Source organism: Nitrospinota bacterium, from assembly GCA_016208975.1.
GTDB lineage: Bacteria > Nitrospinota_A > UBA7883 > UBA7883 > JACRLM01 > JACQXA01.
Window position 1 is genome coordinate 497,501 of record JACQXA010000004.1, and the last position, 57,671, is coordinate 555,171.

Genomic DNA, 57,671 nt, shown 5'->3' on the forward strand with positions numbered 1-57,671 from the left:
ATACTTGGGAACATAATCCAGGGAGATCCGCTCTTTTCGCCTACGGGGCTCTCACCCACTATGGCGGGCCTTCCCAGGCCCTTCGGCTAAGATTGGATTTTTTGACTCCCCGGCCGGTCCGCAACCCGGCCCAATCATGTCCCGCAACCCCGGATGGGCAACGCCTGCGGGCTTGACACCCATCCGGTTTAGGCTGTTCCCTTTTCGCTCGCCGCTACTCAGGGAATCGCTCTGCTTTCTGTTCCTACAGGTACTGAGATGTTTCAGTTCCCTGCGTTGCCTTCCTTCCGCCTATGTATTCAGCGGAGGATGACGCGGATTGCTCCGCGCCCGGTTTCCCGATTCGGACATCAACGGATCAACGCCTGTTGGCGGCTTCCCGTCGCTTATCGCAACCAACTACGTCCTTCATCAGCTCTTGGCGCCAAGGCATCCCCTGAATGCCCTTTAACGCTTGATCAAAATTCTCCTCAGTGAAATTCCCGAAAACAACTGCCTCGAAAACAGTTGTTGCGGAAATCCCTGAAACCCCGCAATGTCAAAGAACCGTCCAGTCCGGCCGCCGCCAAAAGACGCGGCCAGACATGTTTATCTGGTGGAGGTGAACGGGCTCGAACCGATGACCCCCTGCTTGCAAAGCAGGCGCTCTCCCAGCTGAGCTACACCCCCATAGAAACTTTATTAAAAGGGTAATGGTGGGCCTAGTTAGATTTGAACTAACGACCTCACGCTTATCAGGCGTGCGCTCTAACCAACTGAGCTATAGGCCCCACGATCCGAAAACTGATTAATTCACTAAACAGCTTTACGGAACGTCAGGCCTGCCGACGCCCGCAAACCCCTAATTACTTAAAATAATATAAGGGAGCGCGCCTGTATAAAAAGCAATCGCGGAACGACCTTGGGATTCAGGAGACTTCCCGAAGGAACTCCCCAGAAAATCCTTAGAAAGGAGGTGATCCAGCCGCAGGTTCCCCTACGGCTACCTTGTTACGACTTCACCCCAATCATCAACCATACCTTAGACGGCTCCCCCCTTGCGGTTAGGATACCGGCTTCTGGTACAACCAACTTTCGTGGTGTGACGGGCGGTGTGTACAAGGCCCGGGAACGTATTCACCGTGGCGTGCTGATCCACGGTTACTAGCGATTCCAGCTTCATGGAGTCGAATTGCAGACTCCAATCCGAACTGAGACCGGTTTTATGAGATTGGCTCCCCCTCGCGGGTTTGCGGCTCTTTGTACCGGCCATTGTAGCACGTGTGTAGCCCTGGACATAAGGGCCATGAGGACTTGACGTCATCCCCACCTTCCTCCGGCTTGTCACCGGCAGTTCCCCTAGAGTGGCCCGGCATAACCCGCTGGCAACTAAGGGTAAGGGTTGCGCTCGTTGCGGGACTTAACCCAACATCTCACGACACGAGCTGACGACAGCCATGCAGCACCTCTACGCTCGTCCCGAAGGAACTCTCCATCTCTGGAGATAGCAAGCGCAGTTCAAGCCCAGGTAAGGTTCTTCGCGTTGCGTCGAATTAAACCACATGCTCCACCGCTTGTGCGGGCCCCCGTCAATTCCTTTGAGTTTCAGCCTTGCGACCGTACTCCCCAGGCGGAGCGCTTAACGCGTTAGCTGCGACGCAGAAGGGGTCGATACCTCCTACATCTAGCGCTCATCGTTTACAGCCAGGACTACCGGGGTATCTAATCCCGTTTGCTCCCCTGGCTTTCGCGTTTCAGTGTCAGTTACGGTCCAGGAGGCCGCCTTCGCCTCTGGTGTTCTTCCCAATATCTACGCATTTCACCGCTACACTGGGAATTCCGCCTCCCTCTCCCGCACTCAAGCCGTCCAGTTTCAAAAGCGCTTCTCCGGTTGAACCGAAGGCTTTCACTTCTGACTTAAACAGCCACCTACACGCCCTTTACGCCCAATGATTCCGAACAACGCTAGCCCCCTCTGTATTACCGCGGCTGCTGGCACAGAGTTAGCCGGGGCTTCCTTTGACGGTACAGTCAGCCTGATGGGATATTAGCCCACCAGGGTTTCTTCCCGCCCGACAGGAGTTTACAACCCGAAAGCCTTCATCCTCCACGCGGCGTCGCTGCGTCAGGGTTTCCCCCATTGCGCAATATTCCTCACTGCTGCCTCCCGTAGGAGTCTGGACCGTGTCTCAGTTCCAGTGTGGCTGATCGTCCTCTCAGACCAGCTAGACATCGTAGCCTTGGTGGGCCATTACCCCGCCAACTAGCTAATGTCCCGCGAGCCCATCCCCCGGCGATAGCTTATAAATAGAGGCCACCTTTAAACGCGAGGACCGCAGTCCCGCGTCATAATCCGGTATTAGCTCACCTTTCGGCGGGTTATCCCCGACCGAGGGGCAGGTTACTCACGTGTTACTCACCCTTGCGCCACTTTACAAACGCCCCGAAGGACGTCTTCTCGTTCGACTTGCATGTGTTAGGCACGCCGCCAGCGTTAGTTCTGAGCCAGGATCAAACTCTCCAGTTTAAATCCTGCTTCTTACTCCGTCCGGCCCGAAGGCCGCCGGAGCGATAAATCAAAAAATCAACGGTCATCTTCCCTTGCGGAAAGACGACACCCGCGACTGCTTCTTAAATAATTCAGGCGCGCTCCCTCGATTTCAAAGAACCATGCCCGCCGGCTTTTTATCGGAAAACCGATCCTCCCAGCGGGAAACTCTAATGCTATGACAGGCCCAATCAGATGTCAACCTGTTTTTCGAAGTTTTTTAAACTCCCAGGTTTTAAGGCCGCCTGGCGTTTCCGCCCGCCGCCTTCATCCGATCAAGCCCGCAATTTAAAAGAGCCGTTTTCCCCCGCAGACATTTACTGCGCGGGAAACATGAATGCTATATCAAACCACTTTGCCGGGTCAAGCGGAAATTTGAAGTTTTTTCATCGGGAGGAAACCACCCTTTGGCCGCAGGGACAAACCACCCCTGCTTGTTAAAACCGCAATTTCAAAACCTGACCACCTTGAGGCCGTAACCTCATCCTGTAAGTATCTTAGGAACATGGCGCCCCAATGTCAAGGTTGAGTTAGACCTGATCAGCTGATTATTCCGGACTGCTGGGATGATATCGCGCAGGGCTTTAATATTCATATTAGTACAGCTTCCCGGCTGGGGTCATGAAATCATGGAAAGACGCCGGGAAGATGGATTTCCGGCGCCGGGAGGTTGTCTTAAGAAGTGATATGCGTCTTGGATGGCGGCGGTTCGGTACGCCCAACCGGGCGGCCAAGAAGCCAGGATTGTCCGTGGCGGAGCGACCCAGGGGAAGGTAACGGGGAAACCGCCCCGGCGTAAGGCTTCGCGCTCGCCACTCCGCCTTATGAGGGTGGGGAGAGGGAATCCGTGGTCAACGACCACTGGGAAGCGCCGGGAAATACGGCGTATGGCTGGATGGCCGGGAGTTTGCCCTGGAGGCGCGGCGCGCCTGAATGAACGATGGAAGAAACCGGGGTCGGGCGACCCCGGGGAAGCGAAAATAAGCAACCGTAGCGGGTCGCCCAGCTATGGAGGGAACCGGGGTCGGGCGGCCACGGGGAAGCGAATGGTGTCATGCCGGATTCAATCCGGTATCCGGGCTTCAACTCCCCTTGCGCTGGAGGCCCGGATCCCGGCTCGCGCTGTCGCTTGGCCGGGATGACACATGGCGCTTGAGCTTTTCCCCCCAATAAGGCGCTGTTCCCGGCTCGCGCTGTCGCTTGGCCGGGATGACACATGGCGCTACACGAGGTGTTTTCCACCTCGCGGTTCCGGCTAAATGGTTTTTGATATTGTTAACGGATTAGCCTGGCTTTAAAATGCATTCTTTAATTTTGAACCATACGGAAGCTATAAATATATGAATCTCGCTAAAACCAGCACGCTGGATTTCGTAAAGATCTTCTCCAGGGCGGTGAGGGACCTGGTGCAGGGCTCCACCGGCAAGCCCATCAATGTTTCCAAAACCGCCATGCAGATAACCGGCATCCAGATAACCGGAGCCATAGGGGCGTTCGTCACCTTCTCCGGCGACTATAGCGGCATCATGGTGCTTAACTTCGAGGGGGAGACGGCCCTTGAGCTGGTGCAGGACTCCCTTACGCGGATGGGCCTTTCCAAAGAGGACATACCCACCCATTACGGCAACGACGAGGTGCGCAACAACATCGGCGAGATGACCAACCAGATAATCGGCAAATGCAGGACCATGGTGCAGGATATCTACGACCTGTCGGCCAGGGCGAATATCCCCGCGGTGGTGCCCATTACGGTGCCGGTGGCGCTTTCCATGGTGGCCAAGGAGCCCAGGGACCTTGAGTGCGTAAGGGTCTCTTTCACCACGGCCAAGCGGAACAAGTTTTACATGGAGCTGGCGCTGGAGCCAATTTTAGGCTCCCCCATGGAGCTATAGATCTGGCTCCACCTTTAATTTTCAGGAACCCGCCCCTGGGCGCGCCGGGGCGGAAAGGGAAATCCCATATATGGAAAACGCTTTAAAAATGGTCCGGGCGGAGCTTTTGGCGTTGAAAGCCCCGGAGGCGGACAAGGCTCTTGCGGCATTTACCCGGGGCGAGGGCCATATGCGGGCCAGGGAGTTTTACAAGGCCGCCGAGGCTTTCAACGAGGCGGTGGAGATGGCGGACGCGCCCACGTTCCGCCTGCGGTTTTCCCAGTGCGCCCTGGAGATGGGGAAAACCCATGACGCCATACATTCAGCCCGGCGGGCCCTGGAGCTTTCTGAAACGCTGGACCACGCCGCATTATACATAGCCTCTTGCCAACAGCTTTCAAGGGCGCTGATGGAGGAGGCCGATTTCCCCAAGGCCGTTGTATTCGCCCAGGAGGCGCTGGAAGTGGCGTTGAAGCTGGGTGAGGCTGAAACCACCGCGTCGGCGTTAAACCTTTTGGGGTTGTGCCATTCCCGGGGCGGCGCCCACAAGCGCGGGCTGGAGAACTATCTAAAGGCGCTGGCGCTGGAAAGCGCGGGCCTGGCCGGAAAGACACTGGCCGACACGCTGGGCAATATCGGCTCTGCCCGGTATTTCCTTGGGGAGTTGGACGAGGCGCTGGCCTCGCATCAAAGGGCGCTGGCGATATATGAAGAGACCGGCGACGGGCCATCGCTGGGAATGTGCCATTACAACCTGGGGCTGGCCCTGGAGCGCCTAGGGAAAACAGACGATGCCCGGGCGCATTACGGGAAATCGGCGGACATTTTCGAGTCCGAAGGGATGGAGAAGCATTTGAAGGCGGCGCGGGCCTCGCTGGAGGAGCTTTAGAGCCGGGATGAGGCTTTTTCCTCATTTTGGGGCCGCTTTGTTGTATCTTATAGGATTGTTGAATTACGCGGTTTGATTTGGAGGCGAAATAACAGGACATGGCGGTAAGGTTTCTGGTGGCTATCCTCGTATTGGCGTTGATCGGGGGGTCGCTTTTCTTAAGTTTCGGCGGATTGGCGGGGAATAACGCCCCGGAGGCCGTCCAGCAGGCCCAGGGCGAAAGCGCGCCCAAGCCCGCGTTCACCCTTGACGGCCAGCAGGCCGGCGCCCAGACCGTAAAGCAGGAGCCGGTGAAGATAGATTACGCGGCGATACCCGATGTGATAGCCGAGGTGGGCGGCGTGAAAGTTAAGAAAGACGTGCTCGTGCGCGCCTTGCAGGGGCTGGAGAAAACCTTCGCAATGACCGGGCAGAGCCTTACGAAGGACAAGCTGGACGGCATCCGCAACACCATTGTGGACAACATAATCAACAACGAGTCGCTCTACCAGAAAGCCGAAAAAGACGGCGTGCAGGTTGACTCCGCCAAGGTGGAAGAGAGCCTGGCGCATATAAAAGGCCAGTTCAAGGAAGAAGGCGCCTTTAAGAAGATGCTCCAGGAACAGGGGATGACCGAGGATGACGCCCGCAGGGAGATAACCCGCGGCTTGCGCATCCGCGCCATGCTGGACAAGAACGTGTTAAGCGCCGTGAAGGTGACGCCGGAGGAAGTGAAGAAATACTACGACGTGAACCAGATGGAGTTTGAGCGCAAAGAAATGGCCCGCGCCTCCCACATACTGGCCAAGTTTGACGGGGCGGACCAGGCCTCCAAAGACAAGGCGAAAAAGAAGATAGAGTCCATAGAGAAGAAGCTTAAGGACGGGGCCGATTTCGCCAAGCTTGCCATGGCCGAAAGCGACGACCCGGGCACGGCCAAAAACGGCGGCCAGCTTGGGTTCTTCAGCCGGGGCATGATGGTGCCGGAGTTTGAGAAGGCGGCGTTTGACACCCAGGCCGGCAAGCTTTCGGCGGTGGTGGAGACCAAGTTCGGCTACCACATCATAAAGGTGGACGAGAAGCGCCCGGCGGGGGTTGTGAGCTTCGAGGAAGCCAAGGCCCCCATCGAGTCGAAGCTTAAGAACCAGCAGGCTACCGTCAAGGTGCAGGAGTTCATTAAAGAGCTGAAGAAATCCATGAACGTGAAGAAGTTCATCTAGTTTTTTCAGCGACGCTTTTTAAAAAGGCCGGCGCCTCAAAACGCCGGTCTTTTTTATTTGGCGCGGGCTTGCGGCGAGAGGGAAATGTCTTCCGGTTTGATGGCGCGCCTGTTAATGAAGCTTGCGGCCCGGGAGCGGTTGGCGTAACAATAGGCGCAACCCATCACACAGGTGTCGTAAGCGCCGATGTCTTTTGATTCCGCGCAGGCGCAGGCGGGCCGGGTGGGTTTTTTGGGGATGGACGTTAAATCCTTACCAGTCACATCAGACAGCCTATCTATATCAATGCATGCGGTTTTGCCTATCATGGGGGCCAGCCCAGGCTCGCAACAGCTTTCGAGGGTCATGCCGTGATTCCCGGCGGCCCCGGCCATTTCTTGCGCCAGCGCGGCCATTTCCTCTGGCGGAACACCAATCAAACTGGCGTCATTGGCGGCCAGGACCGGTTTAAGGTTCCTGTCCAGCTTCCTGTACCAGTCCACGAATGAAATCACGCAGGTGTCCGTGGCGCCTTCCAGCGATTTGGCCAGACGTTTAAACCGCTCAAGATGCCAGCGAAAATCCGTTTTGGCGGTGATAAGGATCGGGTCGTACCGCCACACCACGGAACGGGGGCCGAATTCCGAGCGGATAGAATGGGCTATCCTGGCGGATTTCCCCGGCGCTGGCGTGGCCGGATCCAGGAATCTTGGGTAATCGAGCATGGTGCACTGGCAGTAGAACCGGTATCCCATGCCATATAGCGCCCGCAGGTTTTTGAGCATGGGGGCGTAGTTGCGGGACCAGAACACGATGCCGTCCACATCCTCTTTTTTCAAGGACACCGTTGTGGCTGAGCCATTAAAGGGGTTCACCACCATGCAGTGGCCTTTGCGGACCTTGTCCATGAACCAGTCCCCATAGAATGCCGGGATGTCGGTTCGCCGGGAGGCCGAGATGATAGCCATGATGTTTATAATGGCGGGGTTTGTGGTGATTTGGCAAGGCCGCGGGCCCGCTTTGGGAAATTGGTGCCCTGGTTCGGATTCGAACCGAAACGGGTCTCCCCACCACCCCCTCAAGATGGCGTGTCTACCAGTTCCACCACCAGGGCATATAAAAAGCCATCCGGCCCGTGGTGGGCCGGATTTTTGGTGAAGGGGTATTATAGCAAAAGCCGCCGGGCGGTCTATCAAAAAAACCGGTCGTGTCTCAGTTTGAAAGTACAGGGGAGATTCTTCGCTTACGCCCGGAATGACAATATAAAAGCCGTTGATACATTGTCATCCTGGGCGAAGCGCAAGCGAAGTGAAGGATCTGTCTATTATTTGAGATTCAAACTGGGACACCACCAAAAAACCCGGACGCATGCTCAAATCCGTGAAAGCCCATATAATGGCCTAATGGAAAACGTAAGGGCGCGCGCCGTTGTGTATGGGATTGTGCAGGGGGTCTTCTTCCGGGCCACCACGGCGGACGAGGCTGTCCGCATAGGAGGGCTCACCGGCCGGGTGCGGAACCTTCCGGATGGCGCCGTTGAAGTGTTGTGCGAAGGCCCCAGCGACAAGGTGGAAAAGCTTGTGGCGTGGCTGTGGAGAGGCCCGCCATCGGCCAGGGTTTCCGACGTGAAAGTGGTATGGGAAAACGCCACCGGAGAGTTCCATTCGTTCAGGGTCGCCCGTTAGACTGCGCGTTAAGACCGGCTCCAAACTACGCCGGATAGCTGGACAACTGTCCGCGTCACCTTGCCGGTTATTGCCGTTCGCCGACGATTGGTTCCATTCGCCGAAACCGGTATTGCAAGTTGAAATCCGCAGTATTATCTTATGCTCAGGATACAAGGCGTAATGGCCCTGCATCCTAAGACATTGTGGCGCGCTCCGTGATGGACATTAAAAAAGCCGGGGAATGGGGATTTCCTGGGAGTCACGGAGCGCTTTTTTTACGCCAAATCCTCCCCCAACCGCTCTTTTAGCTCTTTGTAATACTTTCTTCCCACGGGGGTGGGATCGTTGATGCCCTCCACCGTGAGGGTGTATTTGCCCCCCTGCTCCACCTTCATGCTTTTTATACGGGAAAGCCGCGCAATGGCTGTCCTGTGGACACGGATAAAATCCTCCGGCAAACGCCGCTCTAAAAAATCAAGCCCGCGGGAGCAAAGCTTCACCCCGCCTTTCACCAGATGTATCTCGCAATAATCCCCCGCCGAGCGGATGAGGATTATGGAGCCTACCGGCACGGGGACAATCCCCTGTTTCTCTTTTATCAATATGCTGGTCATGGCTGGCGATTTGTCCGGCGAAGGCCCGGGCACGCGGGAAAGGGCCTGCTCCAGCCGCTCCTGGGAAAAAGGTTTCACAAGATAGTCCCGCACCCCATGCTCGAAGGCGGACAGGGCATGCTCCGGATAGGCCGTGGCCACTATGGTGTCGAAGGGGCCGGAGAGGAACTCTTTCAAAAGCTCCATGCCCGGCTGGCCCATGACGTTGAGGTCCAGGAACAGCAGGTCCAGCGGATGGGCCAGGCGCTCCCGGGCCTTTTCGATGGTGGGGCAAATATCGATACCGGCTATTATGAGCCCCGGCGCGCGGGAGAGCATCCGGCTCAACTGCCTGGCGGCGGCCGGTTCATCCTCCACTATCACTATTTTCATCCCCGTCCCCATGGCATCTCCACAACCGCCTCGTAATGCCCGTCTTCTTTCCTGCCGTGGGTGAAGCTGAAACTGTCGCCATACAAAAGCTCCAGCCGGGCCTGGACGTATTGCCCGCCCATGCCGGTGGAGTCGTGGTTCTGGCTCTCCACCCCGTCATCGTTCACTATTATCCGCAGTTTTTCGGAGGCTTCCAGGGTGATTCGCACCAGCCCCGTCCGCCTGCTTGAAAACCCGTGCTTGAAGGAGTTCTCCACCAGGTTGAAAATTATGAGCGGCGGTATCTGGATGGGGGCCTCTTCCCGGTAACCGTCCACCCGCAACATAAACTGCGCCTCGAACCGCTGGTTCATCAGCGCCACATAATCGGTGATAACCTCCATCTCCTCTTTCACCGTTATCAATTCCCGGGAGGAATACTGGATGACCCGCCGGAGTAGCGATGTGAGGTTCAACAGCATATCCTCGGCGGTTTTTGGGGAGTCTTCTATATACGCCCTCACAGCGGAAAGGCTGTTGAGGAGGAAATGGGGCTGGATGAGGTTTTTAAGGGTCTGGGTTTCCAGTCTTAAGGCGCGGTCGTGGCTGTCGGCGGCCTCCTGGGCGGCGCCCACCAGCCTTTCGTAGAACACCACCCATCCCGCCAGCAGGAAGGCCCTGCCCAGGGAGACGCCAAGTATATAGGGCCAGACGCGCTCTGTAAGAAGATGGGGGGCGATCATCGCCAGTTCGGCCAGTCTTTGCGGCCCGTCCACCAGCATGGCCGTGGGGATGGAGATAAGCAGGAAATGCCATACAACCGGCCATTTGCTCCTGTTGGGCCCCCACAGTTTGGGCTGGGAAAGATACCTGGTGAAGGAATAGGCCAGAATGCCGGTGATAAGCGACCCGGAGCAGATGAGCGCCATTATCCTCAGCAGGTACCCCATGGGAGTGATGGTGAACTGGATGAGATGTGGTATGGCCCCCACCGCCGACACCGCCACGGGCAGGGCCACCAGGTAGAAAAGCTTGTCGCGCTGTTCCAACGGTTTGTTGGCCCAATAGGCCGGGTAAGAGTTTATTGGCATCGTGCGGGCGTGTGTCTGTTTTTCTCTGGCCTGCTCGGCTTCGTACCGGCAAATGATTTACAACGGTTGTCCGTTCCATACAACGGCGCCATTGTTGTTTTATCCATCATTGTTTAATCTGGCGATAGTCTTTGGGATCAAGACACTCATCGTAAAACATTGAATCAAAGGGGAACCAATCTGTCTTGTTGATTCCTCTTTTATTTTTAGACAATGAACTTTTCGGGAATGCTGAAACAAGTTTAATCCATCGGCCTGATACTCCAGCCTGCTCTTTAATTTCCTGCACAGCCTCTGTCAAATCCTGATCCTGGCTGAAAATCACCGCAACATCGTATGATCCCTGCCGGGCAAGTCGCACCATGTCGAGCGCGATGCGTATGTCAATTCCTTTTTCCCTTCCATTCCTTATTGGGCGTGAAAAAGCGTGTATGCCCGATCTTCCCATGTGCGCAAGCTTGGCCGTCCAAAACTGATGCCAATGTTTATTTTCTTCGAGGCTTGGGATTCCGGTGTAAAACTTCACCCCTTTTAATTCCCATCGGTTCAACTGGCAAATCTTCATGGAAAGCTTTATAGGGTCAAAGCTTGGCCATGTTATTTCAAAGGCTTCTTTTGCGCAGTGAAAAAGATTTTGCCCATCAAAGAAACAAGTGGCTCTTTTAATCGCTGGTTCTGTGATCATGGCAGGCGGGTAAAAAATAACCCCGTTCGAGGTTGAATGGCCTTACAGCCATTAGACATGTCGAACGGGGAGCAAATAACGTCTCTATTGATATTTTTATCTGATGAATAACGTCTGTCAATATGAATCATTATACGATCTCCAGTTCCCGTCTTGGTTTAGGGCTGACTTTGAACGGTAATCATATCCATGCCATTATACAACCCCGGAAGCCGTGAAGGCTCCGCCAAACCGGCGGGCTCCAGTTTCTGGCGCGTCATGCCGTAAAATGCCTTACAATCCTCTTATGGCTTTTTGCCGGGAAACACGAATCAAGACTTGGGAGCTTACATGGCCATAGCCGAATTGGACAAGGAAACAACCATCCCCGAAACGTTGCTGGTCCTGGGCGAAAACGCCCGGCGGGCGTCCAGAAAACTTGCCACGCTTTCCACGGCGGTGAAGAACGCCGCTTTAATAAAAATGGCGGAGGCGCTGGAAGCCAAGGCCGGGCAAATCATAGCGGCCAACCAGAAGGATATGGACGCGGGCGCAAAATCCGGCCTGTCCCCGGCCATGCTGGACCGGCTCAAGCTGGACAATAAAAGAATATCCGCCATGGCCGACGGGCTCCGGGAAGTGGCCGCCCTGCCGGATCCGGTGGGCGAGGTGACGGGCATGAAACGCAGGCCCAACGGCATGGTGGTGGGCAAGATGCGCGTGCCGCTGGGCGTTGTGGGAATAATTTACGAGTCCCGCCCCAACGTTACGGCGGACACGGCGGCGCTCTGCCTGAAATCGGGCAACGCGGTGATACTGCGCGGCGGGTCGGAATCCATAAACTCAAACATCGCCATCGCCGATATATTGGAAGAGGCGGCGGTGGCCGCGGGAACGCCGGAAGGCTCCATCCAGCTGGTGCCCACTACAGACCGGGCGGCTGTAAAAGCCCTTTTGCGGATGGACAAGCATATAGACATCATCATCCCCCGGGGCGGGTATGAGCTTATCCGGTTCGTCACCGAGAATTCGCTGATCCCCGTGGTGAAACACGATAAAGGCGTTTGCCACGTATATGTGGACAAGGGGGCCGACCTTGCCATGGCGGAGAATATCACCATGAACGCCAAGGTCCAGCGTCCCGGGGTGTGCAACGCGGCGGAAACCCTGCTGGCTCATAAAGACATAGCCGGAGCGTTCCTGCCCGGCATGATAAAGAAACTACAGGCCGCCGGGGTGGAGATTCGCGGTTGCCCGGCCACCATGGCCATTGCGCCCGGGGTGAAACCGGCCACGGAAGAAGACTGGGCCGAGGAATACCTGGACCTGATACTGGCCGTGCGCGTGGTGGACGGTTTTGAGCAGGCGCTGGACCACATAAACCAGTACGGCTCCCAGCATACCGAAGCCATCGTAACGTCAGACTACAAGACCGCCCAGGAGTTCCTGAACCGGGTGGACTCTTCGGCGGTGATGGTGAACGCCTCCACCCGGTTCAACGACGGCGGCCAGTTCGGCCTTGGGGCGGAGGTGGGCATATCCACCCAGAAGCTTCACGCCCGTGGCCCCATGGGGCTGGAGGAGCTTACCTGCCAGAAGTTCATCGTTTACGGCGACGGGCAGGTGCGGGAATAAGCGCGAAGGGCTATACTTGAAATTGAGCGGTGATTCGACCACTGGTGAACCGATGAAAGTGGGAGTAATGGGTGGTTCCTTCAACCCCATACATATAGGTCATCTGGTGGCGGCCAACGAAGTGGCCCACAAGATGGCCCTCGACAGGGTGTATTTCGTGCTTTCGGCGCGGCCGCCCCACAAGGACGAGCAGGAGCTTTTCAACCAGGAAAGCCGCTACCGGATGATGGAGCTGGCCCTGGCGGGCAATCCTGTTTTCCGCCCGTCCAGGGTGGAGATGGACAGGCCCGGCCCCAGCTATACCATAGACACCATGCGCCATTACAAGGATAAATACGGCGAGTCCGTCTATTTCATCCTGGGGCAGGACGCAATGGAAGACATCGGCCACTGGCATTCGGCCCCAACCCTGCTCAAGACGCTCAACTTCATAGTGGTGGCCAGGCCGGGTTACGACGCGTCGGCGCTGATGGAGGTTTTGCAGGGGGTCCTGTCGGCGATGTACAAGAACATAAGGATTATCCACGCGGGCCATGAGGACGGCGACGACGTTTACAGCGTGGAGGGCTCTTCGACAACCATCCGCGTAATAAGGATTACCCAGCTGGACATTTCCTCCTCGTCCATAAGGCGCAGGATAGCCGCCAGGGAGCCCATAAAGTATCTTGTGCCCGGCGTGGTGGAGCGGTATCTTATAGAAGAGGAAGTGTTGCCCTCTGAAAGAGGCCTGGCGGAGGCTGGCGAGGGCGAAGAAAACGGTAACGGAGATTGATGACCCTGACTTTATCCGAGAAAGCGCTGTTGTGCTATAATTCCGCGCTGGACAAAAAAGCTCTTGATGTCCTTGCGCTGGATTTAAGGGGTATATCCGATGTGGCTGACGTTTTTTTAATAGCGTCCGGCACATCGAGGCAACAGGTTCAGACTATTATTAACGCCGTGGAAGAGTCTTTGCGTGGCTCTGGCGAGCGGAGTATCCGCATCGAGGGATACGAATCCGCCAGGTGGGCCTTGCTGGACGCCGGCGATGTGATAGTCCATGTCTTCCAGGAGGAGACGAGGGAATATTACGGGCTGGACAGGCTATGGGGAGACGCGGCCGAGTTCGCGTTTGAAACAGCGGCCTAGAACGCCAGCCATAATTCAGGGCGCCGGAGCGGCCGCCAATTTCCGGGAATCGAGAGATGGAAAAGGAAAAACTGGACAAGTTCCGCCAGACACTCGTAGCCATGCGGGAACGCATAGCCGACGATTTTGAGAGGGCCGTAAGCTCCAGCGCCGAGGAGTTCGGCTCCGACGTGCCGGACATAAACGACGACGCCACCCGCACCATCAACCGTAGCGTGCTCATGGAGATAAGCGGCAAAAGCCATGAGACCCTGTTGCAGATAGACGAGGCGCTGGCCAGGATAGACGGCGGCGATTACGGCCAGTGCATGGAATGCGGCGAGGACATCCCGGAAAAACGGCTGGAGCTGTTGCCGTTCGCCCAGTTCTGCGTAAGGTGCAAGGAAAGGCTTGAAAAAGAATCCTCCGAGGGCGGCTAGGGGCCCAGCTTAAAAAACCTATGCCCATCCGCCTTCTTCTACTGCTGGTCACGGTTCTGGCCGCCTTCCTCTACATCACTTTTCTAAACCCGCGCCCCGTGGAGCTGAACTATTACCCCGGCCTTAGGGCGCAGTCTTACCTTTCCATAATCTCGCTGGGCTCTTTTTGCCTGGGAGTGGTTTCGGTATTCGCGCTGTATTTTTACGACTCCATTCTGGAAACCATAAGCGGCTGGCGGAAATCCGCCCAGGAAAAACGGGCCGGACGGGTGCGCCAGATGAGGGAAGACGCCGAGGAGAGCCTGGCGCTGGACAACCGGAGCGGCGCCGAAAAACTTTATAGGAAGGCGCTGGCCCACGACCCGGCGCATGTCCCCTCCCTTGTGGCGCTGGGGAAACTGCGCAGGGAGGATGGAGACCTGGCGGAGGCCATAGAACTGCACTCGCGCGCCAGGGCGGTGGAGCCGGAAAATGTCATGGCCGCTCTCGAACTGGCGGAGGATTACGTCCGCGCCAGAAGCCTCAACGCCGCGCTGGCCATCCTGCGGGAATGCAGGGAGTCGGCGGGGCGCTCCATACCGCCGCTGGCGAAGATAAGGGACATCTACCTGCTCGTGGGCAATTACGAGGAGGCGCTGGAGATACAAAAAGAGGTGGCGGCGCTGGCGCCGGTGGACAGGGCTGAAGAGGAGCGGTCGCTGGTGGCGGCGTTCATCTACCAGATCGCCCGGGGCAGGCTGAAGTCCGGGGATTTCGACAACGCGATGGAAGGTTTTAGGGCGGCCTTGCGGGCCGATGAAAGTTTCACCCCCGCGGTGTACGAGCTTGCCGCCACGCTCAACAGGACGGGCCGCCGGAGCGAAGCGTTGAAAACGTTGCGGAAAGGTTTTAAAAGCACACGGTCGCCCGCCCTGCTCCGCTCGCTGGTGGACGCTTTGCTGGAGGAGGGGCTTGCCAGCGAGGCCGAAGAGGAGCTTTTGAGGGCGCAGGACCTGTACGATGAGGACACCATAAACCTTATGATGGCCGACGTCCGCCTGCGTTCGGGCGATCCGGCCGGGTCCAGGGACGCCCTCGACCACATAGAAGGGGCGCTTGCCGACTGCACTTTCAGCCACCTCATCCGGGCCCGTATCAGGCGCGGCGAGAATAATGTGGACTGGGCCTTGGCGGCCCTGGACAAAGCTTATGAGGCGGAGGCCGACGGGCTTTTCATCCATATCTGCTCCGCCTGCGGCCATGTGGAGCGGGGCATTTTCGGCCGGTGCGCGAAATGCGGCCGGTGGAACACCGGCAAGCCCACCATAATCTGACCCGGCCCGGCGCCAGCGTTCCCGCGCCAAAAATGCCTATTGTCATACTCCCACGCCCCTCCATGGGCATATATTAAATTTTAAGGATGGCTCGGTGGAGGTTGTTATGGCAAAAGACGAAGCGATATTAAAATATCTAACCGGGGTTATAGACCCCGAAGTGGGGCTGGACGTGGTGTCCATGGGGCTGGTTTACAACGCCGAAGACAAGGATGGAGATATCGTGGTGGAAATGACCATGACATCCCCCGCATGCCCCATGGGGAACATGATCCAGGGCCAGGCGCGGTCCGCCCTCCGGAGCGCTTTCCCCCAGGCCAAATCGGTTAGCGTGCTTCTGGTGTGGGATCCGCCCTGGAGCCCGGCCATGATGACCGTGGAAGCGCGGAATAAACTTGGCCTTGGGGTGGACTAAAGGGGCCGGTAATGAGCCAAATATCGTTCCGCCGCCTGCCGATCCTGGCGGTGGGGATGTTTACGCTGGTCGCGGGGATTCTTGGCGGACTGCTCCGCCTGGGGCTTCCAATTCCCGCGCAAGGCGCCTACCAACTGGCGGAATACCACGGGCCGCTGATGGTATGCGGCTTCCTTGGAGTGGTGATAGGGCTGGAGCGGGCGGTGGCTTTCGGGAAAATCCCTGGCTATCTGCCACCTGTAATTACCGGTTTGGGCGGGCTTTCGATTTTGTTCAACATCTCCATAACCGGCGGCCAGCTTCTGATACTTTTTGGCAGTCTGGGACTGGTTGCGGTGTACGGGGCGATTCTGCGGATCCAGTCCTCCATGGCCACGGGGGTGATGGGGATTGGGGCGGCGCTTTGGGCGGCGGGCAACCTGCTTTGGCTAGACGGCCATCCCCTGTCCATCGCCGCCCTTTTCTGGGCCGGGTTCCTGATACTCACCATAGCCGGGGAGCGGCTGGAGCTTTCCCGCATGCGCCTTCCGGAAGGATTCGTGAACGTCCTTTTCGTCGCCGCGACATCCGTTTTGCTGTTGGGGCTTTTGGTGAGCGTCTTCACGCCCGCCGCCGGTGTGAAAATCGCCGGGGCTGGAATGATCGGAACGGCTTTATGGCTCATGCGGTTCGACATAGCGCGGAACACGGTGAAAATGACCGGGCTCACCCGTTTCGTGGCGGTATGCGTGCTCACCGGTTATTTCTGGCTGGCCCTGGGCGGCGCCTTGGCCCTGGCCGCCCCGGAATGGCCCGCCGGGTTTTTATATGACGCCGTCCTGCATTGCGTGTTCCTGGGTTTTGTTTTCGGCATGATATTCGGCCACGCGCCCATAATTTTCCCCGCCATTTTAAACGTGGCCGTGCCCTACTCGCCTGTTTTCTACTTCCACCTGGCGCTGATGCAAGCGTCGCTGGCGGCCAGAATCGCCGGCGACATGCTGGAATCGCCCGGCTGGCTGACCCTTGGCGGAGCGGCCAACGCGGCGGCTGTCGGGTTGTTTTTAATCAACACCATTATGGCGGTTACCAGGGGGCGCTCCACGCAATCCCGGCCTGACCGGTAAACAACCCGGCCCAGCGCCTGCGGCTAGGTGATTTCCCTTTGAAACAGGGCCGCATGGTTTATAATAGCCGCTTGTTTTCATTGCTTCGCTGAGAGGGAATAGTGCGTATTTGCGTTATTGGAAGCGGGTATGTGGGGCTTGTCACCGGAGCCGTATTCGCCGACCTGGGCAACGAGGTGGCTTGCGCCGACATAGACGGGCGGAAGGTGGCCTCGCTAAACAAAAAGGTGATGCCCATATACGAGCCGGGGCTCGAAGAGATGGTCCGGCGGAACATGGATGAGAGCAGGCTCTCTTTCACCACAGACATCGGCGGCTCCGTGAAATGGGCCGAAATAGTCTTCATCTGCGTGGGCACGCCCCCCAAGGAAAACGGGGAAACGGACCTTTCATATGTGGAAAGCGCCGCCCGGCTCATAGGCGAACAGCTCAACGGCTACAAGGTCATCGTCAATAAAAGCACGGTGCCCGTGGGCACTGGCGACCTGGTGCGTAGGGTTGTAAGCCAGACGGCCAAACCCGGCGCCGAGTTCGACGTGGTGTCCAATCCCGAGTTCCTGCGGGAAGGCTCGGCCATCGCCGACGCGCTGAACCCGGACAGGGTGATAATAGGCGCCCCCTCCAAGCACGTGGCCATGAAGCTTATGGAGCTTTACTACAACCTGGGGGCTCCGGTGATAGTTACGGACGTGCCCTCGGCGGAGCTGATAAAATACGCCTCCAACGCATTTCTTGCGGTGAAGATATCCTTCATTAACGAGATAGCCAACATCTGCGAGAAAGCCGGGGCCAACGTGGCCGACGTGGCCAAGGGCGTGGGGGCAGACCGGCGCATAGGCCGGGAGTTTTTGAACGCCGGGCTGGGGTTCGGCGGCTCATGTTTCCCGAAGGACGTGGCGTCGCTGGTACATACGGCGGGGGCTTTGGGGGTGGCGTTCGGAATGCTCCGGGAGACGCTTAAAGTGAACGACGAGCGGGCCGACCGGTTCGTCGAAAGGATAGAGAAACGGTTCGGCGGCGTAAAAGGCCGGGTTTTCGGCGTGCTGGGGCTGGCCTTCAAGCCGGACACCGACGACATGCGCGAGGCCAAATCGGTGGAGATAATCCGCATCCTTCTGGAAAAAGGCGCCACCGTGAAAGCTTACGACCCCGTGGCCGTGGAAAACGCCCGGCGCATCATTCCGCAGGTGGATTATTGTGATAACGCCTATCACGCCGCCGACGGGGCGGACGCCATCCTGGCCATCACCGAATGGAGGGAGTTCCGCCTGCTGGACATGGAACGGCTTAAAAAGATCCTCAAGACCCCCGTGGTTTTCGACGGGAGGAACATCTATGACCCCGAGCGGATGAAATCCGCCGGGTTCGAATATTACTGCATAGGCAGAGGCTGAAAGGAATAACCCGATGCCACGGACTCTTATCACCGGCGGGGCCGGTTTCATTGGCTCCCACCTTTGCGAGCGTTTCCTTTCGGAAGGGCACGAGGTGGTGTGCGTGGACAATTTTATAACGGGTTCGCCCAAGAACATCGCGCACATAACCGACCCCCGGTTCTCTTTTATAGAGGCCGACGTTTCCGCCGGGCTTTCGGGCATCCCAGGCCGGTTCAACTATGTGCTTCATTTCGCATCCCCCGCATCGCCGCCGGATTACCTGCGCCACCCCATCGAGACGTTGCTGGTGGGCTCGGCGGGCACCCACGCGGCGCTGGAGCTGGCGGACAGGAACAAGGCGGTGTTCATGGTGGCCTCCACTTCGGAGGTGTACGGGGATCCGGACATCCATCCCCAGCGGGAGGATTACTGGGGCAACGTCAACCCCATCGGCCCACGCTCCTGTTACGACGAGGCAAAGCGGTACTCCGAGGCGGCCACTATGGCCTATCACCGCGCCCGGGGGCTGGACGTGAGGCTACTGAGGATATTCAACACCTTCGGCCCCAGGATGCGGCTTGATGACGGCCGGGCGGTGGCCAATTTCGTATGCCAGGCCTTGCGCGGCGAGGACATCACCGTGTATGGCGACGGCGGGCAGACCAGGTCTTTCTGTTTCGTTACCGACCTGGTGGAGGGCATCACCCGTTTGCTTCTTACCAACGTGGGGCCGGACCCTGTAAACATCGGCAATCCCAGCGAACGCACAATTCTCGAGCTGGCGCGGTTGATAATCGAGTACACCGGCTCCAAGAGCAAGATAATCCATAACCCACTTCCCAAGGACGACCCCAAGAAGAGAAAGCCGGACATCACCCGCGCCCGGGAGCTGTTAAAATGGGAGCCCAAGGTAAGCCTGCAAGAGGGCCTGCTGAAGACGATAGAATATTTCATGGCGGAGTTGGGCCACAAAACGGCCTGACCGAGGTTAGCTGGAAAAAATGCCCGCGCCCGGAAAAAGAAAATACATCCTCAAGGAAGCCATCAAGCAATGGCCGGAGAGCGACCGGCCCCGGGAAAAACTGATGACCAACGGCCCCTCCAGCCTTTCGGATTCGGAGCTTCTGGCCATTCTCATAGGTTCCGGCTCCGGCGAGCGCAACGCCATGGACCTGGCCCGGGACCTTCTGAAAAAGTTCGAGGACCTCTCCGGGCTGGAGTCGGCTTCCATAGAAGAGATCCGCAAGGTTCGCGGCATCGGGCCTGTTAAGGCCATAACAGTTAAAGCGGGGCTGGAACTGGGCAGAAGGTTTTCCGGCGCCTCTAAAAACGCCATTTCCTCTCCGGTGAGGGCCAGCGAGGACGTGGCCAACATCTATCTTCCGCAGATGAAAAACCTGAAGAAAGAGGTTTTCAGGGTGGCGCTGTTGAACACCAGGAATAAAATAGTGAAGACCGTCACCATATCCGAAGGTGGTCTTGCGGCCGCAGTAGTGGAGCCGCGGGAAGTGTTCGCCCCGGCCATCCGCGAGGCGGCCTCGGCGGTGATACTCATGCACAACCACCCCAGCGGCGACCCGGAGCCTTCCGATGACGACATAAACCTGACAAGACGCCTTGTAAGCGCGGGAAAACTGATGAACATAAAAGTGCTGGACCACATAGTTTTCGGCGACGGGCGGTATTACTCTTTTTCCGACAACGAGGACATTTAGGGAATTTCCGCCATGAACCAGAGACTGTACGAAGCCCTGGCCTCCATGCGCCCGCCCCGGGTGATGGTGGTGGGGGATGTGATACTGGACATCTACGTGCGCGGCGTCATAGAGCGCATATCGCCGGAAGCCCCGGCCCAGGTGCTGGAGATCACCGGGGAGGAGATACTGCTGGGCGGCGCGGCCAACGTGGCGGCCAACGCGGCGGCGCTGGGGGCCGACGCGCGGCTGGTGGGATTGGTAGGCAAGGACAGCGCGGCACAGGCTTTGCGCGGCCTTTTGAAGAAGCGGAAGATCCCATCCGAAAGCCTAGTGATAGACCAAACCCGCCCAACCACCACCAAAACGCGGTTCATGGCCATGCGTCAGCAGATGTTAAGGGTGGACAGGGAGCGCAGGCACACGGCCCCGCCGGATGCCATGGAAAAGATGCTGGCCCGGATCCGCGCAAACATTGGTAAATGCGACGGGCTCATTATTTCGGACTATGGCAAAGGCGCCCTGCCGGACAAGTTTTTAGAGAAGCTCATAGCCCTGGCCCGGGCCTCCGGCAAGATGGTGGTTGTGGATCCCAAGGGGCGCGACTATTCCAAATACCGGGGCGCCACCATAATCACCCCCAACAGGAAAGAGGCGTCGCTGGCTTCCGGGGTGGACATAAAAGACGAGGACGATTACCGGCAAGCCGCCGAACGGCTGTTTGAGATAACAAAGGCGCAACACATCCTCATCACCCGGGGCGAGGAAGGGATGACCGTTTTCCACCGCCGCGGGCGGGGAGTCCATTTGCCCGCGGAGGCGCTGGAGGTGTTCGACGTGTCCGGCGCGGGGGATACGGTTATAGCCGCGTTGGCGGTGATGCTCTTCGCGGGGCATACGCTGGAGGACGCGGCCAAGGTGGCCAACGTGGCCGCCGCCATAGAGGTGGGGCATGTGGGGGCCAAGGCCGTGGCCAAAGACGAGGTGCTAAGGCGGCTCTCGCCGGAGCCCACCGGCTCGCTGAAAGCCATGACAAGAAAAGAGGCCGCCGCTTTCGCCAAAAGGGCCAGGGGCGAGGGAAGGACCGTGGTGTTCACCAACGGCTGTTTCGACATAATCCACGCGGGGCATGTGGACTATCTTTTCAAGGCCCGGGCCGCCGGGGATGTCCTGATACTGGGGCTGAACACCGACAGCTCGGTGCGCAAGCTTAAGGGAAAAAACCGGCCGTTGATGAATGAGAACGACCGTTTAAAAGTCCTTTCCGCCCTCTCATGCGTGGACGCGGTGACACTGTTCAACGAAGACACCCCATTGAACCTGATTAAAGCCGTCCAGCCGGACATCGTTGTAAAAGGGGGTGACTACACTCCCGACACCGTTGTGGGGCGCGACGTGGTGGAAAAACGGGGCGGCAAAGTGGTGATAGTGCCGCTCATGGAGGGGCGCTCCACCACTGGGATAATAAACCACATCGTGGGAAAATATAAAAAGGACTCGTAATGGATTTCTCGGCCATCGCCGCCACCTACGACGCCAACGGGCTTGTTCAGAAAGATTCCGCCCGCGCCCTTTTCGATTTGGCGGACATCAAGCCCGGCGAGGATGTTCTGGATGTGGGATGCGGCCCAGGGTTCCTTACGAGGCTCGCCAAAGAAAAAAGCGGCGGGCGTGTGGTTGGGGTGGACCCGTCGCCGGGAATGATTGAAGAGGCGCGGAAAAATTTGGCGGGCTCCGGCGTGACATGGGTATTGAAAAGCGCCGAAGGGCTGGATTACCGCGAAGAGTTCGACGTGGTCCTGTGCAACTCCGCCTTCCAGTGGGTGGTGGACGCTGATAAAGCGGCTAGCGGTTTTTACGCCGCGCTCCGCCCGGGTGGAAGGGTGGCCATGCAAAGCCCGGCCAAAAAAGTGTTTTGCCCCGCTATAATAAGGGCGGTGAGGGAAGTGGAAAAACATCCGGAAACTTCCGCCACTTACGCCGCGTTTAAAAATCCATGGCTTTTTCTGGAAACCGTACAGGCTTATCAAGGGCTTTTTGAGAACGCTGGTTTCAACGTGGCGTTTTGCAGGATAGCGCAAGACACCCGGCGCTCCACCCCGGAGGAGGCTTTACAAGTGTTCGCCTCCGGCGCGGCCATGGCCTATCTCAACCAGGATTGTTACTCCCGGGAGTTCTACGGTTCATACGTGGAGAAATTTTGGGATATTATTAGAAAGTCCTTCGAATCCCAGGCGGAGGCGGACGGGCTTATCGGCCTGTCTTTTAACAGGGTTTACCTTGTGGCGGTGAAATAGATGGCCCAGGACAGGTACAGTTATAAACCGGCGGATTTTTCCAAAATAAAATCCTGCTCTATCAAGGAGCGGAAGAGCCTTGTCAACACCTCCATGTTCGCAGACCTGGGCAAATACAAAAAAAGCGGCAGGTTGAGCGATTTGTTCCCCGCCATTTTAAAAGCAAAAGACATCCGCGAGGTGGCCTCGCTGATAAAAAACGCCAAAAAGGCGGGCAAACCGGTGGTTCTGGCCATGGGGGCGCATGTTATAAAAGTGGGCCTCACGCCAATCCTGATAGACCTTATGGAACGGGGCGTTCTGGACGCCATCGCGCTCAACGGCGCCGGGGCCGTGCACGACCTGGAGATAGCGTTCCACGGCCAGACATCGGAAGACGTGGCGGTGGAGATAAAAGAGGGCCGGTTCGGCATGGTGGAGGAGACGGCGGAGCATTTCAACGGGGCGCTGAAAAACCATGTGGATGGCGCCACCGGCCTGGGCGAGGCGCTGGGCCGCTACATCACCGAGGGAAACATGCCCAACGCGGGCGTGTCGTTATTATCGGCGGGCTGGCGGCTTAAAAAACCGGTCACCGTGCATGTGGCCATGGGGACGGACATCGTGCATATACACCCCAATGTGGACGGGGCCATAACCGGCCTGGCCACGCTTAACGATTTTAAACTGTTCACCGGCGTGGTGGCGGAACTGGGCGGCGGCGGGGTTTACCTGAACGTGGGCTCGTCGGTGCTACTGCCCGAGGTTTTCATAAAAGCCCTGTCGGCGGCGCGCAACCTGGGGCATGACGTAAGCCAGTTCGCCACGGTGAACATGGACATGATCCAGCATTACCGCCCGGCGGTGAATGTGGTAAACCGCCCCATCCAGGGCGCGGGCCGGGGCATATCCATAACCGGCCATCACGAGATAATGGTTCCCCTGCTGTACCACCTGCTTGTTATGGAGGGATAGACGATGGCTTCTCTTGAAACAAAAGGTAAGAGCCCCTTTTATCCGGACCAACCTGTCCCCGCCGATTTGTTCGTAGGTAGAGCGGAACAAATACAGCGGATAATGGAACGCGGGGTTGGGCAAGTCAAGCTGGGCAAACCAGTGGCTATGTTTGTTGAAGGCGAGTATGGCATTGGAAAAAGCTCCATAGCCGATTTTGTTCAGCGCTGGTCGGCGCAAGATCACGGTTTGCACGGAATTTATGTGTCTCTTGGCGGTTGTAAAAGCATGGACGATGTCGCATACGCCGTATTGAAAGCCACAACTCTTTCCGGCGCGCTTAATCCCACCCGCGCCGAGGCGATAAAAAACTGGTTTGCTAAATATATTGGAAAACAGAGCCTGTTTGGCATAACACTTAATTTGGAAACTATAAAAAGCGATGCTCCAGGTTTGGCAGGCCATATGGGGATGCTAAATTTTCTCAACGAAGTAAATCGCAAACTTAATGAATCCGCCAATACAAAAGGGGTTTTTCTTGTATTAGATGAAATCAACGGGATAGCGGACAACCCTCAGTTCGCTCATTTCATAAAGGGTTTTTGGGATACAAACGCAATAAACCGCCCATCGTTACCCCTGTTACTAATGCTATGTGGGGTTGAGGAACGTAGGCGTGAATTGATTCGTAATCACGAACCTGTGGCGCGTATTTTTGATGTGGTTGAGATAACGCCCATGACCGAAGATGAAATGAGAAATTTCTTCGTAAAGGCCTTTCAGTCAGTACAAATCAGTATAGAAGAAAGCGCCATGGAATTTCTCATCAGGTTTTCAGCTGGATTCCCCAAAATCATGCACTTAATTGGTAACGCCGCTTTCTGGATCGACAAAGATGGTGTTATTAGCGAAATTGATGCGGCGGATGCTGTTTTAGCGGCGGCGGATGAAGTGGGGAAAAAATATGTGGATCAGCAAGTGTATAAGGCGATACGTAGTGGCGACTATCATTCAATCCTCGCAAAAATAGCAAGGCTGGATCCACATTCAATGAGCTTCATTAAATCTGAAGTTTCGGATCTGACTGAGTCGGAAAAGAGAAAGTTTAATAATTTTTTACAGCGAATGCAAAAGCTTAATGTTATCGGAAAGGGTGAAATTAAGGGCGAGTATGTCTTTAAACTGAGAATTGTGCGTCTTTACCTACAGCTCCAAAGTTATCGAAAAACAACGAAATAAATGCTCCGCGTTTGCGTTCTGGGCTCGGGCTCGTCGGGGAACTCTGTCTTCATCGGCGGCGAGGAAGGCGGCCTTCTGCTGGACGCGGGGTTCTCGTTAAAAGACATCAAACAAAGACTCCATCACGCCGGGATAAATCCACTGCTCATCAAGGGGGTTGTTCTAAGCCATGAGCATACCGACCACTCCAAAGGCGCCGGGGTTGTTTGCAGGGCGCTGAAAATCCCGTTATTCGCAAACCGGGGCACTCACGCCGCCATACAGCCATTCCTGGGCAAGGTTCCGGAGGTGGTTTATTTCTCCCATGGCGACAAAATAGACGTGGGGGGGGTGGAGGCGGGCCCGTTTTCCATCCCCCACGACGCGGCGGACCCCTGCGGGTTCGTGTTCCGTTTAAACGGGGCTTCGGCGGCGGTGGTAACGGACCTGGGCGCCCCGAACATGCTGGTGGAGGACAAGCTTAAGAATGTGGATTGTGTGGTATTGGAATCCAACCACGACATCGAGATGCTCAAGGCCGGCCCATACCCGTGGGCTCTTAAACAAAGGATAGCCTCCCGCACAGGACACCTTTCCAACGAGGCCTGCGGCGAACTGCTGGCTAAAATCCGCCGCGCCAGCCTGCAACGGGTGATACTGGCCCATCTTTCCAAAGTGAACAACAACCCGGCGCTGGCCCGGCAGATGGGCGAAGAGACCCTTGGCGGCCATGGCATACCTTTCGAAGTGGCCGGGCAGGACACTCCCCTTCCCCCGGTCATCATAGAATAAGCCCCGCCAAAGGAGGGCCGGGGCGCCATAAAAACGTTGCGCCGGGGAGCGATGAGGCTCAGAATGGAGTGTTTCATCGACAACTGGAAAGCATCAGTGAAAAGCGACAAGACAACGATTCAAAGCGTTCGGGGCGTAAAAGACATTTTACCGGCGGACATTCCCCTGTGGCGGATGGTGGAAGACGCCGCCATGGATATTTTCGAGCTTTATAATTTCCAGGAGATCCGCACCCCCGTTTTCGAGAAGACCGAGGTTTTCTCCAGAAGCATCGGGGAAACGTCGGACATTGTGGAGAAGGAAATGTACACCTTCCTTGACCGGGGGGAGGAATCTTTGACCCTGCGGCCCGAGGGCACGGCATCCATCGCCCGGGCCTTTGTGGAGCGCAATATGGGCGCCCAGCCTGGGGTGACGAAGCTTTATTACATGGGCCCAATGTTCCGCGCCGAACGGCCCCAGGCGGGCAGGTTCCGCCAGTTCCACCAGATAGGAGCGGAGGCGTTCGGCTCGGCGGACCCGGCGGCGGACGCGGAAATGATAATGATGCTCATGGATTTTTTCACGGAGCTGAACGTAACGGGGCTTAAAGTGTCGCTCAACTCGCTGGGTTGCTCCGAGTGCCGCCCCAAATACCGCCAGGCGCTTTACGAGTTCCTTTCAGCCCGGTCGGCCCATCTTTGTGACAACTGTCAGGGCCGGGTGGAACGCAACCCGTTACGGGCGCTGGACTGCAAATCGGAAAAGTGCAAAACCACCACCGCAGACGCGCCCACCATAGACCAGTTCCGGTGCGAAGCCTGCCAGGAACATCTGGAAGGTGTCCGCAAACCCTTAAGGGACCTGGAACTGCCGGTGTTCATGGACAACCGGCTCGTGCGCGGGCTGGACTACTATAACCGCACCGCCTTTGAGGTGACTTCTGACCGGCTGGGGGCTCAAAGCGCCGTGGCCGGTGGCGGGCGGTACGACGGATTGGTGGCCCAATTCGGCGGCCCCCCCACGCCCGCCATAGGTTTCGCCATAGGTATAGAGCGGCTTGTAAGCCTGCTGGGGGAAGAGGCCCGGGAACGGGCGGCGGAATATTACGACATGCGGCCGGACGTTTACATGATCCCCATGTCCCCGGAGGCCGGGATGAAGATTTTCGAGCTTTCCCACCGCCTGCGCTCCAACGGATACCGAGTGGAACGGGGATTCGACGGGGGTAGCATGAAGAGCCAGTTCCGCAAGGCGGACAGGTCCGGCGCCATGATGGTGATCATCCTTGGCGAGGATGAATTGAAGCAAAACTCCGTAACAGTTAAAGACATGGAGTCCGGCGCCCAGAAACTGGTGCCCATCAATGACCTTATGTCTGTGATAAGCAAGGGGTTGGACGAAGAACCCGGGGAGTGATTTAATTCCCGGAACGTCCTTTCATTTAAGCCCGTTAGGCGTCATATTATATGTAAGGAGTGGCGCTGATGATGAGAGGGCTTTATATAGACGGCGCGCCCCCCGTAAGGGGATTTATATTGCTGGCGGCAACGATGGGGATAATCGTTGTTTTCTCTGGCGTTTCCTATGCTGAAACCAAGCCCGGCGCCTCTGTTGATACCCCCATTTCCCGCATCACGGAAGGCTCTGCGGAAATCTCTGAAAGCGGCGCCGTGGCCTCTGGCGAGGGCAATTCCGCCCTATCCTGGAAAGAAATAATACATCTAAGCCTATTCCCGGACAACGCCGAGCCGGACACTTACAGGCTGTGGCAGAAAAATTTCACCCACATGACGTCGGTTACCTCCAGCATGAACGATGTCGGGATGGATCCTTCGGGGAGGCCGGTATCGCTGGAGGAACAGTCGGCTTTCGAGTCTTGGGCCCGGGCGGAAACCTATGTGGCCCTCTCCAGAATGATGCTTTATCTAAGGCCGGTGGTGATGGTGAAGGAATTCCTGGATCCTCTCTCAAATCCCATAAGCCTTTATGAAAAAGAGGGGCAGGTTTCCACGGTATATTTCGCCAAATCCGCCAGCGGGGCCTCAAGCTCGGGCGATAGGATATTCGGTATGAAACTGTGGGTATCCCCAGCCAATTCGATAAACATGTCGCTGGAATTTTACGATAACGCACGGCTTTCGTTCCTGGACGGCAACGTGGTGGACTTCCGGTTGAGCCAGCCTAACGGGCTCACCTTCGCCGGAGCCAGAAGCGAGGGTGGCCAGAGGTACTTGTTTATAATGGGAATCGGTTTTTAACCGGCTACGGTACTGGGATGGTAGTGTCCCAGTTTGAAAGCATAGGGGAGATTCTTCACTTACGCTCAGAATGACAATATAAAAGCCGTTGATAACATTGTCATCCTGAACGAAGCGCAAGCGAAGTGAAGGATCTGTCCATTATTTGAGATTCAAACTGAGAAACCACCAAGGGGACGCGAATGTTGACATGAAACCCGCGCGGCGAGTAGATTAGATATCAGGAGACAATAACTTGGGGGGCTGGACGGTATAAAACGTAACTGACAGTATCGAGATGGGTTGACTGGCGTAACGCCAGCCGAGCCTTTCACTGCCAATATCAAGACCGCGAGGTTTTGAAGGTGGAGGGTCGGGATATGTTACCCGTTGAGAGTGAGAAGAAGACCACAGGCATATATTATTCGAGGGACACGTTGAAGCTCCAAGAGAGCCTTAAGGAGGCTAAAGTTTTGGGTTTCGCCGGCGCAAAGACCGACATGATCCAGAGGCTTACCCTTACCGCCCAACCCAGCAGGAATCAGCTCACCATCCAAAAGCAGGTCAAGATGGGGGCCGCCAAGGAAGAGGCGGGTTTTGGTTTCACCCCGGCCACCGCCAAGGCCGCCGCCAAAACCGAGACCAAGCCGGAGCCAAAGCCCGAGCCCCAGACAAGGATAGCAAACGTCTATAAGGCCACCAGCGGATTCGCCTCCGTGGCGTGAAATATCAAATCCACTTGCGGGCGTCTCGCGCCGTGGCCTTTCTGTATCCGGATCCGGCGCCAAGGTAGCAGGGCTTCGTATTGGCCCGAAGTTCCGGAAAGCGCACACTTCCTGTATGCACTTTAAGAAATGAATGTGAAACTTACGTTTTTGGACTTGAGAAGAAAACCCTCAAAGCTTAACACTACCGGGAAATATCAGGGTTGGAGCTGAAGAGTTTCAGGGCGTAACGCAAAAGCAACGGCGATGATACCCATTTCTTATATTTTTCTTTGGCGACATAAATAAAAGTCGAATTAAATCCACACCACGGCCAGCGGGAATGTCCCCTCCTTTTTCAAGGAGGGGGGCGAAGGGGAAGCCTGAGCCGGGGTGGTAAGGTTTCTATCAGGATATAACCCCCTCCCGCCCTCGGCGGACTCCCCCTTGTTAAGGGGGAGAAACATTTGGAGGGCGGATGCGCGATCCGCCCCTACGGGAATATGGGGGCGTATAGATAAGCCCCTGCGGGAGCGGAATTTGCCGTAACTCCCTCAAAGCTCCATTCAGGTCACCCCTTGAACTTCCCCTTCTCCTCCCATGGGCATATCGTCTCCAGCGGGCATTGGCCGCATTTGGGTTTTTTGGCCTGGCATATATCCCGCCCGAAATGGATCATGCGGTGGGAAAATCCGGTCCAGTCTTTCTGCGGAACCAGCGGCATCAGGTCCCGCTCAATTTTTTCCGGGTCGCTGTTTTTGGTTAGTTTAAGCCGTTGGGATATTCGCCCCACATGGGTGTCCACCACTATGCCCGGCACGCCGAAAGCGTTGCCCAGCACCACGTTGGCGGTCTTGCGCCCCACGCCCGCAAGTTTCGTCAGTTCTTCCATTGAGCCGGGCACTTTGCCGCCATGTTTTTCCACTATGGCCGAGCAGGCTTTCCTGATGGATGCGGCCTTGTTCTTGTAAAAACCCGTCTGCCGCACATCCTCCTCCAGTTGTTCAATGGGGGCGTTGGCGTAATCCGCCGCGTTGCGGTATTTTTTAAAGAGCGCCTGCGTGACCTTGTTCACCCGTTCGTCGGTGCATTGGGCGGAGAGTACGGTGGCCACCAGAAGCTCCAGCGGATCGGTGAAATCAAGATTGCATTTGGCTCCGGGATAAAGCTTCTTTAAAATTTTTTCCGTTTCCACAGCCCGTTCCTTGGCGGTCACTTTTTTTTCTTCCTCCTCTTAAGCTCCTCGGCCATTTTATCGGCGGGAAGGGTGTTGAACACGTCCTGTGCGCGAAGCCCTCCCTTGCGGGCGGTTTTCACCCCGTAATAAACGTCCGTCAAACCTCCGGCCCGATGGGCGTCCGGGTTTATGGAGACCTTTACCCCAAGTTTTTTTGCCAGCGCCAGCATGCGCCAGTCAATATCCAGCCGATGCGGATTGGCGTTCAGCTCCATCACCACTTCATGCTCGGCGCATGCTTCCAGAACCTTCCCCAGGTTCACGGAATAACCCTCCCGCGCCAGCAATAGCCGTCCTGTGGGATGGCCAAGCATGGTGGTGAACGGGTTCTTTATGGCGGCTATTATCCTGTCCGTCATCTTCTTCTCGTCCATGGTGAAACCCGAATGGATCGAGGCGATGACGAAATCCAGCTTTTCGAGAATTTTTGATGGATAGTCCAGAGAGCCGTCGGCAAGGATGTCCGACTCCACTCCGTGAAACACCCGGAACTCTTTCATTCTCCCGTTCAGAGCGGCTATCTCATCCCCCTGTTCCAAAAGCTCGCTGTCCGAAAGGCCCCCGGCGTACGCGGCGGTTTTGGAATGGTCGGATATGCCGAGGTATTCGTAACCCAGCGTCTTGCAGGCCTTCGCCATCTCCTCGGCGGACTCGGCCCCGTCACTTCGCTTGGTATGGCAATGGAAGATCCCCTTTACCTGCTCCGGCTCCATAAGCTCCGGCACGGCCCCTTTCTCCGCAAGCCCTATCTCGCCGAACCCCTCCCGCATCTCCGGCGGGATGAACGAGAGGCCCAGCGACTTGAATATGGCCGCCTCATCGACGCAGTCCAGCCTTTGTTCCCCTTTGAACAAACCGTACTCGTTGAGTTTCAGCCCCCGGTCTTTGGCCCGGCCGCGCATGATGGTGTTGTGCTCCCGGCTTCCGGTGAAATGGGCCAGGGCAAAGGCGTATTCGTCATCGGCCACCACCCGCAGGTCCGCCTGGAACCCCGAGTCCAGCCGCACGGAAGACTTCGTCGGGCCGTGGTTTATCACGTCGGTTACGCCTGGATATTTTATGAACCGCTCCATCACCTCTTCCGGTTTTTTCGACGACGAAACGATGTCTATATCCTTCACCGTCTCCAGCCCGCGCCGCAGGCTTCCTGCGATTTGCGCGCGCTGGACATGGGGGGATTTGACGACCCATTCCAGCAGGGGCCCGGCGGAAACCAGGGCTTCGGAAAGTAGCCTGCGCCCCGCGAACCGGGTGAGAAGCTTTATTCCCTTTAGGACGTTCTCTTGCGATTTGGCCCCGAACCCGGGGAATTCCACCAGCCGGTTTTCGTTGCAGGCGTATTCCAGTTCGCCCACTGTGGTGACACCCATCTTCTCCCAGATTATCTTCACCTTTTTGGGGCCCAAGCCCGGGATTTTCAACATATCCATAACGCCGGGCGGGATTTTTGCGCGAAGCTCGTCCAGTTCATGGAAATGGCCGGATGAAAACATGTCCCCGATTTTTCCGGCGATGGATTTGCCCACCCCGTTTATTTGGGTGAGGGTTCCCATCCGGGCGGATTCGGCCAGGTCGCCGCTGAAGGCCTCCACGGCGCGGGCGGCGTTTATGAAGGCTTTAACCTTGAACGGGTTTTCCCCCAGTATCTCCAGAAGAACGCCCGTTTCGTGAAGGGCGGAGGCGATGGTGGTCTTGTCCATGGCCAGCCTTGTTGAAAAACCCCGCCCAAAGCCGGACGGGGCGTAACAATCATCCCGCTATAAGCCGCATTATGTCGTTATAAAGCGCCAGCGCCATGAGGCTTATCAGGAGGAACATCCCCACCTGCTGGGCTATTTCCTGATGCTTCAGCTGTACGGGGCGGCCCATGAGCGCCTCCAGGGTGAAAAAGAAAATGTGCCCTCCGTCCAGTATGGGTACGGGAAGCAGGTTGAGTATGCCAAGGTTTATGGAGATGAGAGCAATGAACATCAACAGGCTCACAAAACCGGACTCCGCCACGTCCCCCGCCATCTTCATGATGCCTATGGGGCCCGCAATCTGGTCCGCCGGGATATCCCTTGTGACAAGTTTTCCTATGGACCAAGCCGTGAGGGTTGTAATGTCCCACGTCCATTTCAGGCCTTTATAAAACGCCACATGTACCGGGTATGAAACAATCTTGTGGTACGGGAGTATGCCCACCTGCCCCACAACCACCTTTTCACCGGTAAGGGATTTGGTTTCCTTTTTGATCGCCTTGGCCCGTTTGAAAACCTTCTGCCCGTCCCGCATGAGAGTGAATATTATGTCTTGCCCGGGCTGGGTCTGGATAAGGGCTACACTCTCTTTCCAGGTGGAGACGCTTACGCCGTCTATGCTCAATATTTCGTCCCCCGGCATCAGGCCGCCCACTTCAGCCGGGGAGCCTTTCTGCACCTCGCCTATGGTATTGGTGATTTCGGGAAGGCCTATCATGGCCGCGGTGGTAACTATGCCCACCGCCAGGAATATGTTGAATACAGGGCCCGCCGCCACTATCATCAACCGCTTCCATACCGGCTGGGTGAGGAACGATCCCTTCAAGTCCTCCGGAAGCGCCGTTGGATCGTCCCCATAAAGCTTCACGTATCCGCCCAGGGGTATCCAGGAAAGGAGGTATTCGGTGTCCCCTATCTTTTTCCCGAAGATTCTCGGGCCGAAACCCACCGAGAACTTTTCAACCCGCACCCCAAGGATCCGGGCGATTATGTAGTGGCCGAACTCGTGGGCCACTATCAGGGCCGCCAGCACGGCGACCGCCGACATGCCGAAATTCAACCAGTCGCCGAGCTGATCCAGGCTCGCTGTAGCCAATTTAGAGAAAAAATTCATTTAAAGGTCCTTCCAGCCACTTTTAACATGCGCCCCATTTTCCCGGGGCTTATTGAACAGGCGCGCGCCCTTTCATGGAGCGCACCGGCGCGCCCTCCGGCGGGGTGAACGCGAAAATCGATTCGTCCGGGACAAAACCTTGATCCTCGTTAAAAAACGAAATCCGGTTCTTGTTCCCCAAATGATCAACCATAAGAAGCTCTACTATGTCGAATGAGCTCGCGTCCAGGGTGAGAAGCATGGCCTTCACCCCCGGGTGTGGCGATTTGGGCGTCAACTTCAACCTGACCACATCATTTAGTTTATCCATTTTCCCCAGCTTTACCAAGTCTATCGTGAAAAGCCCGCTTAAAGTCTTTTCACCGGCCAGGAACAGCGCCGGGGATTTCTCGCTCAATAAACCCTTTATTTCGTCATGGTAGGCCACGTTTTCCGCAGGATCGTAAAACCATAAGCTCTCCCCGTCCGCCGCCAGGATGCGCCCTTTCGGCTCGTCGTACACCCACAGCATCCTTGCCGGTTTTAATATGTAAACCGTGCCCCGCAACTGCGCGCTTTGTCCAAAACCTTTGTTCTCGAAAACCTGCTTGAATCCGGCCTTCATGCTCCTGATGCTGTCGAAAGCCTTCTGGGCCCGTTCCGCCACGGTCTCGGTTTCTGAAGCGTGGATAACCTGGGCCGTCCAGCAAAACAGCGTCAACGCCAGCGCCAGGGGGCCTGATAGCCTCCAGGTCAAACCAGCTCTCCTTTCAGCCTGTTCATAAGCGCTAAAGGAGGCGCCACCTGCCCGGTGGCTATCATCTGGATGGCCCGGGGATATAGCGTGTGTTCCTGCTTGAGGATGCGTGCGCTCAAGGTTTCCACCGTGTCCTCCGGAACCACCTCCACCGCCGTCTGGAGGATTATGGGCCCCGTGTCCACCCCGTCGTCCACGAAATGCACTGTGCATCCGGTGATTTTTACGCCGTAGTCCAGCGCCTGTTTCTGGGCGTCCAGCCCGGGGAAAGAGGGCAGAAGGGCCGGATGGATGTTTATCACCCGCCCGGGAAACCGGGAGAGGAACGTTTTTGAGAGTATGCGCATGTAACCGGCCAGAGTCACAATATCGGCCCCGGCGCGCTCCACGGCGTCCGCCAGGGCGGTGTCGAAAGCGGCGCGGGAAGGATAACCCTTGCGTTCCACCACCATATGGGGGATAGAGTGGAGCCGGGCCCTCTCGATGGCCTTGGCCGCCGGATTGTCCGTGGCCAGCAGGACCACCTGGCCGTTTATATCCCCCCGTTCACAGGCGTCTATGATGCTCTGGAAGTTGGAGCCCCGGCCCGAGGCCAGCGCGGCTATCCTGATGGGGGGACCTTGCGGCATGGACGGATTACTCAAACGCCCCCGAGGCTCCCATGCGTTCCCGGATCTTTTTTATGATACCGATGTTCTGGGTGTGGCCGCTTTTCCTGGCGATGAACCGGCCCCGGATGGGGCGCCCGAGCAGATACAGGTCGCCTATCAGGTCCAGTATCTTGTGCCGGGCGGGCTCGTTTGGGAACCTGAGTGGGGTGTTCACTATCTTCTCGTCGTCTATCAATATGAAATTGGACAGCTTGCCGCCCCCGGCCAGCCCCGCCTCCTCCAGTTTCTGGATGTCCCGCACGAACCCGAATGTGCGGGCCGGTGCGATGGTCTCCCGGTAATGGGCGCCGGACTCGTAAGAGTATTCATACTCTTGCGCCCCCAATGGAGGAGGATAAGCCAGCATGTAATGAACCGAGAACCCTGGCGCTGGCTCCACCATTATGCCGGGGCCGTCTTCCATGTCCCCCACGCAAATGGTGTCTTCTATTACAATCTCCTCCACGCTCCCGTCCTGCTCCTCAATGCCGCTGTCTTCGATGAGCTGGCAGAAGTCTATGGCTGATCCGTCCATTATGGGCGCCTCGTCGCCTATTTTTATGAGCAGGTTGGTTATCCTGTAGCTGTGCAGGGCGCTCATGATGTGCTCTATGGTTTTTATGGTCACATGCCCGTTGGTGAGCGTGGTGGCGTATTCGGTGGAGTGGACATTCTCCAGCAGGGCCGGAACGCGGGAGCCGGTGCTTATGTCGCCGAAAACTATCCCCGAGCCGGTGGGCAGGGGGGATAGTATCATGCCGGTCTTGATGCCGGAATGAAGCCCCTGGCCGCAAAGCACCACGGAGTTTTTCAACGTCCTCTGCCGCGTGAGGGACGATTTCCCCTTGCCCGTCATGACGGATATTTTCCTGGGCGCCACGCCCAGGCCCTGACGGCCCATGCCACCCTCTTCGCTTATGGCGGTGGTCACGTGTTCCGTCATCAACACAGGCCCGTCGCAAACCAGCACCGCCTGTTCCATCACCCTTTTCAACTCACGGATATTCCCGGGCCAGGGAAGGGTGGTTAAAAGCTCCATGGCCTCCCCATCCACCGATTCCAGGTGTTTTCCGTACTCGTCGCAGATCTCGTCCAGAAACCTCTCCACAAACTCCTGGATGTCGTTCTTCCGGTTACGAAGCGGCTGGAGCCTTATGGTTGTAGTGGCGGCGTCGCCGGTGAAAAGGCTCAGGGGCTTGTTGTTCTCAGCGCTGGCGCTGTCCGGCTCCATTTCCACCGAGGCTATCAGCCGCGGGCGGGTGTCCGCGTTAAAAGCCACAGCGCCCAAAAACTCCGCCAGGGAGGCGGACAGTTTCGGGTCGAGCATGCCCAGTTTGTCCAGAAACACCGACCCGCCGGTGGAAAGATCCATCCTGCCGCCACTTTTAGCGCCGGTTATGAGGCTGTTCAAATCCTCAGCCGTGAAGGATTCACACTGGATTTCAAGGAACGGTTTTTCCCTTCTGGACGAAAGGTTGTGTATCATCCTGGCGGCGAAACGCTTGCCAAGCCCCGGCTCGCCGATTATAAGGGCCGGGCCGTGGCTCTGCGCCGCCTCGCGGATAAGCCTGCGCGCCTCTTTTGCCGCCCGGGACGATCCCATGAACCGCCCTTCCACCGCCACGCCCCCCTGGAGCGATGGAAGCCCCCCGTTCCTGAACCGGCTCCGGCGGCTTCTTACCGCCTTGCCCACGGCGCGGAGGATTGTGTCCAGCGAGAAGGGTTTTTCTATGAAATCCAGCGCCCCTATCTTGGTGGCTTTCACGGCGGTTTCAATGGCCCCGTGGCCGCTCATCATCACCACTTCCGTGTCGGCGTCTATGTTCTTGAGGATCTTGAGCGTCTGCAAACCGTCCAACCCGGGCATCCATATGTCCAGCAGGACCACGTCCGGCGTTTCCGACTGGATCATGCGCAGGGCGCTCTCCCCGTCCGGGGCGCAGTCCACATCGTACCCTTCGTCGGTGAGGATGTCCTTTAGGGCGGCCCTTATGTTTTCCTCGTCGTCAACTACGACAACTCTTCCTTTTTTCATCAGTTACCGTGAAATGGCCATGCGGGCCGTAAAATTTTTGAAGGTTGATTTTACCATCATTCCACCGGCAATTCGACGGTAAACACCGTGCCCCGGGGCCGGTTGGCGGACACGGTGATGGAGCCGCCGTGATCCTCCACCACCCGGTTCACTATGGCAAGCCCCAGCCCGGCGCCGGAAGGTTTGGTGGAAAAATAGGGTTTGAATATGCTCTGGGCCAGCCCGTCCACCACGCCGTGCCCCGTGTCCTCCACCTGGATCTGCACCCGGCGCCGGTCCGGCTGGGCGCGGGTCTTTATAACTATATTCCCCTCGCCGTTGAGGGCGTCCATGGCGTTGTCCACAAGGTTTATGAAAACCCGTTTCATCTGCTCCGGGTCCATCCTCACGATGTTCACCGCCGGATCCAGGTCCGACTGGATGGACACTCCCTGCCTGGTGTGTTTGTACAGGTTGATAACCCCGTTTATGGTGTCGTGCAGAACGCATGGCTCCATCCTGGGGTCCGGGAACACCATGTCCTTGGCGGCCGAAAGGGTATCGGAGCCGGGCCCGGCGTCGGACATCTTGGCCATCCGGGAGAACTGCTCCACCAGCCCCTTCATCTGCTCCACCTCCCGGATGATGGTATTGGTGGCGTCATCAAACACCTTTGGGAAATCCGGCGCTTTCTGCTCGAACTTCCTGCGCATCCGCTGGGCGTTCAGCTGGATGGGCGTGAGCGGGTTCTTTATTTCATGGGCCACCACCCGGGCCATCTCCTTTAGCGCCAGGGCCCGCTGGGCGGATATGAAGTCCGTAAGGTCGTTGAACACTATCACCATGCCCATGTACTGGCCGCCCCTGTCCTGCAACATGGACACCGAGGTTTTCAGGGCCCTGCGCTGGCCGTTCACTGTTATGTCCAGCTCCTGCTCCACCGTGTTCTTTCCATCGTGGCGCATCTCCCGGATCATCCCCTTGATGGGGGCCAGAAGGTTGCTCCCGAACACCCTGCGGTAATTCTTCCCCTTGGCCGAGCCGGGCGGCACGCCGAACATGGCCGCCGCGTAATCGTTTATGGTGGTCACCATGCCCGCCTTGTCTATGGACACAACGCCGCCGGGCACGTTCTCCAGCACCGCCTCGATGTACTGGCCCCAATGGTGCAACTCCACGTTAGAGCCGGTGAGGTTCCTCATGGCCTCCTCCAGCTGGCCCTTGGAGGTGCTAAGGTCGTGGGTCATGTTGTTGAAGGAGGTGATGAGCTGGCCCACCTCGTCGTTCTTGGCGGGGGTGTCTATACGCACGTTCAGGTCGCCCCGGGCCACGGCCTCCGCCGCCTCGGAAAGGGTTTTAAGGGGGACTGTTATGCCCCGCGCCAGATAAAACCCTATCCATATGGAGGAGAACATTATCACCAGCGCCACCAGAAGGAGCGTCACCTGGTACGATGTCTTGATAAGCTCCTTTTTTATCTTGAGCTGTTTGTAATCCTCAAAGGCCTTGGTGATGGAATGGGCCTGCTCTATGAGCCTGCGGGTGACCTCCCGGGCCACCACAACCACCCCTTTAACCCGCCCCTCGCCGGTGTCGTCGGCAATAGGGGAGAGGGAGATGACCATGTTCACCCCCTCCTTGTCGTCCACCTCGGTCACCGTCTCGCCCACGGCCACGCGGGCCAGCAGGTCGGGCTTGTCCTCCATCTGGAATGTTATTTCGCTTTTGGGGCGGGAGACCTCCGACACCAGCTCGAAATCCTGGTTGTACGCCTGTATGAGGTCCACGTTGTACTCGCGTAGCTTCTGCCGCAGGAGCCTGTTGAGGTTCACGGCGGAGCCTTCGGTTATGAGCCCCCGCATGTCCAGCAAAGTGGAGAGGTATTGGGCCTTGCCCCGGGTCTCGTCCTCCGACTCGCGGTAGAGGCTTTCAGCCACCAGCAGTGATTCCTGGAGCGTCCGCTCGATGCGCGCGTTGAGCCACTTGTCCACGGTGTCGGAGATAAGCTCCGACGCCACTGTGAACATGAGCGCCGAAGGCACCAGCGTCATGGCAAGAAACGATATTACAAGCTTGGTCTGGAACCTGGCCCCCGCTATCTTGCCGCGCCGCTCGAAATATAGCTTCACCAGGTTGCGGATGACAAGCAAGACCATCACCACCAGCAGGATGACGTTGAGGTTTAGCACCAGGGCCACCGCCAGGTCGTTGGAGATGGGGGCGTCCACCCCGGAATCCTGCATGAGGATGGCCGCAACGGTGAGCAGGATGAACAGCGATGTGGCGCCGATTATGAGGTAGCGGGTGTTTTTCTTCCTGCGGGCGACGATGTCGCCGGGATCCATCTCGCCGTATTGGCCCGGAACCACCAGCCACTTGAGAAGGTTCAAGAGGCGGTTTACGTATGGTTTAATGTCGATCCGGCCCATGGGCATCGCAAAAGTCCGAAAAAAGAAGCATCCACAATGTTAACATGCCCCGGAGCCCGAGGCCAAGAACGGTGAGGCTTGGCGTTGATAACCCCGGTTGAAAGCCCTTGCGGCGATGCGCCTTTATAGCCATCATATAGGAGGGTTTGCATTGGAGGTTATTTGCCATGCGGGGCTCATTGGGGTGTGTTCTTTGGGGGCTGTTAACGGTCATCTTCATTACCGGCTGTTCCGCCGGAGCGCCGGAAGACTACCGCCCCGCTTTTACCAGCCAGCCGCCTGGCGGCGTTAAACAGCTGATTTTCGGCGTCCACCCCCTGCACAACCCCAACAAGCTCTTCGAGGTTTATGGGCCTATCGTCGATTACCTCAATGAAAACCTGAAGGATGTTTCCTTGAGGCTGGAGGCGTCGCGCAATTACGACGAGTTCGACAAGAAACTGTACGCCCGCCATTTCGACCTGGCCTTGCCCAACCCCTACCAGACAATAAAGGCCATGAAGCATGGCTACCACGTTTACGGCAAAATGGGGGATGATGAGAACTTCAGGGGGATAATACTGGTGCGGAAAGACGGGGTCATCCGCGAAGTGGCCGACCTGAAGGGCAAGACCGTGAGTTTCCCCGCGGCCACGGCCCTGGCGGCCACCATGATGCCGCAATATTACCTGCACACCCACGGGCTGGACATAAACCGGGACATCACCGTGGCGTATGTGGGCTCCCAGGAGTCATCTATCATGAACGTTTATATCGGCAAGGCGGCGGCGGGCGCCACGTGGCCCGTGCCCTGGATAAAATTCATCAAGGAGCGGCCCGACATCGCTGAAAAGCTCATGGTGAAATGGCAGACGGAGACCCTGCCCAACAACAGCCTAGTAGCCAGGGACGACACGCCGGCGGAGGTGGTGGAGAGGGTTGGCGCCCTGCTTTTCACCCTGCAAGACAGCGACAGGGGCAGGCGGATGCTGGAGCAAATACCCATTTCCAGGTTCGAAAAAGCCACCGACGCAACCTATGAGCCGGTACGCCAATATATAAGGAAGTTCAGCAAGAACGTGCGCCCGGTGGAAGAATGAGCCGATGACGATATTCCCAGCCAAATGGCGCCGCTCCTGGCCGGTGAGGTTCTGGACCCGCTCCATCCGCCGCCAGCTTATGCTGGGCATCATGACGGTGCACGCCGTCCTCATGTCCATTTTCGTGTACGACATGGTGGGCCGCCAGCGGGAGTTCCTGCACAAACAGAGCGTGGAACAGGCTAAAAGCCTGGCGGAGACCCTGGCCGCCAACAGCGTGTCATGGGTGCTGGCCAGCGACGTGGTGGGGATGGAGGAGGTCATACAATCCGTCCGTAGCTATCCAGACCTGAAGTTCGCCATGCTTTTTTCCACCGATGGGCAGACCCTGGCCCACACGGAACGCAAATTCGTGGGGCTATACGTGAGCGACCCGAAGAGCCTTTCGCTGTTAAAATCCTCCCCGGCCACCACGGTATTGACGGACAGCCACGCGCTGGTGGACGTGGCGGTGCCCATAGTGGCCCGGGACTTGAAAAGGCACATAGGCTGGGCCCGGGTTGGGCTTGGGCAGGAAGGCATCGCCGCCGGGTTGCGGATAGTGACCCTCCACGGCCTGACATACACCGCCATGGCCATAGGGGCTGGCATGGTGTTCGCCTTCTTCATGGCCCTGGGGCTCACCATAGGCCTGCGCAGACTTGTGGATGTGACCGGCGCCATCATGGGGGGGCGGCGCGACGCCAGGGTGTCCATGGAGCGCACCGATGAGCTGGGCCAGTTGGGACATGGGTTGAACCAGATGCTGGATTTCATCACCGAAGGCGAGGAAAAAGTCCAAAACCTGCTGGACTCCACAGCGGAAGGGATATTCGGGCTCGACGAAAATGGGGATATATCTTTCATAAATCCCTCGGCCATGCGCCTGCTCTCGTACCCGTCACGGGAGGACATCCTGGGCAAGAATGTCCACGACACAGTCCATTACGCCCATGCCGACAGGACCCCCATCCCCATCGAGGATTGCCGGACACTCCAGGCCATAAGGTCCGGCGAAGGCATCCACGTGGATGACGCGGTGTTCTGGCGGATGGACGACACCTGTTTCGACGTGGAGTACTGGGCGCGTCCGGTTCAGCATGAAGGAAGGGTGACAGGGGCCGTGGTGACTTTCATGGACATAACCGAGCGCAAGAGGGCCGAGGAAGCGCTGGTGGAGAGCAAGAACCGCCTTCAACAGCTTATAGAGGCGTCACCGGTGGCCATGGTCATTTCCGACAAGGGCTGGCGCAACATTTTTATGAACCGCAAGTTCACCGAGCTTTTCGGCTATACCCTGGCGGATATACCCGCCGTGGAGCAATGGTGGCCAATGGCTTATCCCGATGAAAGTTACCGGAAAAGCATAAGGAAGCGATGGGAGGCTCTGGTGGACAAGGCGGTGAAGGAACGCTCCGCCATAGCGCCGATGGAAAGCAGGGTGACGCGGCGGGATGGTGGAATGGTGGACATTGTGTTCAACTTCTCCTCCATCGGGGAACTGGGGCTTACTGTATTCCAGGACATCACCGAGCGCAAAAGGACCGAGGAGGAGCTTAAAAGGCTCTATACCGCCATTGAGCAGTCCAGCGACGTGGTGGTGATCGCCGATGTTAAGGGGAATATCGAGTACGTCAACAACGCTTTCGAACGCTCTTCCGGGTACACAAAAAGGGAAGCTGTGGGAAAGAACCCGCGCATCATCAAGAGCGGCAAGCATGACGCGGAGTTCTACAAGCGGATGTGGGGAGCCCTCGCCTCCGGCAGGACATGGTCCGGCCACCTGATAAACAGGAACAAGGATGGCGCCCTTTACGAGGAATACTCCACCATCACCCCCATAGTGGACTCCGAGGGGGGGATAGTAAACTATGTGGCCATTAAAAAGGACATCAGCAGGGAGTCCACCCTCAACCGCGCCAGGGACTTTTTCACCCGCATCACCTCCCACGAGCTACGCACGCCTCTTACCAAGCTCATGCTGGTGAAGTCTTTCATAGCACAGGGGGCTTTGGAGGACATAGACACCGTTAAATTGGCCCTGGACGAAGCGATTGGCGGGTTCCAGCGGATAAGCCACGCCACCTCCCTTATGAGCGAGCTTAGCCTTGGAACCCCCACCGAAAGGCTCATCCACGGAAACTTCAATGACCTGCTCCAGGTTGTAATGAGGGAAACCCAGATAGCCATTGAGAAAGAAGAGCGGAAGGTAACGTTGACCTGGGATACGCAGGGATTGGAGACGGAAACCAGCGCCCCCTTCGATTTCGGGCTGATGAGGCATGCGCTGGACGAGATATTTTCCAACGCGATCAAGTACACCCCCAACGGCGGGAACGTGAATGTCTCCGCCAGGGTTGACGATGGGTTTGTGGTGGTGGAGGTTGCGGACGAGGGCCCAGGCATCCCCGCCGAGCTTGTAGAGAAGGTTTTCGACCCTTACTTCTCCCTGGAAAATCCGCTGGAGCATTCCACGGGCCGGTTCAAGTACAAAGGCGGGGGCATAGGCCTGGGGCTCACCATCGCCCAGATGATAGTCAAATACCACGGCGGCTCCATTAAGCTGGGGCCGAACCCCGGGGGCAAAGGGTTATTGGTGGCCGTGCGGCTCCCCGTGGAGCGGCGCCAGTCTTAAGACGCGCCGTTCAGGTAGAAGGGGGATGAGGTCTCCCACCCGGTCTCGAAATTAAAGAACGACACGAAGAACAGGATGTAATTGAACGGGGGGATGAGCTTTATGGATTTCATCTCGCACCGGGCGCGGATGTAATACCGGCTGTTGTGTTTAAGTTCGGCGGCGGGGGCTATCTCCAGGTTTTCAAGCCTTGTCATCCACCGTTCCAGCCTGTCGGCCTCTTTGATCACCATCGGCTCCATGGCCTGCGGATCCTTTGCGGCCTGCGAGGCGTTGTCTTTGTTCTTGTACTCGGCGGCGGAAAGCTCGGCGTCGAACACTATGTCGTCCTCGTCGTCTCCCCGCTTCTCCCAGGTAAGATAGACCTTCCGCAGGGTGTCAAACTTCACCAGCCGTTTTATCACCAGTTCCCGGGCGGTTTCGTTCCAAACCAAAGTCCGGATACGCTTAAGCTCCACGAAATAGGTGAAAGTAACCGGCGCGCCGGAGTCTATGCTCTCCTTTATCTCCTTGGTGAAAGAGCCCTTGAGGACCGCCGAAACATTCACTTTCTCCGGCCCGCCCGAACGCACCACGTCCACCATGTAGGCGTCATCGGCCAAGGCAGGCGAAACTGTGGCCAGGGCCATAACAAACGCCGCCAAAACGAAACCGGCCAACCGGCGAGTGAAAACCCCCGCCGGGGCGGCGGAAGATGTAATGTTCATTTCAACAAGAGGCTGTAAAGTGGTTCGAAAATTTACACATTATATACAGAGCCCCCAAAAATCAAGCTAGAACGGTTCCAGGTGGCGCGCCGGGCTCAGTTTGAGGCGGAGAATCTGGTTCAGGAGTCCGAGGTGACAATGCCTCGGCGGGAAAAACGTGTCATGCCGGGCTTAACCCGGCATCAGGGCTTTGAGGCCGTGATCCCGGATTTCCGGGACGGCTTCCGGGATGACAACATGAACAGCGCAGGTAGCCCGCTCCGCGAGGTGTTAGCGCCTCGCGGCCATGGCGGCGGAATCAGCGCGGTTGATGGATCAACCGGTTATATTTCCTTATCAGCCCACGCAAATCCGCCTTGAGGATTCATTTTTCGAAAAACCCGCCGATAAAAAGGTAAACCAGGGAGAAACTGTCATGGCCGACCTAATAACTTTCAACGCCGGTTTTGCGCCTGTTCGGGATTTACCCCGTCCCGCGCCGCAAGCCAACCCCTCTTCGGGAGCGGTTTTCCAATCCCATGCGCAAGTTGAGGAGCGTAAATCCGTTTCCGTCTCCATATCCAGCGCGGCAATCCCTTCGAGTGGCGGATTTGAAACCATCAACGATGAAATTGGACGCCAAACCGAGGATGACCCGGATCTGAGCCTTTTACGCAAAACTTTTAACCTGAAAGACAAGGATAGGAAGCCCCCGGAGGAACAGCCGGACGCGGCTCAAAAGCAATCCGTTGCCGGAAACGCCGGTCAGGATGAAGCCAGTAACGGCGCTTCCAGCGCCACCGCAACAAGTGGCAACGGGCAAAGCGCTTTCACCGTAACCGTGGAGGGGCGGACGGAAACCTTGGTGGAAGTCTCTGTCAGCGTCCAGCAGGAACAACAGCAAACCGACCCGCTGGCGCTGGACCTGAACGGCGACGGTTTTGAAACCACCGGCGCGCAAAACGGATTATCTTTCGACATCAATGGCGACGGAGTGGCGGACAAAACCAGTTTCGTAAAAGGCGACGACGCTTTCATCGCCTACGACAAAAACGGCAACGGCGTGATAGACAGCGGCAAAGAGCTTTTTGGCGACCAGAACGGCGCCGCCAACGGTTATGAGGAACTTGCCAGATACGACCAGAACCACGATGGCTGGATAGACTCCGCCGACGCCATATATAAAGACCTTGTGTTGATAAAGAACCGGGGCGGCCAGACATTCAACGCAAGCTCCGCCGAAACGCTGGGCCAGGCGGGGGTGGCGGCCATAAAGGTGGGCTACGGCTCCTCCAGCGCTTTTACAACCGGGGGTGACGCCATCGCCCAAACCGGGGCCTTTGTCCGCGCCGATGGCTCCACAGGCCAAACCGCGGATATATTGCTTAACAGGGTTTCGTTGACTGGGTAACGGCGGAGCTTAAAGGAGCCGGTTTAATCCGGCAGGCTGGTTTCAATACAGCGGGCCACCGGGTGCATGGGTTTGTTCATGGCTATCTTGGCCACCACCAGGGCCAGCTCTTCGTCGGTAGGCTCTTCGGCGAGCACTTCGTTGAGGTCCACATGCGTCATCACCTGGTTGCATAACGACACAACACCTTCCGCCGTAAGCCATAACCGGTTGCAGGCGCCGCAGGTTCGCAGGTCGTCCCGGGTGACAACTTTCATGGCCGTGCCGGTGCCTTCCAGCTTCCAGGGATTGTTGCTCAATGCGGCCCCTTCCATCCTTGTTAACTGGTATTTGCCGCCCACGGTTTTTACGATGGTTTCGGATGACATAGGTTTAGAGCCGGGAACGCCCTGGGTTTCCACTATGTAAATATCCAGCCCCCGCTCCACGGAGAAATCCACCAAAGGCAGTATCTCACCTTCGTTAACGCCGGGGACAAGGGTCATCTTCACGCTGGCGGGTATTTTGTATGCGACTGAAGCGGCCTCCAGCCCATCCAGCGTCCGGGGCAGTTCGTCAAACCCGGTGATATGCGCGAAGATGGACGGATTCAACGATGGGATGGTTACGAAAAGCCTGTGAAGGCCCGCTTGCGAAAGCCCTTCGGACTTCTCTTTCAGGAACCGGCCGTTGGTGGAAAGTGAAACAGAGGTTAACTGTTTTATCCGGACAAGCCCGTGTACAAGCTCCAGAATGTCCGGGCGCAGGAGTGGCTCACCCCCGCCTATAAGCCTGGCTCGTTTTAACCCCAGGGCGGCCATTATGGTTATGAACCTCAACAGCCATTCTGTGGGGAAAAGCCTGGCCGGCGGATGCGCCTTACCTGCGGCGCAAAACCCACATTTATACTCACACCACCCGCTGGCCGATATCTGTATCAGGTCCACCGGGCGGCGGAACTTGTCAGGCAACATCGTAAACGCCTATGGTGTCTTTATTCCCGTCGGGTTCGACACTCAAAACACTCCAACCATCTTTTTTAATTTTCATCCCAATCCCGGAGGCAAGTCAACACAATTGGTCAAATGTCCACATGCGGATAGAACGGAGCGATTCAGGAATAAATGGAGATGTTGTGGAAAAATGGTGCCGAGAGAGGGAGTTGAACCCCCGACACGAGGATTTTCAGTCCTCTGCTCTACCAACTGAGCTACCTCGGCGCCCAAAGAAAGCGATGCTATAAGAACATTGGCGTCCCCAGCGGGAGTCGAACCCGCGTCGCCGCCGTGAAAGGGCGGTGTCCTGGGCCTCTAGACGATGGGGACCCGTCTGCTTAAAAACCAAGTGTAATCCATGGCCAGCCGCCATATTGGGCGGAAGCCCGGCCCGTCCATCAAAGTGGATTATGGTGAGCCGCGATGGACTCGAACCATCGACCCACGCCTTAAAAGGGCGTTGCTCTACCAACTGAGCTAGCGGCCCATATCCCGTTTAATGAACGAAACAGTAAACTTACCCAATCCGGGCATATCCTGTCAATCAGAAAAAGCTTATTGGCGCTATTTGGCAATGGAACAGCTTGTGTGAATTAGGGTTATCCATTTGGGCGGGGTGTCACTTTAGGGGCACGGAGCGCCGTTTCCGCTTCGCTGGAATCACCTATGAATGCTTCGCCGGGGTCGCCCCGCCCCGGATTGATTGCTTCGCCGGGGTCGCCCGACCCCGGGTAATCTTCCACCCATGCAACGACAAACCCAATGCCATTGATTATCGCATTGAGTGAGACACCCACCGACTCGGTTTACCCGAGGCCGCAGAAATAGGATCCGGGGTCGGGCGACCCCGGCGAAGCATTAACAGGAGTCAGCGACCCAGGGGAAACCTATATTTTTCTCCCCCTGCCCGATGGGGAGTGTCGCCGGAGGCGACGAGGGGGGTGGGAGCGGGAAGCGAAACGTTATGGTTCCATACTGCAACCACGGGATCGCCCCGGCTAAGGCTTCGCCTTCGCCACCCCGCCTTGTCAAGGCGGGGAACATGAATCCGGGGCCGGGCGACCCCGGGGAAGCATTAATAGTGACCGGGCGACCCCGGCGAAGCGGGTAATATTCTCGGCTTCACAAAGCCGGTTCAGCTTGGATATTGCCATATGCCCCACAGGGCGCTGAGGTCAGGCCGTAGAGTCTTGATGTTTTTCTCCCCTCGCCCCCAAAATAAAAAACCGCCCGGTGGTTTCCCACGGGACGGTTGCTAAATCGCAAGAGACCCTTCGACAAGCTCAGGGTGACAAAGACAAGCTCAGCAAAATATAGAGGGCGGGTTTTGCGCCCGCCCCTACAATGCCTTAAATGTCGTAGTACAGCGTGAACTCGTGCGGATGAGGCCGTTTCCTCAGCTCGTCCACCTCTTTCTCGCGTTTGTAGGATATCCAGGTGTCTATGAGGTCCTGGGTGAACACGTCGCCCTTCAGCAGGAAGTCGTGATCTTTCTCCAGTTCGTCCAAAGACTCTTCCAGCGAGGCGGGCAGGCTCGGAACCTCGGCCAGCTCCTCGGGGGTAAGGCCGTAGATGTCCTTGTCCAGCGGAGAGCCCGGGTCTATCTTGTTCTGGATGCCGTCCAGGCCCGCCAGCAACATCGCCGAGAAGGCCAGGTAGCCGTTGCACGAAGGATCCGGGAAACGGACCTCTATGCGTTTGGCTTTCGGGCTGGCGCTGTACGCGGGGATGCGGATGGAGGCCGAGCGGTTCCGCGACGAGTAGGCCAGGTTCACCGGAGCCTCGAAGCCCGGCACAAGGCGCTTGTAGGAGTTCGTCGTGGGCGCCACTATGGCCGCCAGGGCCCGGGCGTGTTTCAGTATGCCGCCGATGTAGTGGAGCGCCATCTGGCTCATGCCCGCGTAGCCGTCACCGGCGAACAGGGGTTTGCCGTCTTTCCAGAGCGACTGGTGGCAGTGCATGCCGGAGCCGTTGTCGCCCCAGATGGGTTTGGGCATGAAGGTGGCGGTTTTGTTGTTCCTGTACGCCACGTTCTTTATGATGTACTTGAACAGTTGCAACTTGTCGGCCATCTGCAACAGCGGGGAGAAGCGCATGTCTATCTCACCCTGCCCGGCGGTGGCCACTTCGTGGTGCTGGGCCTCTATGTCTATGCCGCACTGTTGCATGACAATGACCATCTCGGCGCGCAGGTCCATGAACTTGTCCACGGGCGGCACCGGGAAATAACCCTCTTTATAGCGGGGCTTGAAACCCAGGTTGGGGCCCTCGTCCCTGGCGGTGTTCCACTGGGCCTCGATAGAGTCCACAGCGTAGAAAGACCGGCCCTGGGTGGACTCGTACCGCACGTCGTCGAACACGAAGAACTCCGCCTCGGGGCCGAAGAAGCATGTATCGGCTATGCCGGTGGACTTTAAGTAAGCCTCGGCTTTTTTGGCTATGTTGCGCGGATCGCGGTTGTAGGGCTCCATGGTGATGGGGTCCACAACGTTGCAGATCAGCGAGAGGGTGGGGTATTTGCAGAACGGGTCCATCATGGCGGTGGACGCGTCGGGGATGATAAGCATGTCCGAAGCGTGTATCGCCTTCCAGCCCCTGATGGAAGAACCGTCAAACCCCATACCATCGGTGAATATGGACTCTTTCAGCTCCGACATGGGATAAGAGCAGTGTTGCCAGATACCCGGAAGATCCATGAACTTAAGATCGAACATTTCGCATTTGTGCGATCTTGCGAACTCAACTACCTCTTGTGGCGTCATGAAGATTTATCCTCCCCTCTATATGTATGGTAAATCATTTAAACCGCCATCTTTTTCACGGCCGGGCCGAGGGAACCCGGCTGGGAACAAGACGGCGATGTTTTAAAAACCTAAGGTCCAACGAGGCGCCTTGGGCGAAAATAACATGGCTGGCGCAAGCCTGCCGCTAAAAGCCCAAAATCGCCCCCGAGCCACCGGCCTGCAAGTATAACACGCAAACCGGCGGAAGCGAGGGCGAAACGTTTTGGGTTTTCCGGGGCCGTTTCCCCGTTTAGATGGCCTCCACACCGCGCTCGCCGGTGCGGATGCGGATGACCTCCTCCACGGGGCTTACGAAGATCTTCCCGTCGCCTATTTTTCCCATGGACGCGGCGGCTATGATCTTTTCGATGGCGGTTTCCACCATGCTGTCGTCTATGACCACTTCCACCTTTATTTTGGGGAGGAAGTCCACCACGTACTCGGCCCCGCGGTAAAGCTCGGTGTGGCCCTTTTGCCTGCCAAACCCCTTCACCTCGGTGACGGTGAGCCCCTGGGCGCCTATGGAGGTGAGGGATTCCTTGACCTCCTCAAGCTTGAAGGGCTTTATTATGGCCTCTATCTTTTTCATTGTTCCCATCCTGTCTTAGCTTGTTACCTTTATCCGGCGGCCACCCGTCATGGAACGGGCGGCCAACCGGAACTTCATGCCCCGCCGTCAGAAGGAATACACGAAATCCACCGCAATGTCGGTAACACTGTCGTTGGATGCGCCATCCTTGTCTACAAACACTTTCTGGTCTGACTTGGTGTACCTATACTCGGCCCTGGCTACGAAGCCGGGGGCTATCGTATAGATGGGCGCTATGGTAAACGCGTCCCGCTTTTCCTTAACGCCGGAGCCGAACCTGGCGCCTTCCTTGTCGTCGAAAGAATCATACCTCAAAGTAAGGCCGATTTTTTCGGTAACCGCGTAGTTGGCCATCACCAGGTACCCCGCCCAATCGGCGTCCTTGCCGGGGTTCACAACGGATTGTTTCTCGTATTTGCCGGAGTTGTATTCCAGCCCTATGGTCAATCCCGGAATAGCCGTAATCGTGGAGTCTATGTCGAAAGCGCTGAGGTTATTTGGCGAAGCCCCATCCGCATCGCTTCCTTCCTTGCCGGTTATATAGGAAAGGCCAACGTTGACACCCTCAACCGGGGTCAGGCCCAACCGGCCGCCTATGGTCTTATCCTTGTTGTCGTCGGAGATTTTATCCCAACCGTTCACGCCGTACACCGAAAAATCCACCATGCCCGAAGCTCCAGAAACCATGGCTCCGGTAAGGTTGGTCGGCAGGCCGTATATGAACACCATGGCGTGGGAGTATTGGAACATCTGGTTGGGGTCCACCAGCTCAAAGCCTATGGGGGCGTTGAACTTACCCACAGTCAGTTTCAAACCGGCCGGCAGGTTGGCGTAAATGAACGCTTGCTCGGCGGTGATATCGGCAAGGCCAGGCACGGTGGCCGTGGTTTCCGTCTCCGAGGCGCTCACGGCGGTCATCCTGTCGGTGGAGCGGTAGTTCAGGTCCACCCTCAGGCCGCCAACGTCCTTGATTGACTTCTCGATGTCAATTTCCGCCTCTTCCATGGTGAAAGTGGACAATTGCGACCTGTCTTGATAGTCATAGTCCACATCCACAAAACCGGAGATCTTAAAACCTTCTGCCACATCATAAGCTTGAGCGGGTGTGGTAAGCCCAAAACCAAGCAGTAGCGCCGCCAATCCTTTAACAACCCTTTTCATGTAACCTCCTCTTATGTAGTTGGCCTGGAATCGCGATATTTTAAAAAGATTCGCCAATACCCATACGCATCAGCCATATCAACGCGACTTTACGCTTCCCAATAAAGCAAAGGCAATACCAGATAAGCTCAAAATACTTAACTTTGCCACTTTACCCATATTTACAAATAGATACAGCTTGTTATCGAGCGGAACAGCGCACAGCCGCCCTTGTTATAAAGCGTACATTTTCAGCGCAAAATCCCTTTGGCGCCTATTTTTTACGCTTATCCGGAAGGGCTTAAAAAGTTAACCGTGAATCGCACGATTACTGGTCAAAACCGCCATAAACTTGCTCTAAAGCCAAAACCAGGAGAAGCCCTGGAATTATTAACGCCTGCGCGCTTGCCTTATACCTCTTCCGGAAGGTAACATTAACCCTAAATAACTCAAAGCGGTGAATACATGAGCTGGCCGACTCCCAAGCATGAGATAGACAGAATCATCCATGCTGATCACCATGACCCTTACAACGTATTGGGGATACACGAGTCGCCCGAGGGGGTGGTTGTCCGGGCCTTCGACCCGGCGGTGGCGGAAATAGCGGTGGTGGACATCTATAAGCGTGAGAGCCGCTATATTATGGAGCGGTTGGACCTGGAGGGATTTTTCGAGGTATTCATCCCGGGCCGCAAAATCTTCGCCTACGACCTGCACAAGGTCAACCACCGTGGCGAGCATACCATCAACCGCGACCCCTACAGTTTCCTGCCACAGTTGGGGGAGATGGACCTTTACCTCTTCAACGAAGGCAACCATTACGAGATCCACAAGAAGCTGGGCGCCCACATCATTTCGGTGGACGGCGTTCCGGGGACGCGGTTCGCCGTATGGGCCCCCAACGCCCGCCGGGTGTCGGTGGTTGGGGATTTTAACGAGTGGGACGGTCGGCGCAACCCCATGCGCATCCTTGGCAGTTCCGGGGTGTGGGAGATTTTCATTCCCGGTGTCGGGGCGGGCGCCGTGTACAAGTTCGAGCTGAAATCCCAGAATGGAGACGTTTTCCTGAAGTCCGACCCATACGCATACGCCTCGGAGCTTAGGCCCAAAACCGCAAGCCAGGTGTGGAACCACGAGGAATATCAATGGGACGACGCCGAATGGATAGCGCAACGGGGCATGGCCAACGTCCTTGAGCGCCCCATGGCCGTTTATGAGGCGCATCTGGGCTCCTGGGCCAAAAGCCTGGACGGATCAGCGTGGCTGTCATACCGGGAACTGGCGCCATTAATGGTGGAATACTGCAAGAGGCAGGGGTTCACCCACATAGAGCTTATGCCCCTCAGCGAGCATCCGTTCGACGCATCCTGGGGTTATCAGGTGACCGGCTATTTCGCCCCCACCTCGCGGTTCGGCGCACCGGACGACTTCAAGTTTTTCGTGGATTTTTTCCACAACCACGGTATCGGCATAATCATGGACTGGGTTCCGGCCCATTTCCCCAAAGACGATTTCGGCCTCCGCAGGTTCGACGGCACCGCGCTGTACGAGCATGAAGACTGGCGCAAGGGAGAGCATCTGGACTGGGGGACGCTAATCTATAACTACGGCAGGCCGGAGGTGGCCAACTTCCTGCTTTCGTCGGTGCTTTTCTGGATGGAATATTTCCATCTGGACGGCATCCGGGTGGACGCGGTGGCCTCCATGCTCTACCTGGACTATTCGAAAAAGCATGGCGAATGGGTGGCCAACCCGTATGGCGGCAAGGAAAACATCGAGGCCATTGAGTTCCTGAAGAAGATGAACGCGCTCATCCACGACAAGTTCCCCGGCTCGGTGAGCATCGCCGAGGAGTCCACGGCGTGGGCCGGGGTGTCCCGCCCGGTGTACCTGGGGGGGCTTGGGTTCACCATGAAATGGAACATGGGCTGGATGCACGACATTCTGGAGTATTTCAGCAAAGAGCCGATCCACCGCAAATATCACCACAGCAACCTTACCTTCGCCATGCTCTACGCCTTCCACGAAAACTTCATGTTACCGCTGAGCCACGACGAGGTGGTGCACGGCAAAAATTCGCTGATTGGCAAGATGCCCGGCGACCTGTGGCAGAAGTTCGCCAACATGCGGCTGTTATTCGGTTACATGTACGCCCAGCCGGGAAAGAAACTTATCTTCCAGGGTGGAGACATCGGCCAGTGGAGCGAGTGGGACCATGACAAGAGTGTGGACTGGCATCTGCTCCAGTACGCCCCCCACGCCCGTCTGCAAAAATTCATGGCCGATCTTGGAAACATCTATATAAACGAACGAAGCATGTGGGAGGTGGATTTCTCCAACGAAGGGTTCGAGTGGATAGATTTCCACGACTGGGAATCCTCCATCGTCTCTTTCATGCGCAAGGCGAAAGACTGGCGTGAACATACCATATTCGCTTTCAACTTCACCCCCGTGCCCCGGTGGGATTACCGCATAGGCGTGCCCGAACAGGTGTTCTACGAGGAGGCGCTGAATTCCGATTCCGAGGTTTACTACGGTTCCAACCTGGGCAATTTCGGCGGGGTATGGGCGGATCCAATCCCATGGGGCGGCAAACCCGCTTCCATAAATATCACCCTGCCGCCTCTATCCATGGTGATGTTCCGGCCCAAGAGGGGTTAGATTAAACGCGGGGCGCTTATAACCTGCGCCCCGCGTTTTTATTTGCCACCCGGAACCGCAAAGCCCATGAGCCGGGCTTGTTCGATTAAAGCCATTCCTTCGGCCTTGTCCCCTTTCATCAACCGGGCCACACCGAGGTTATAAACACCCTCGGCGTTGCCGGGCTCACGTCTTATCAGCGACTCGTAAACTTTTATGGCGTCCGCCGGGCGGCGCAGGCTTAAATAAACGGAGCCCAGGTTTATGTACGCTTCGGTGAGGTCGCGCCTGAGGTTCAGCGCCGCCACGTAGTGAGGCCCGGCGGCCATGTAGAGGTTTTTCCTGAAAAAGCTGTTGGCCAGGGCAAGATGGGCCTCGGCCATGTTCGGGTCCACGCCAACGGCGCGGCGAAGCGCCTCAATGGCCTGGTCGTGGCCCCCTTCAACCTGCCAGGCCACCCCCAGGTTGAAATGGCCGTAGGGGTATTCCGGCTGGAGCGCCACGGCCTTCTCAAACAGTTTTTTGGCCTCGGCGGTTTTTCCGTTCCGCAACAGCGACACCCCCAAGTTCACATAGCCCCGGGCCTTGCCGGGCGATTTTCCGATTACATCCTTCCACAGGCTATCTTCCGTCCGCCATACCTGGTTCCTCTGGATCGTGGCCGCGCCCAACGCAACCGTAATCACAACAAGCGCGGCCGTGGCCCCAAAGTTAACAAACTTTCCGCCCGCTTTTTCAGACAGTGCGCCCAGCCCTTGAGCCGTTACGGAAAAAACCGCCATCAAAACGCCCGCCATGGGAAGGTACATCCGGTGTTCGAACGCCATATCTTCCAGCGGGAAGAAGGATGACTCCACCGAAAGCGCCAGAAAGAAGAAGAACACGCCGAACGCCGCGGGCCTGTTCCGCCGGATAACCGCAAGCCCGGCGCCTGCGATGGTCATCAGCAATATCAGCGAAGGCCAGCAATCCGCAAGCGCCCGGGCCAGGGGAATTTCATAATCCAGGTTCTGGTTTATGGGGAGAACCAACAACCGGAGGTACATGGCTATCACGTTGAACTGCGTCAGCAGGTATTCACCCGGCGTGGCCATGTTCCTGGCCCTCATGCCGATGTGTAAAACCTCCTCGTTCATGTTCAACGCCGTGAGGATGGGGATGACAAGGAAGACCGGTATAAACAGCGCCAGCCGCGAAGCCCGTTCCTTCAGTTTGGCCAGAGACCCGCTAACGAAAAAATAATCCGCCGCCACGATAGCCAGCGGAAGGGTGACCGAAAACTGTTTTGTGAACATGGCCGCCACGGCGGAAACAAGCGACGCCGCAAGCCACCGTTTTGCGGCTTTCGGGGAATCCGCCCCGGCTCTGGCGGAGGTCAAATAAAGCCCCAATGAAAGGATGTAAAACATGGCCGCCAGGGAGGTGTTCCTCTGCCATATATAGGTAACGGCCTGGGTCTGCAACGGATGGACGGCGAACACCAGGGTCGTGGCCAGCGGCCAGTCAAACCTGGATGCGCCGCGATTATTCATGTCGCGGATCAATCCAGCCAGCCACAGTACCAGCAAACTGTTAATAACGTGGATGGCCACGTTGAACACATGGTATCCGGACACATCCAGCCCGCCGAGTTGATGGTTTATCGCCAGGCTCAAAAAGGTTAAGAACCGGGCCGGATTGTTAGCCCATACGGCGCCGATATCCAACGAGGAAGTAACCGCGCGGTTTGTGACGATGAACACATTGTCGTCAAACTGGAACGGGAAATGGTAAACCCCCTGGTAACAGGCCAGCACGGAGCCGACAACAAGGGCGGGGCGCCATATTCGGCTAACAGGCATAAACATACTGTCCATTACGCGTCCAGTTTCCCGCCCTTGGTTTTGTAGGATTTGGCCGAACGGACGCGGCATTGGAAAATTTCCGACAGCTCCTGTTCCCCGGTAGCCTTATACACCTCCGCCAGTTTCTCATTGGCCTCAAGGTTATATGGGGCTATCTTGATTACGCTCCTGTATGCGCGGATGGCGTCGCCGCTCCAGCCTCCCTGCGCCAGCGCCCCGCCCAGCCTTAACCGCGGGGTGATAAGCTCCGGGTTCGCGTTTACGGCGTTTATGAACGCCCTGGCGGCTTTTTCGAAATCCCCCGTTTTCATGTAATGGTCGCCGATGGCTATGTGCCCCCGCACCATGGAGGGCTCCAGTTCCACCGCCCGCCGGTATTCGGCCAGGGCTTCACCGGGCCGTCCGCTTTTCTCCAACACCCCACCCAATTCCATCCGGGCGAAGGCCGAGGATTTTGTGTTAACCGCCAGCCGGTACCACTGCTCCGCGTCGGCGAGCCTCCCTTCGGCCACGGCCATCAACCCCAGCTGGTGATACCCCCGCACCTTGTTTGGTGATTTGGCCACCACGTCACGCCAGATGGTTCCGTGATCTTTCCAAACCTCGTTTCTCAAGCGCGTGGCCAAGGACAGGGGCAATACGGCCGCCAGAATTATCGCTACCGCCGCCCACTTTTTTGTCCCGGCGCCGAACACCAGTTTCTCCAAACCCTGAAACGCCATGGCGCCAAACGCCAGAATCATCCCGAAGGATGGCAGGTAAACCCGGTGTTCGAAAATCACATCTTCCAGGGGGAATATGGACGATTCCACCGACAGGCCCAGAAAGAAGAACACGATGCCGAAGGAGGCTATCCTGTTCCGGTTGCGAAGGTAATACGCCAGACCCGCCAGAGTCAGCAGGAACGCCAGAGACATCCAGCAATCCGCCAGAGACCGCGCCACGGGATAGTCGTAATCCAGGTTCTGCCCGGCGGGATAGAAAAGCAGGCGGATATATGTGCCCACCACGTTAATCTGGGTCAGGAAATAATCGTGCCTGGAAATTATCCTCCCGGCGCGGGTCACGATGTCCCGGGATTCCTGGCTTAACCCCAGCGCCGTGAACAACGGGATAACCGCGAACGCCGGGATGAACAGGGCCAATCTTGGCAAAGCCTCCCGCAGGGCGCGCCATGAGCCGGACACGAAAAAATAATCCGCGATAACTATGGCCGCCGGGAGGGTGACGCAAACTTGTTTTGTGAACATGGCCGCGGTGGCCGTGACCGCCGAAAGGGCCAAAACGGCCTTCCAATAGCCGCCGGGGCGTTCCACCTTCATCATGGCCGACTTTAAATAAAGCCCAATGGCGCCAAGGTAAAACATGGCCGACAGGGCCGTGGCCCTCTGCCAGATGTATGTTACGGCCTGGGGCTGTATGGGGTGCGCCGCGAATATCAGCGCCACGAACAGCGGGAGCCACCGGCGCGCCAGCCCGCCGCCATACCGTTTGGCCAGCATGGCGGTAATCCAGTACACCGCCAGCGCACAGGCTACATGTATGGCGAAATTCACCAGATGATAGCCGAATGTGTCTTTCCCGCCGATCCAGTAATTTATGGCCAGCGAATAAAAATTAATGAACCGGCTAGGGTTGAACGCCCACACCGCGGCGGCGTCTTTGAGGTAGAAGGATGTGTCTTCCTTCACGAACATCAGGTAGTCATCGAAAACGAAAGGGTAATGGAACGTTCCCGCGTAGCAGGTGAACGCCGCAAACGCAATGGCGGCAAGCTCCATGCAAGTTCTGGCGGCGGGAAATTTGCGGGTGTCGTCTGTCATGGAAAGTATATTAACCCGCGAGTGCCCCAAATAAAACCGGTTCTATGGGCTCAACCAAGCTTCAAACAGGCTGTTTGATATAATCCCGGAAACCGAAACCGGGAATAAATGGCATACCGATCCGTTATGGCTCTTATTGGCCTTGCCGCCGCCGCTTTTGCGGGGTTCGCCCTGCGCTCGGTGGATATCGCGAAAACCTTCGTAGGCTCGGCGGTGATATTCCAGGAGTTCGACCCCTACTACCACATGCGCCGGGTCTTCATGATCCTGTCGGATTACCCCAACGTCCCCTATTTCGACGCGGCGCTCAACTTCCCCAAAGGAGCTCCCATCATATGGCCGCCGATGTTCGATTTTTTCGTGGCGTCGGTGAGCCTGATTCTTGGTTACGGCGCGCAGGACGCCGTGATGGTGGAATCGGTTTCCGCTTACATATCTCCTGTAATCGGAGCGCTCACAAGCATCCCCGTGTTTCTTCTTGCGCGGGAAACCTTGCGAGACAGCCGCAAAGCGCTGGCGGCCGCTTTTCTGGTAACCCTTGTTCCAGCCCACATATGGTATTCCCGGATCGGTTTCGTGGATCACCATTCGGCGGTCACTTTCATTCAAACGCTCATGTTCTTCCTGTTCCTGCGCGCTGGCCGCGCATTCGGCGCCGGCGGAGAGGCGGAAGAGCCGGTCAACCGGAAAATCTTATGGGGCACGGCTTGCGCCGCCACGCTTGCGGCGGGGTTTCTAACATGGAACGGGTTCACCATATATGCGGTGATCCTCGACATTTTCCTGGGGGCTCTCATTATGGTGGAGCACCGCGATGGACGGTACGGAACCGCATTGACGGCCTCCGGCTCCCACCTGGCCGCGGCGGCGATGATAATCCCGTTCGCCGCTAAAACTGTGGCCCATGGTGCCGCGCCCTTCTCCGCCGTCACCATCTCCTATTTCCACGTGGCCGCGTTGGGCGCTTTTGGCGCTTTTGCGTTTCTTTCCCATATGGGCGCGGTCTCCGGACAGTCGCGTAACCGGAAATCCAATATAGCCATCCGCGCCATGCTGGCGATGTTTATTGTGGCCGCGTTGGTTCCAGTAGCCGCATCTATGTGGACGGGATTGGATTGGGTTTTTACCGCCGACAGGTTCATGGCCTCCGTGCGGGAATCCCGCGCCATGTTCGCGGGCGGGCTGGCGGCGGATTTGCCGGAAGCCATCCGGTGGCTAACGGGGTTTCTGGTTTTATTCCCGGCCATGTACGCATTGATGCTGTACCGTTGGGCCGGGGAAGGGTTTAAAGACGCCAACAAACTGTTCATCCTGATATGGGCGGGCGTGATGTTCATGCTGGCGATGAAACAAACCCGGTTCGGTGAAGCTTTTGCCCCGGCGCTGGCGGTGATGTCGGCCTGGTTCCTTTTCGAGCTTCACGATTTTGCCCGGACGAAAATCCCCACCCCCAGAGCCATGGCTCTTTCCATCCCCGTAGCTTTGGCCATCGTCATGTTATGCCCCTATTACGCCGCATACGCCCAAAACCCGGGGCGGTTGCTGGCGGTGTTCACCCATGACGCCAAGACGGCCCCCGCGCCTTCCACGGACTATGATTACAGGCTCCATGAAGCGTTCACCGGTTTCCGCAAAACCTTGAAGATCACCAGCGGGCCTGGGGACTCGATGAAAGCCCTGCCCGGCGTGATGCTCCAATGGGGTATCGGCCATAAGGTCCGGTACATTATGGGCCTGCCGCCGGTCAGCGACAATTTCGGCTCCCACACCGGGTGGGATTCATACCGCGACTGGGCGGGTTTTTATTTCGCGGAAAACGACGGAGATGCGGCCAGGATACTGGAACGCCGGAACGTTAAATATGTAGTGTCGGATTTCGCCATGGGCGCCATAGAATCCGCCGCCACGTTAAGAGGCGTTCCCGTCCGGAATTATTACAGCGAAAGGGTCGCGCTGTCAGGGTCAACTTTGGCCATGGAGCCCGCGCTGATAAGAACGCCCTATTTCCGCCTGTCGCGGCTCGGCGGCTCCCATGTTAACCTGAAAAACCGGCGCGGGAATTCGCTGG

The 57,671-nt window shown here is 57.2% G+C and carries 46 protein-coding genes, 6 tRNA genes and 2 rRNA genes (2 of these 54 running past the window's edge); 28 read left to right on the top strand and 26 right to left on the bottom strand.

Translation table 11 applies throughout. The annotated features are described in order from the left end of the window. From HY751_05985 to HY751_06000, 4 genes are all read right to left on the bottom strand, one after another. A 23S ribosomal RNA gene (locus HY751_05985) occupies positions 1–461 on the bottom strand (it extends 2,532 nt beyond the left edge of the window). A gap of 132 nt (positions 462–593) precedes the next feature. Beyond that, positions 594–669 (bottom strand) — tRNA-Ala (locus HY751_05990). A 24-nt stretch (positions 670–693) separates the two neighbouring features. After that, positions 694–770: transfer RNA gene (locus HY751_05995), tRNA-Ile, on the bottom strand. Positions 771–944: 174 nt separating this feature from the next. Next, positions 945–2,506: ribosomal RNA gene (locus tag HY751_06000) — 16S ribosomal RNA — on the bottom strand. The 16S and 23S rRNA genes sit together here with 2 tRNA genes alongside, the layout of an rRNA operon. 642 nt (positions 2,507–3,148) lie before the next feature. On the opposite strand from HY751_06000, the gene HY751_06005 reads away from it, so the two are divergent. The 4 genes from HY751_06005 (at position 3,149) to HY751_06020 (ending at position 6,486) form a co-directional block, all read left to right on the top strand. Next, a complete protein-coding gene (locus HY751_06005) occupies positions 3,149–3,304 on the top strand; it encodes a hypothetical protein (GenBank protein ID MBI4665946.1) in 156 nt (51 codons plus the stop codon). 563 nt (positions 3,305–3,867) lie between these two features. After that, positions 3,868–4,419, top strand: a complete 552-nt coding sequence (locus HY751_06010) for a DUF3334 family protein (GenBank protein MBI4665947.1) — start codon at positions 3,868–3,870, stop codon at positions 4,417–4,419. Between the two features lie 70 nt (positions 4,420–4,489). Then, positions 4,490–5,287 (top strand): tetratricopeptide repeat protein, encoded by a 798-nt coding sequence (locus HY751_06015; GenBank protein MBI4665948.1) that lies wholly within the window; start codon positions 4,490–4,492, stop codon positions 5,285–5,287. Between the two features lie 98 nt (positions 5,288–5,385). Then, a complete protein-coding gene (locus HY751_06020; protein ID MBI4665949.1) occupies positions 5,386–6,486 on the top strand; it encodes a peptidylprolyl isomerase in 1,101 nt (366 codons plus the stop codon). 53 nt (positions 6,487–6,539) lie between these two features. On the opposite strand, the gene HY751_06025 is transcribed toward HY751_06020, so the two are convergent. Both HY751_06025 and HY751_06030 read right to left on the bottom strand, forming a co-directional pair. After that, entirely contained in the window at positions 6,540–7,433 is an 894-nt protein-coding gene (locus HY751_06025; GenBank protein MBI4665950.1) for a DUF1848 domain-containing protein, read from the bottom strand. A gap of 61 nt (positions 7,434–7,494) precedes the next feature. Next, a tRNA-Leu gene (locus tag HY751_06030) sits at positions 7,495–7,579 on the bottom strand. A gap of 289 nt (positions 7,580–7,868) precedes the next feature. Here HY751_06030 and HY751_06035 point away from each other — a divergent pair. Continuing rightward, the gene (locus HY751_06035) at positions 7,869–8,150 is read left to right on the top strand and encodes an acylphosphatase (protein ID MBI4665951.1); all 282 of its coding nucleotides are present in this window, start codon (positions 7,869–7,871) and stop codon (positions 8,148–8,150) included. A 257-nt stretch (positions 8,151–8,407) separates the two neighbouring features. Here the strand turns inward: HY751_06035 and HY751_06040 are convergent, their stop codons facing one another. The 3 genes from HY751_06040 to HY751_06050 form a co-directional block, all read right to left on the bottom strand. Continuing rightward, positions 8,408–9,130, bottom strand: coding sequence for a response regulator transcription factor (locus HY751_06040; GenBank protein ID MBI4665952.1), 723 nt, complete (start codon positions 9,128–9,130; stop codon positions 8,408–8,410). After that, positions 9,115–10,188, bottom strand: coding sequence for a histidine kinase (locus HY751_06045; GenBank protein MBI4665953.1), 1,074 nt, complete (start codon positions 10,186–10,188; stop codon positions 9,115–9,117). Before HY751_06045 ends, HY751_06040 begins: the two co-directional genes overlap by 16 nt. A 106-nt stretch (positions 10,189–10,294) precedes the next feature. Further along, positions 10,295–10,873 carry an NYN domain-containing protein gene (locus tag HY751_06050; GenBank protein ID MBI4665954.1) on the bottom strand — a complete coding sequence of 193 codons (579 nt, stop codon included), beginning with the start codon at positions 10,871–10,873 and terminating at the stop codon, positions 10,295–10,297. A gap of 330 nt (positions 10,874–11,203) precedes the next feature. On the opposite strand from HY751_06050, the gene HY751_06055 reads away from it, so the two are divergent. The 18 genes from HY751_06055 to HY751_06140 all read left to right on the top strand — a co-directional run bounded on the left by HY751_06055 (position 11,204) and on the right by HY751_06140 (position 28,122). Next, entirely contained in the window at positions 11,204–12,487 is a 1,284-nt protein-coding gene (locus HY751_06055; GenBank protein ID MBI4665955.1) for a glutamate-5-semialdehyde dehydrogenase, read from the top strand. A 52-nt stretch (positions 12,488–12,539) separates the two neighbouring features. After that, a complete protein-coding gene (locus HY751_06060; GenBank protein MBI4665956.1) occupies positions 12,540–13,259 on the top strand; it encodes a nicotinate-nucleotide adenylyltransferase in 720 nt (239 codons plus the stop codon). After that, a complete protein-coding gene (gene rsfS / locus HY751_06065) occupies positions 13,259–13,615 on the top strand; it encodes a ribosome silencing factor (GenBank protein MBI4665957.1) in 357 nt (118 codons plus the stop codon). The genes HY751_06060 and rsfS overlap by 1 nt, the downstream gene beginning before the upstream one ends. A 56-nt stretch (positions 13,616–13,671) precedes the next feature. Next, positions 13,672–14,034 (top strand): TraR/DksA family transcriptional regulator, encoded by a 363-nt coding sequence (locus HY751_06070; GenBank protein MBI4665958.1) that lies wholly within the window; start codon positions 13,672–13,674, stop codon positions 14,032–14,034. Positions 14,035–14,054: 20 nt separating this feature from the next. After that, positions 14,055–15,347 carry a tetratricopeptide repeat protein gene (locus HY751_06075; protein ID MBI4665959.1) on the top strand — a complete coding sequence of 431 codons (1,293 nt, stop codon included), beginning with the start codon at positions 14,055–14,057 and terminating at the stop codon, positions 15,345–15,347. Between the two features lie 106 nt (positions 15,348–15,453). After that, positions 15,454–15,762, top strand: coding sequence for a metal-sulfur cluster assembly factor (locus tag HY751_06080; protein MBI4665960.1), 309 nt, complete (start codon positions 15,454–15,456; stop codon positions 15,760–15,762). An 11-nt stretch (positions 15,763–15,773) separates the two neighbouring features. After that, positions 15,774–16,868, top strand: coding sequence for a hypothetical protein (locus HY751_06085; GenBank protein ID MBI4665961.1), 1,095 nt, complete (start codon positions 15,774–15,776; stop codon positions 16,866–16,868). Between the two features lie 98 nt (positions 16,869–16,966). Further along, on the top strand, positions 16,967–18,262 hold the full coding sequence (locus tag HY751_06090; protein ID MBI4665962.1) for a UDP-glucose/GDP-mannose dehydrogenase family protein: 1,296 nt from the start codon (positions 16,967–16,969) through the stop codon (positions 18,260–18,262). Positions 18,263–18,275: 13 nt separating this feature from the next. Then, positions 18,276–19,226, top strand: a complete 951-nt coding sequence (locus HY751_06095; GenBank protein ID MBI4665963.1) for an SDR family oxidoreductase — start codon at positions 18,276–18,278, stop codon at positions 19,224–19,226. 19 nt (positions 19,227–19,245) lie between these two features. Continuing rightward, on the top strand, positions 19,246–19,959 hold the full coding sequence (gene radC / locus HY751_06100) for a DNA repair protein RadC (GenBank protein MBI4665964.1): 714 nt from the start codon (positions 19,246–19,248) through the stop codon (positions 19,957–19,959). Positions 19,960–19,971: 12 nt separating this feature from the next. Then, positions 19,972–21,441, top strand: coding sequence for a D-glycero-beta-D-manno-heptose-7-phosphate kinase (rfaE1, locus tag HY751_06105; protein MBI4665965.1), 1,470 nt, complete (start codon positions 19,972–19,974; stop codon positions 21,439–21,441). Continuing rightward, on the top strand, positions 21,441–22,235 hold the full coding sequence (locus HY751_06110; GenBank protein ID MBI4665966.1) for a methyltransferase domain-containing protein: 795 nt from the start codon (positions 21,441–21,443) through the stop codon (positions 22,233–22,235). The genes rfaE1 and HY751_06110 overlap by 1 nt, the downstream gene beginning before the upstream one ends. Next, entirely contained in the window at positions 22,236–23,189 is a 954-nt protein-coding gene (locus HY751_06115) for a hypothetical protein (protein MBI4665967.1), read from the top strand. Positions 23,190–23,192: 3 nt separating this feature from the next. After that, the gene (locus HY751_06120) at positions 23,193–24,407 is read left to right on the top strand and encodes an ATP-binding protein (protein MBI4665968.1); all 1,215 of its coding nucleotides are present in this window, start codon (positions 23,193–23,195) and stop codon (positions 24,405–24,407) included. Then, entirely contained in the window at positions 24,408–25,178 is a 771-nt protein-coding gene (locus HY751_06125) for an MBL fold metallo-hydrolase (protein MBI4665969.1), read from the top strand. It begins immediately after the preceding gene. Between the two features lie 63 nt (positions 25,179–25,241). Beyond that, a complete protein-coding gene (locus HY751_06130) occupies positions 25,242–26,576 on the top strand; it encodes a histidine--tRNA ligase (protein MBI4665970.1) in 1,335 nt (444 codons plus the stop codon). A gap of 68 nt (positions 26,577–26,644) precedes the next feature. After that, the gene (locus HY751_06135; GenBank protein MBI4665971.1) at positions 26,645–27,418 is read left to right on the top strand and encodes a hypothetical protein; all 774 of its coding nucleotides are present in this window, start codon (positions 26,645–26,647) and stop codon (positions 27,416–27,418) included. Between the two features lie 359 nt (positions 27,419–27,777). Further along, a complete protein-coding gene (locus HY751_06140) occupies positions 27,778–28,122 on the top strand; it encodes a hypothetical protein (GenBank protein MBI4665972.1) in 345 nt (114 codons plus the stop codon). A gap of 550 nt (positions 28,123–28,672) precedes the next feature. On the opposite strand, the gene nth is transcribed toward HY751_06140, so the two are convergent. From nth to HY751_06175, 7 genes are read right to left on the bottom strand one after another with little or no spacing between them, the layout of a single operon-like run. Further along, the gene (gene nth / locus HY751_06145) at positions 28,673–29,317 is read right to left on the bottom strand and encodes an endonuclease III (GenBank protein MBI4665973.1); all 645 of its coding nucleotides are present in this window, start codon (positions 29,315–29,317) and stop codon (positions 28,673–28,675) included. Further along, positions 29,314–31,038 carry a DNA polymerase/3'-5' exonuclease PolX gene (gene polX, locus HY751_06150; protein ID MBI4665974.1) on the bottom strand — a complete coding sequence of 575 codons (1,725 nt, stop codon included), beginning with the start codon at positions 31,036–31,038 and terminating at the stop codon, positions 29,314–29,316. The genes nth and polX overlap by 4 nt, the downstream gene beginning before the upstream one ends. Before the next feature lie 49 nt (positions 31,039–31,087). Then, positions 31,088–32,191: an RIP metalloprotease RseP gene (rseP, locus tag HY751_06155; GenBank protein ID MBI4665975.1), complete on the bottom strand. Its 1,104-nt coding sequence runs from the start codon at positions 32,189–32,191 to the stop codon at positions 31,088–31,090. Positions 32,192–32,240: 49 nt separating this feature from the next. Next, positions 32,241–32,927 (bottom strand): outer membrane lipoprotein carrier protein LolA, encoded by a 687-nt coding sequence (locus HY751_06160; GenBank protein MBI4665976.1) that lies wholly within the window; start codon positions 32,925–32,927, stop codon positions 32,241–32,243. Beyond that, positions 32,924–33,556, bottom strand: coding sequence for a phosphoribosylglycinamide formyltransferase (locus HY751_06165; GenBank protein ID MBI4665977.1), 633 nt, complete (start codon positions 33,554–33,556; stop codon positions 32,924–32,926). Before HY751_06165 ends, HY751_06160 begins: the two co-directional genes overlap by 4 nt. Before the next feature lie 7 nt (positions 33,557–33,563). Then, on the bottom strand, positions 33,564–35,612 hold the full coding sequence (lpxC, locus tag HY751_06170) for a UDP-3-O-[3-hydroxymyristoyl] N-acetylglucosamine deacetylase (GenBank protein MBI4665978.1): 2,049 nt from the start codon (positions 35,610–35,612) through the stop codon (positions 33,564–33,566). A gap of 56 nt (positions 35,613–35,668) precedes the next feature. Continuing rightward, positions 35,669–38,020, bottom strand: coding sequence for a HAMP domain-containing protein (locus HY751_06175; GenBank protein ID MBI4665979.1), 2,352 nt, complete (start codon positions 38,018–38,020; stop codon positions 35,669–35,671). 167 nt (positions 38,021–38,187) lie between these two features. On the opposite strand from HY751_06175, the gene HY751_06180 reads away from it, so the two are divergent. Further along, a complete protein-coding gene (locus tag HY751_06180; GenBank protein MBI4665980.1) occupies positions 38,188–39,099 on the top strand; it encodes a phosphate/phosphite/phosphonate ABC transporter substrate-binding protein in 912 nt (303 codons plus the stop codon). Positions 39,100–39,103: 4 nt separating this feature from the next. Further along, positions 39,104–41,713 carry a PAS domain S-box protein gene (locus tag HY751_06185; GenBank protein MBI4665981.1) on the top strand — a complete coding sequence of 870 codons (2,610 nt, stop codon included), beginning with the start codon at positions 39,104–39,106 and terminating at the stop codon, positions 41,711–41,713. On the opposite strand, the gene HY751_06190 is transcribed toward HY751_06185, so the two are convergent. Continuing rightward, entirely contained in the window at positions 41,710–42,420 is a 711-nt protein-coding gene (locus HY751_06190; protein ID MBI4665982.1) for a DUF4390 domain-containing protein, read from the bottom strand. The genes HY751_06185 and HY751_06190 overlap by 4 nt on opposite strands. A 415-nt stretch (positions 42,421–42,835) precedes the next feature. Between HY751_06190 and HY751_06195 the strand changes: the two genes are divergently transcribed. Further along, complete coding sequence (locus HY751_06195; protein MBI4665983.1) at positions 42,836–43,810, top strand: hypothetical protein; 975 nt, start codon at positions 42,836–42,838, stop codon at positions 43,808–43,810. Positions 43,811–43,833: 23 nt separating this feature from the next. Here the strand turns inward: HY751_06195 and HY751_06200 are convergent, their stop codons facing one another. The 7 genes from HY751_06200 to HY751_06230 form a co-directional block, all read right to left on the bottom strand. After that, positions 43,834–44,763 carry a radical SAM protein gene (locus HY751_06200; GenBank protein MBI4665984.1) on the bottom strand — a complete coding sequence of 310 codons (930 nt, stop codon included), beginning with the start codon at positions 44,761–44,763 and terminating at the stop codon, positions 43,834–43,836. Between the two features lie 170 nt (positions 44,764–44,933). Further along, positions 44,934–45,009: transfer RNA gene (locus tag HY751_06205), tRNA-Phe, on the bottom strand. A 29-nt stretch (positions 45,010–45,038) separates the two neighbouring features. Continuing rightward, positions 45,039–45,114, bottom strand: a tRNA-Glu gene (locus tag HY751_06210). An 81-nt stretch (positions 45,115–45,195) separates the two neighbouring features. Further along, positions 45,196–45,271: transfer RNA gene (locus HY751_06215), tRNA-Lys, on the bottom strand. A gap of 862 nt (positions 45,272–46,133) precedes the next feature. Next, a complete protein-coding gene (gene glnA / locus HY751_06220) occupies positions 46,134–47,546 on the bottom strand; it encodes a type I glutamate--ammonia ligase (protein ID MBI4665985.1) in 1,413 nt (470 codons plus the stop codon). A 271-nt stretch (positions 47,547–47,817) separates the two neighbouring features. After that, a complete protein-coding gene (locus HY751_06225) occupies positions 47,818–48,156 on the bottom strand; it encodes a P-II family nitrogen regulator (GenBank protein ID MBI4665986.1) in 339 nt (112 codons plus the stop codon). Positions 48,157–48,243: 87 nt separating this feature from the next. Further along, positions 48,244–49,317, bottom strand: coding sequence for an outer membrane beta-barrel protein (locus HY751_06230; GenBank protein ID MBI4665987.1), 1,074 nt, complete (start codon positions 49,315–49,317; stop codon positions 48,244–48,246). A gap of 444 nt (positions 49,318–49,761) precedes the next feature. Here HY751_06230 and glgB point away from each other — a divergent pair, with 444 nt between their 5' ends. Continuing rightward, positions 49,762–51,957, top strand: coding sequence for a 1,4-alpha-glucan branching protein GlgB (glgB, locus tag HY751_06235; protein MBI4665988.1), 2,196 nt, complete (start codon positions 49,762–49,764; stop codon positions 51,955–51,957). A 38-nt stretch (positions 51,958–51,995) separates the two neighbouring features. Here glgB and HY751_06240 read toward each other — a convergent pair whose 3' ends face one another. Then, complete coding sequence (locus HY751_06240; GenBank protein ID MBI4665989.1) at positions 51,996–53,777, bottom strand: tetratricopeptide repeat protein; 1,782 nt, start codon at positions 53,775–53,777, stop codon at positions 51,996–51,998. 14 nt (positions 53,778–53,791) lie between these two features. Further along, a complete protein-coding gene (locus HY751_06245) occupies positions 53,792–55,603 on the bottom strand; it encodes a tetratricopeptide repeat protein (protein MBI4665990.1) in 1,812 nt (603 codons plus the stop codon). Between the two features lie 108 nt (positions 55,604–55,711). Here HY751_06245 and HY751_06250 point away from each other — a divergent pair, with 108 nt between their 5' ends. Further along, on the top strand, positions 55,712–57,671 hold the 5' portion of the coding sequence (locus HY751_06250; GenBank protein ID MBI4665991.1) for a hypothetical protein. 368 nt of this gene lie beyond the right edge of the window; only the first 1,960 of its 2,328 coding nucleotides appear in the window; the start codon lies at positions 55,712–55,714; the stop codon falls past the right edge of the window.

Excerpts from the sequence above, each read along its gene's own strand:
- HY751_06005 (MBI4665946.1), top strand. The coding sequence starts at position 3,149 with ATGAAATCATGGAAAGACGCCGGGAAGATGGATTTCCGGCGCCGGGAG.
- HY751_06010 (MBI4665947.1), top strand. The coding sequence starts at position 3,868 with ATGAATCTCGCTAAAACCAGCACGCTGGATTTCGTAAAGATCTTCTCC.
- HY751_06015 (MBI4665948.1), top strand. The coding sequence starts at position 4,490 with ATGGAAAACGCTTTAAAAATGGTCCGGGCGGAGCTTTTGGCGTTGAAA.
- HY751_06020 (MBI4665949.1), top strand. The coding sequence starts at position 5,386 with ATGGCGGTAAGGTTTCTGGTGGCTATCCTCGTATTGGCGTTGATCGGG.
- HY751_06025 (MBI4665950.1), bottom strand. The coding sequence starts at position 7,433 with ATGGCTATCATCTCGGCCTCCCGGCGAACCGACATCCCGGCATTCTAT.
- HY751_06035 (MBI4665951.1), top strand. The coding sequence starts at position 7,869 with ATGGAAAACGTAAGGGCGCGCGCCGTTGTGTATGGGATTGTGCAGGGG.
- HY751_06040 (MBI4665952.1), bottom strand. The coding sequence starts at position 9,130 with ATGGGGACGGGGATGAAAATAGTGATAGTGGAGGATGAACCGGCCGCC.
- HY751_06045 (MBI4665953.1), bottom strand. The coding sequence starts at position 10,188 with ATGCCAATAAACTCTTACCCGGCCTATTGGGCCAACAAACCGTTGGAA.
- HY751_06050 (MBI4665954.1), bottom strand. The coding sequence starts at position 10,873 with ATGATCACAGAACCAGCGATTAAAAGAGCCACTTGTTTCTTTGATGGG.
- HY751_06055 (MBI4665955.1), top strand. The coding sequence starts at position 11,204 with ATGGCCATAGCCGAATTGGACAAGGAAACAACCATCCCCGAAACGTTG.
- HY751_06060 (MBI4665956.1), top strand. The coding sequence starts at position 12,540 with ATGAAAGTGGGAGTAATGGGTGGTTCCTTCAACCCCATACATATAGGT.
- rsfS (MBI4665957.1), top strand. The coding sequence starts at position 13,259 with ATGACCCTGACTTTATCCGAGAAAGCGCTGTTGTGCTATAATTCCGCG.
- HY751_06070 (MBI4665958.1), top strand. The coding sequence starts at position 13,672 with ATGGAAAAGGAAAAACTGGACAAGTTCCGCCAGACACTCGTAGCCATG.
- HY751_06075 (MBI4665959.1), top strand. The coding sequence starts at position 14,055 with ATGCCCATCCGCCTTCTTCTACTGCTGGTCACGGTTCTGGCCGCCTTC.
- HY751_06080 (MBI4665960.1), top strand. The coding sequence starts at position 15,454 with ATGGCAAAAGACGAAGCGATATTAAAATATCTAACCGGGGTTATAGAC.
- HY751_06085 (MBI4665961.1), top strand. The coding sequence starts at position 15,774 with ATGAGCCAAATATCGTTCCGCCGCCTGCCGATCCTGGCGGTGGGGATG.
- HY751_06095 (MBI4665963.1), top strand. The coding sequence starts at position 18,276 with ATGCCACGGACTCTTATCACCGGCGGGGCCGGTTTCATTGGCTCCCAC.
- radC (MBI4665964.1), top strand. The coding sequence starts at position 19,246 with ATGCCCGCGCCCGGAAAAAGAAAATACATCCTCAAGGAAGCCATCAAG.
- rfaE1 (MBI4665965.1), top strand. The coding sequence starts at position 19,972 with ATGAACCAGAGACTGTACGAAGCCCTGGCCTCCATGCGCCCGCCCCGG.
- HY751_06110 (MBI4665966.1), top strand. The coding sequence starts at position 21,441 with ATGGATTTCTCGGCCATCGCCGCCACCTACGACGCCAACGGGCTTGTT.
- HY751_06115 (MBI4665967.1), top strand. The coding sequence starts at position 22,236 with ATGGCCCAGGACAGGTACAGTTATAAACCGGCGGATTTTTCCAAAATA.
- HY751_06120 (MBI4665968.1), top strand. The coding sequence starts at position 23,193 with ATGGCTTCTCTTGAAACAAAAGGTAAGAGCCCCTTTTATCCGGACCAA.
- HY751_06125 (MBI4665969.1), top strand. The coding sequence starts at position 24,408 with ATGCTCCGCGTTTGCGTTCTGGGCTCGGGCTCGTCGGGGAACTCTGTC.
- HY751_06130 (MBI4665970.1), top strand. The coding sequence starts at position 25,242 with ATGGAGTGTTTCATCGACAACTGGAAAGCATCAGTGAAAAGCGACAAG.
- HY751_06135 (MBI4665971.1), top strand. The coding sequence starts at position 26,645 with ATGATGAGAGGGCTTTATATAGACGGCGCGCCCCCCGTAAGGGGATTT.
- HY751_06140 (MBI4665972.1), top strand. The coding sequence starts at position 27,778 with ATGTTACCCGTTGAGAGTGAGAAGAAGACCACAGGCATATATTATTCG.
- polX (MBI4665974.1), bottom strand. The coding sequence starts at position 31,038 with ATGGACAAGACCACCATCGCCTCCGCCCTTCACGAAACGGGCGTTCTT.
- rseP (MBI4665975.1), bottom strand. The coding sequence starts at position 32,191 with ATGAATTTTTTCTCTAAATTGGCTACAGCGAGCCTGGATCAGCTCGGC.
- HY751_06165 (MBI4665977.1), bottom strand. The coding sequence starts at position 33,556 with ATGCCGCAAGGTCCCCCCATCAGGATAGCCGCGCTGGCCTCGGGCCGG.
- lpxC (MBI4665978.1), bottom strand. The coding sequence starts at position 35,612 with ATGAAAAAAGGAAGAGTTGTCGTAGTTGACGACGAGGAAAACATAAGG.
- HY751_06175 (MBI4665979.1), bottom strand. The coding sequence starts at position 38,020 with ATGGGCCGGATCGACATTAAACCATACGTAAACCGCCTCTTGAACCTT.
- HY751_06180 (MBI4665980.1), top strand. The coding sequence starts at position 38,188 with ATGCGGGGCTCATTGGGGTGTGTTCTTTGGGGGCTGTTAACGGTCATC.
- HY751_06185 (MBI4665981.1), top strand. The coding sequence starts at position 39,104 with ATGACGATATTCCCAGCCAAATGGCGCCGCTCCTGGCCGGTGAGGTTC.
- HY751_06190 (MBI4665982.1), bottom strand. The coding sequence starts at position 42,420 with ATGAACATTACATCTTCCGCCGCCCCGGCGGGGGTTTTCACTCGCCGG.
- HY751_06195 (MBI4665983.1), top strand. The coding sequence starts at position 42,836 with ATGGCCGACCTAATAACTTTCAACGCCGGTTTTGCGCCTGTTCGGGAT.
- HY751_06200 (MBI4665984.1), bottom strand. The coding sequence starts at position 44,763 with ATGTTGCCTGACAAGTTCCGCCGCCCGGTGGACCTGATACAGATATCG.
- glnA (MBI4665985.1), bottom strand. The coding sequence starts at position 47,546 with ATGACGCCACAAGAGGTAGTTGAGTTCGCAAGATCGCACAAATGCGAA.
- HY751_06225 (MBI4665986.1), bottom strand. The coding sequence starts at position 48,156 with ATGAAAAAGATAGAGGCCATAATAAAGCCCTTCAAGCTTGAGGAGGTC.
- HY751_06230 (MBI4665987.1), bottom strand. The coding sequence starts at position 49,317 with ATGAAAAGGGTTGTTAAAGGATTGGCGGCGCTACTGCTTGGTTTTGGG.
- glgB (MBI4665988.1), top strand. The coding sequence starts at position 49,762 with ATGAGCTGGCCGACTCCCAAGCATGAGATAGACAGAATCATCCATGCT.
- HY751_06240 (MBI4665989.1), bottom strand. The coding sequence starts at position 53,777 with ATGCCTGTTAGCCGAATATGGCGCCCCGCCCTTGTTGTCGGCTCCGTG.
- HY751_06245 (MBI4665990.1), bottom strand. The coding sequence starts at position 55,603 with ATGACAGACGACACCCGCAAATTTCCCGCCGCCAGAACTTGCATGGAG.